Annotated in this window: 47 protein-coding genes (2 of these 47 cut by a window edge); 21 read left to right on the forward strand and 26 right to left on the reverse strand. The window is 40.0% G+C overall.

Annotation, left to right across the window (positions count from 1 at the left end; translation table 11 throughout):
* The 5 genes from MTF64_RS12675 to MTF64_RS12695 form a co-directional block, all read left to right on the forward strand.
* Positions 1-134: the end of a site-specific integrase gene (locus tag MTF64_RS12675; protein WP_248451607.1), read on the forward strand. 1,042 nt of this gene lie to the left of the window's left edge; 134 of the gene's 1,176 nt are visible here — the last part of the coding sequence; the start codon falls outside the window, past its left edge; its stop codon occupies positions 132-134.
* Positions 135-188: 54 nt separating this feature from the next.
* A complete protein-coding gene (locus tag MTF64_RS12680; protein ID WP_203985969.1) occupies positions 189-575 on the forward strand; it encodes a hypothetical protein in 387 nt (128 codons plus the stop codon).
* A gap of 68 nt (positions 576-643) precedes the next feature.
* A complete protein-coding gene (locus MTF64_RS12685) occupies positions 644-1,120 on the forward strand; it encodes a hypothetical protein (protein WP_248451608.1) in 477 nt (158 codons plus the stop codon).
* 75 nt (positions 1,121-1,195) lie between these two features.
* Positions 1,196-1,606, forward strand: coding sequence for a DUF2787 family protein (locus MTF64_RS12690; protein ID WP_248451609.1), 411 nt, complete (start codon positions 1,196-1,198; stop codon positions 1,604-1,606).
* 169 nt (positions 1,607-1,775) lie between these two features.
* A complete protein-coding gene (locus MTF64_RS12695) occupies positions 1,776-2,222 on the forward strand; it encodes a lecithin retinol acyltransferase family protein (protein WP_248451610.1) in 447 nt (148 codons plus the stop codon).
* A 73-nt stretch (positions 2,223-2,295) separates the two neighbouring features.
* Here MTF64_RS12695 and MTF64_RS12700 read toward each other — a convergent pair whose 3' ends face one another.
* The 4 genes from MTF64_RS12700 to MTF64_RS12715 form a co-directional block, all read right to left on the reverse strand.
* On the reverse strand, positions 2,296-2,751 hold the full coding sequence (locus MTF64_RS12700) for a hypothetical protein (RefSeq protein ID WP_248451611.1): 456 nt from the start codon (positions 2,749-2,751) through the stop codon (positions 2,296-2,298).
* 489 nt (positions 2,752-3,240) lie between these two features.
* Positions 3,241-3,906: a hypothetical protein gene (locus tag MTF64_RS12705; RefSeq protein WP_248451612.1), complete on the reverse strand. Its 666-nt coding sequence runs from the start codon at positions 3,904-3,906 to the stop codon at positions 3,241-3,243.
* 11 nt (positions 3,907-3,917) lie between these two features.
* Positions 3,918-4,991 carry a DUF927 domain-containing protein gene (locus MTF64_RS12710; protein WP_248451613.1) on the reverse strand — a complete coding sequence of 358 codons (1,074 nt, stop codon included), beginning with the start codon at positions 4,989-4,991 and terminating at the stop codon, positions 3,918-3,920.
* A 15-nt stretch (positions 4,992-5,006) separates the two neighbouring features.
* The gene (locus MTF64_RS12715) at positions 5,007-5,993 is read right to left on the reverse strand and encodes a site-specific integrase (protein WP_248451614.1); all 987 of its coding nucleotides are present in this window, start codon (positions 5,991-5,993) and stop codon (positions 5,007-5,009) included.
* 250 nt (positions 5,994-6,243) lie between these two features.
* On the opposite strand from MTF64_RS12715, the gene MTF64_RS12720 reads away from it, so the two are divergent.
* Complete coding sequence (locus MTF64_RS12720; protein WP_248451615.1) at positions 6,244-7,656, forward strand: hypothetical protein; 1,413 nt, start codon at positions 6,244-6,246, stop codon at positions 7,654-7,656.
* A 320-nt stretch (positions 7,657-7,976) separates the two neighbouring features.
* The gene (locus MTF64_RS12725) at positions 7,977-8,606 is read left to right on the forward strand and encodes an NINE protein (RefSeq protein WP_226929026.1); all 630 of its coding nucleotides are present in this window, start codon (positions 7,977-7,979) and stop codon (positions 8,604-8,606) included.
* A 205-nt stretch (positions 8,607-8,811) separates the two neighbouring features.
* Here MTF64_RS12725 and MTF64_RS12730 read toward each other — a convergent pair whose 3' ends face one another.
* Positions 8,812-9,471: a HEPN domain-containing protein gene (locus MTF64_RS12730; protein ID WP_248451616.1), complete on the reverse strand. Its 660-nt coding sequence runs from the start codon at positions 9,469-9,471 to the stop codon at positions 8,812-8,814.
* 184 nt (positions 9,472-9,655) lie between these two features.
* On the opposite strand from MTF64_RS12730, the gene MTF64_RS12735 reads away from it, so the two are divergent.
* The 11 genes from MTF64_RS12735 (at position 9,656) to MTF64_RS12785 (ending at position 29,450) form a co-directional block, all read left to right on the forward strand.
* The gene (locus tag MTF64_RS12735; RefSeq protein ID WP_248451617.1) at positions 9,656-10,138 is read left to right on the forward strand and encodes a hypothetical protein; all 483 of its coding nucleotides are present in this window, start codon (positions 9,656-9,658) and stop codon (positions 10,136-10,138) included.
* A 45-nt stretch (positions 10,139-10,183) separates the two neighbouring features.
* Positions 10,184-11,068: a WYL domain-containing protein gene (locus MTF64_RS12740; RefSeq protein WP_248451618.1), complete on the forward strand. Its 885-nt coding sequence runs from the start codon at positions 10,184-10,186 to the stop codon at positions 11,066-11,068.
* 57 nt (positions 11,069-11,125) lie between these two features.
* A complete protein-coding gene (locus MTF64_RS12745) occupies positions 11,126-13,531 on the forward strand; it encodes a dynamin family protein (protein ID WP_248451619.1) in 2,406 nt (801 codons plus the stop codon).
* Between the two features lie 12 nt (positions 13,532-13,543).
* Entirely contained in the window at positions 13,544-14,524 is a 981-nt protein-coding gene (locus MTF64_RS12750) for a YjcZ-like family protein (RefSeq protein WP_248451620.1), read from the forward strand.
* On the forward strand, positions 14,514-15,590 hold the full coding sequence (locus tag MTF64_RS12755) for a patatin-like phospholipase family protein (protein WP_248451621.1): 1,077 nt from the start codon (positions 14,514-14,516) through the stop codon (positions 15,588-15,590). The genes MTF64_RS12750 and MTF64_RS12755 overlap by 11 nt, the downstream gene beginning before the upstream one ends.
* 428 nt (positions 15,591-16,018) lie before the next feature.
* Positions 16,019-17,347, forward strand: coding sequence for a hypothetical protein (locus MTF64_RS12760; RefSeq protein ID WP_248451622.1), 1,329 nt, complete (start codon positions 16,019-16,021; stop codon positions 17,345-17,347).
* Positions 17,348-17,358: 11 nt separating this feature from the next.
* Positions 17,359-18,489, forward strand: coding sequence for a FecR family protein (locus MTF64_RS12765; protein ID WP_248451623.1), 1,131 nt, complete (start codon positions 17,359-17,361; stop codon positions 18,487-18,489).
* A gap of 86 nt (positions 18,490-18,575) precedes the next feature.
* Positions 18,576-24,737, forward strand: a complete 6,162-nt coding sequence (locus tag MTF64_RS12770; RefSeq protein WP_248451624.1) for an Ig-like domain-containing protein — start codon at positions 18,576-18,578, stop codon at positions 24,735-24,737.
* Positions 24,738-24,740: 3 nt separating this feature from the next.
* The gene (locus MTF64_RS12775; RefSeq protein ID WP_096739013.1) at positions 24,741-25,589 is read left to right on the forward strand and encodes an MBL fold metallo-hydrolase; all 849 of its coding nucleotides are present in this window, start codon (positions 24,741-24,743) and stop codon (positions 25,587-25,589) included.
* Between the two features lie 59 nt (positions 25,590-25,648).
* On the forward strand, positions 25,649-27,817 hold the full coding sequence (locus tag MTF64_RS12780; protein WP_248451660.1) for an adenylate/guanylate cyclase domain-containing protein: 2,169 nt from the start codon (positions 25,649-25,651) through the stop codon (positions 27,815-27,817).
* Complete coding sequence (locus MTF64_RS12785) at positions 27,789-29,450, forward strand: HD family phosphohydrolase (RefSeq protein WP_248451625.1); 1,662 nt, start codon at positions 27,789-27,791, stop codon at positions 29,448-29,450. Before MTF64_RS12780 ends, MTF64_RS12785 begins: the two co-directional genes overlap by 29 nt.
* 447 nt (positions 29,451-29,897) lie before the next feature.
* Here MTF64_RS12785 and MTF64_RS12790 read toward each other — a convergent pair whose 3' ends face one another.
* The 12 genes from MTF64_RS12790 to prlC all read right to left on the reverse strand — a co-directional run bounded on the left by MTF64_RS12790 (position 29,898) and on the right by prlC (position 42,311).
* Positions 29,898-31,325: an NAD-dependent succinate-semialdehyde dehydrogenase gene (locus MTF64_RS12790; RefSeq protein ID WP_248451626.1), complete on the reverse strand. Its 1,428-nt coding sequence runs from the start codon at positions 31,323-31,325 to the stop codon at positions 29,898-29,900.
* A 396-nt stretch (positions 31,326-31,721) separates the two neighbouring features.
* Positions 31,722-32,060, reverse strand: coding sequence for an ISC system 2Fe-2S type ferredoxin (gene fdx, locus MTF64_RS12795; protein WP_004585776.1), 339 nt, complete (start codon positions 32,058-32,060; stop codon positions 31,722-31,724).
* A gap of 10 nt (positions 32,061-32,070) precedes the next feature.
* Positions 32,071-33,933, reverse strand: coding sequence for a Fe-S protein assembly chaperone HscA (gene hscA, locus MTF64_RS12800; RefSeq protein ID WP_248451627.1), 1,863 nt, complete (start codon positions 33,931-33,933; stop codon positions 32,071-32,073).
* A gap of 41 nt (positions 33,934-33,974) precedes the next feature.
* The gene (gene hscB, locus MTF64_RS12805) at positions 33,975-34,502 is read right to left on the reverse strand and encodes a co-chaperone HscB (RefSeq protein WP_004585774.1); all 528 of its coding nucleotides are present in this window, start codon (positions 34,500-34,502) and stop codon (positions 33,975-33,977) included.
* 96 nt (positions 34,503-34,598) lie between these two features.
* Complete coding sequence (gene iscA / locus MTF64_RS12810) at positions 34,599-34,922, reverse strand: iron-sulfur cluster assembly protein IscA (protein WP_004585773.1); 324 nt, start codon at positions 34,920-34,922, stop codon at positions 34,599-34,601.
* Positions 34,923-34,931: 9 nt separating this feature from the next.
* A complete protein-coding gene (gene iscU / locus MTF64_RS12815) occupies positions 34,932-35,315 on the reverse strand; it encodes a Fe-S cluster assembly scaffold IscU (RefSeq protein WP_004585772.1) in 384 nt (127 codons plus the stop codon).
* Positions 35,316-35,357: 42 nt separating this feature from the next.
* The gene (locus tag MTF64_RS12820; RefSeq protein ID WP_004585771.1) at positions 35,358-36,575 is read right to left on the reverse strand and encodes an IscS subfamily cysteine desulfurase; all 1,218 of its coding nucleotides are present in this window, start codon (positions 36,573-36,575) and stop codon (positions 35,358-35,360) included.
* 25 nt (positions 36,576-36,600) lie between these two features.
* A complete protein-coding gene (iscR, locus tag MTF64_RS12825) occupies positions 36,601-37,092 on the reverse strand; it encodes a Fe-S cluster assembly transcriptional regulator IscR (protein WP_004585770.1) in 492 nt (163 codons plus the stop codon).
* Between the two features lie 220 nt (positions 37,093-37,312).
* Positions 37,313-38,041, reverse strand: a complete 729-nt coding sequence (trmJ, locus tag MTF64_RS12830) for a tRNA (cytosine(32)/uridine(32)-2'-O)-methyltransferase TrmJ (RefSeq protein ID WP_024032480.1) — start codon at positions 38,039-38,041, stop codon at positions 37,313-37,315.
* Between the two features lie 99 nt (positions 38,042-38,140).
* Positions 38,141-38,896, reverse strand: coding sequence for a class I SAM-dependent methyltransferase (locus tag MTF64_RS12835; protein WP_004585768.1), 756 nt, complete (start codon positions 38,894-38,896; stop codon positions 38,141-38,143).
* 50 nt (positions 38,897-38,946) lie between these two features.
* Entirely contained in the window at positions 38,947-40,128 is a 1,182-nt protein-coding gene (locus tag MTF64_RS12840) for a response regulator (RefSeq protein ID WP_248451629.1), read from the reverse strand.
* Positions 40,129-40,259: 131 nt separating this feature from the next.
* The gene (gene prlC / locus MTF64_RS12845; RefSeq protein WP_248451631.1) at positions 40,260-42,311 is read right to left on the reverse strand and encodes an oligopeptidase A; all 2,052 of its coding nucleotides are present in this window, start codon (positions 42,309-42,311) and stop codon (positions 40,260-40,262) included.
* A gap of 226 nt (positions 42,312-42,537) precedes the next feature.
* Between prlC and gorA the strand changes: the two genes are divergently transcribed.
* The 3 genes from gorA to MTF64_RS12860 all read left to right on the forward strand — a co-directional run bounded on the left by gorA (position 42,538) and on the right by MTF64_RS12860 (position 45,843).
* Complete coding sequence (gene gorA / locus MTF64_RS12850; protein WP_055254577.1) at positions 42,538-43,899, forward strand: glutathione-disulfide reductase; 1,362 nt, start codon at positions 42,538-42,540, stop codon at positions 43,897-43,899.
* A 313-nt stretch (positions 43,900-44,212) separates the two neighbouring features.
* Positions 44,213-44,797, forward strand: coding sequence for a hypothetical protein (locus MTF64_RS12855; RefSeq protein ID WP_248451632.1), 585 nt, complete (start codon positions 44,213-44,215; stop codon positions 44,795-44,797).
* A gap of 209 nt (positions 44,798-45,006) precedes the next feature.
* Positions 45,007-45,843, forward strand: coding sequence for a mechanosensitive ion channel family protein (locus MTF64_RS12860; protein WP_055254579.1), 837 nt, complete (start codon positions 45,007-45,009; stop codon positions 45,841-45,843).
* 50 nt (positions 45,844-45,893) lie between these two features.
* Here the strand turns inward: MTF64_RS12860 and tldD are convergent, their stop codons facing one another.
* The 9 genes from tldD to MTF64_RS12905 form a co-directional block, all read right to left on the reverse strand.
* Positions 45,894-47,333: a metalloprotease TldD gene (gene tldD / locus MTF64_RS12865; protein ID WP_248451633.1), complete on the reverse strand. Its 1,440-nt coding sequence runs from the start codon at positions 47,331-47,333 to the stop codon at positions 45,894-45,896.
* Positions 47,330-48,157: a carbon-nitrogen hydrolase family protein gene (locus MTF64_RS12870; protein ID WP_248451634.1), complete on the reverse strand. Its 828-nt coding sequence runs from the start codon at positions 48,155-48,157 to the stop codon at positions 47,330-47,332. The genes tldD and MTF64_RS12870 overlap by 4 nt, the downstream gene beginning before the upstream one ends.
* On the reverse strand, positions 48,154-52,011 hold the full coding sequence (locus MTF64_RS12875) for a YhdP family protein (RefSeq protein ID WP_248451635.1): 3,858 nt from the start codon (positions 52,009-52,011) through the stop codon (positions 48,154-48,156). The genes MTF64_RS12870 and MTF64_RS12875 overlap by 4 nt, the downstream gene beginning before the upstream one ends.
* Positions 52,011-53,483 carry a ribonuclease G gene (gene rng / locus MTF64_RS12880; protein WP_004585759.1) on the reverse strand — a complete coding sequence of 491 codons (1,473 nt, stop codon included), beginning with the start codon at positions 53,481-53,483 and terminating at the stop codon, positions 52,011-52,013. The genes MTF64_RS12875 and rng overlap by 1 nt, the downstream gene beginning before the upstream one ends.
* Position 53,484: 1 nt before the next feature.
* Positions 53,485-54,054 (reverse strand): Maf family protein, encoded by a 570-nt coding sequence (locus MTF64_RS12885; RefSeq protein ID WP_024032489.1) that lies wholly within the window; start codon positions 54,052-54,054, stop codon positions 53,485-53,487.
* Positions 54,054-54,533 carry a rod shape-determining protein MreD gene (gene mreD / locus MTF64_RS12890; RefSeq protein ID WP_004585757.1) on the reverse strand — a complete coding sequence of 160 codons (480 nt, stop codon included), beginning with the start codon at positions 54,531-54,533 and terminating at the stop codon, positions 54,054-54,056. Before mreD ends, MTF64_RS12885 begins: the two co-directional genes overlap by 1 nt.
* The gene (mreC, locus tag MTF64_RS12895) at positions 54,526-55,368 is read right to left on the reverse strand and encodes a rod shape-determining protein MreC (protein ID WP_024032490.1); all 843 of its coding nucleotides are present in this window, start codon (positions 55,366-55,368) and stop codon (positions 54,526-54,528) included. Before mreC ends, mreD begins: the two co-directional genes overlap by 8 nt.
* Entirely contained in the window at positions 55,368-56,411 is a 1,044-nt protein-coding gene (locus tag MTF64_RS12900) for a rod shape-determining protein (protein ID WP_002958401.1), read from the reverse strand. Before MTF64_RS12900 ends, mreC begins: the two co-directional genes overlap by 1 nt.
* A 136-nt stretch (positions 56,412-56,547) precedes the next feature.
* Positions 56,548-57,671, reverse strand: the 3' portion of a protein-coding gene (locus MTF64_RS12905; RefSeq protein ID WP_248451637.1) for a formylglycine-generating enzyme family protein. It continues 916 nt past the right edge of the window; 1,124 of the gene's 2,040 nt are visible here — the last part of the coding sequence; the start codon falls outside the window, past its right edge; the stop codon is at positions 56,548-56,550.

Genomic DNA, 57,671 nt, shown 5'->3' on the forward strand with positions numbered 1-57,671 from the left:
GTGCTGGGGTAAGTCTTCGTCTTGTTCAAGAGCAACTTTCTCATGCATCAATCGTGAGCACACAACGTTATGCAAAGCTTACCTCTGAATCAATGAGAAATACTAGCGAACAACTTGCTCACTTATTTAAATAACCCTATCTAACCATAGAGCCCATCCAATCGGATGGGCTTTTTTTGTGGAATTTTATGATGAGAATCCTAACTGAATACCCAACCAGTTTAAGTATCGGCTTTGACGAGCTCACTAATAAAGCGCTGTTAGAGCACATTAATGAACCATTTACTAACGAAAAGGAGGCACTATCATTTTGGCAAAACACATCGACTTTAATTATTGTCATTGAACCTTTGGATGACTACCTCCCCCTTTTGCACTGCTTTAATAAGCGTCTTATTTTGCTTATACATGAAGCCCTTGAATACCCCGAATATGAGGAGCCACTATCTGATGAATACCGGGTCAATTTAACCGTATTTAATGATGATGGGAGTGGTCTATATCTCGTTTATCCAACAACCCGTAAGGAACAATTATTCAATGCTGTTAACGCTATTAATAACCCAAACCTGTGACGCAGATAAACCTATTTTTATTCGCGTTCTTTCAAATCACATTCTTAATTTAATAACTCGAGGTAACTATGAAAACACACTCTAAAAAAGACGTACAAGATAACGTTCAAGACAATATTCAAAATGATGACTATACAACGGTATTGGTAGGGTTAGCGAAAAAGTTATCGCCTAGCTCAACAGGTTTAATTGGCTATGAGGTCGCTAAAGACTTGAAGAGTAATGTGCTCTATATCAGGCTGACAAGTAATTCAGATGGCGGCTTATTCTCTAAAGAATGGATAAAGTTAGATGAAATTTATGATCTAATACAGAAGCTTGGTGATAAGCCATTTAACTCATCCGTATTTAAAGCGCTATTTCAAAGCGGCTCTGCCAACAATACATCATTCATTGCAGCAGTGCTTCGCCATGAAGAACTTGCATTAATTCAACCCACGGAGAAAAAGGTATTTCTGCACTTAGCTAACCCCCTCATTGTTAATCAACAAGACCGGATTGCTAAGCTTAAACCTTTAGCAACACCTAATAAGGTGACTAAGTAACTTTAGTCATAACAACGTTTCATACACCCTTAACTCACTCCACCAGCTTCAACGCAACTAAAAAGAGAACTCATTATGTCAATTTCCATGAGCAACATTGGGCGCATCTGTGTGCCTGACAATTTAGTACGACAATTAGATTCACTTCTGATTGATATTGATACTAACAACCTAACATCAATTACATTTAACTTTAGAGATCCAGAATACAGCCCAAATAGTGGAGGCTTTCATCCAGTTGAGATCCGTTTAATGAAAGACAACGGAAAGTGGTTAGTAGATTATTTCACAGACTTTAGCTATGCAGGTGCATATGCTGAGCTTGAGAAAGAGGTAGATATTCTATTTCAAGAAGGGACTGTTTACTTAGCATTCTTCGGCACGCTAAAAAACCACCTCGCAACTGAGCTGGCTAAAACAACGATATCCAATTTTATTTCATACTATAATATGGATGTGTATCAAACCCAAATAAGTACTGATTAACCCGCTATAGACCGGAACAAGGGTGTTTACTTTCTAGAGGTAGACGCCCTTGATTCATCAAGTCAACAACCACGTTAACTAATGTTAGTGACCCTACAAAACTCTTCTCAGAGACAGTCGAATTACTAATCCGGTTAACACTATAAGATTAACGGTATGGATAATAAAAATGTTAGGCATCATTCCTTATTTAAATGAATTCAAGAAAAAAAGAGTCAAACCGGTAATAGGCAGTGTTGTTTATTGCGACTTGCTTTTTAACTATGCAAGCCATTCAGGTCTCTATATCGGCAATAATCAGATAATTCACCTTAATGGTAAAGGTCGGATAGAAATAGTTAGTCCCGAGAAGTTTATTTCAAGGACAACGGCTTATTTCATTAATGTCTCATGCAAAGGAACTCAAGCTGTTGGCTCTAAAGCTGCTGCTAATAGAGCAAAGAAAAAACTTAACACCTCACGTAATTATAATTTGCTATTCGATAACTGCCATCAATTTGTAGCAGGCTGCTTAACAGGTGACTTTGACAATAATGCGAATAACTTTTTATGGATACTTGAGATGACAACTGAAGATGAGCTTGGATCTAATAGCTGGTTACCTTGGGATACATAAGGTAAACAATGTGCAGTAGACCCTTGCTGCATTATTTTTTTTCATATTCAATAAACAATATCTAAATAAAAATTTAAACCGAAGCAAGCTCTAAAAAATTGTAAACTAAATCACCATAGCTTGAAACTATTGTGCCTAATGTTATGAAGAAAATAGAGATGAAAGCCGTAAAATACATTAAAGGCTTAAACCGTCGAGCTTTATATACTTCGAATAATAACGTAACTGGATAAATAACTTTTGCTAACTTATTTAACTTATATAAGAAAGTAACTTCACCAAATAAAACAAGTAGTGAAATCACAGAGCCAACTCTTTGAAGCTTTTTCGCAATCGGTTCATCAATTAAGTTGCTTGTAACTAGGTAATAAACAAAGGCTATCGAGAGCAATACAAAAACACACCATAAAATAAAGTAATACCATATTTTCTTTATATCTTTATCTAACTCGTCTCTAGTGCTTTGAGGCCATTCATCATAAATATTATTTAAAGGTTTTTTATAAAAATCATTAATATCTGTAGCCATTGTTTCCCCCCCCCAAAAATGTAACGATAATCCATAATAAATCAATCTTAAATAATACATTCTACTAATTTTTTTACAATTCACCCTGCCAACATCAGTTTCATTTTGTAATTTACTCACTACAAATTTGAAGGAAAGCTCAAAATTACAAAATAAAACTTTAATTAGGCAATTGATAGCATGTCCAATTTGACCAGCATAATTAGCCTATAGTCATAAAAGATTAAACACGATAAAAAGTAGTTATAATAACTTGAAGCTCTATGACGATACCCCCATGAGCAGTAGTATTGAGATAGGTATGGAATAAAATACGCTAAATTAGGTAGGGGTAACAGGGGAAGTAGGGGTAGTAAAAATAAAAGTATATTTTAATAATAAATAATAAAAATAAAGAGTTACCCCTTTTATAATGCTTAAGGCATTGATAAAAGCTTCCTGGTAAGTAACTCTTTTTTTTAAATTATTATTAACTATAACTCAATTCAATCATAACTCTGACAAGATATCTCGACTAAGTACGTAGTAGTATGCTCGTTTGCCAACAGCTTTTAATTCAGCCCGTTTTACACGCTTACCTTTATCAGAAGTAATTAACCCTTTTGCGGAAAGAAGCTCAAGTACATCGTCAATGTTAGCTGTGCCACAGAGCTTTTCAAAGCAATCTGGTAATATGTAAAAGTAGTTACCTTTTTCGTATCCAATAATATCTGACAGACCCCATATATCTTCATTCTGAGCGTCTAAAAAACGATGTGCATTACGTTTGATAAAGTTGATTAGATTTTTAACCCCTACCTCAGCATCTGTCATAGTATTTGAGTCTTCACTTTTCCAGCAGGTATGGCAAAACTTTATTGCCTCATCAATCTCCTTATTACTCCACGGTAAAACACCTAATTCACTCGCGATTTCACCTACAGCTTGGGTCAATGCTATACGCTTAACAAATCTATCTTCAATCGAGTCTTTTGGATTTAATGACTCGTTCAAGTCGTTCAGCTTCAAGTCAAAATGTGTCGAAACCTTTGAGGCCAATTCATCATAGGTATCAACAGATTCAAAAACCTTACCAATAAAATCTCGTGATAAATGACCGTATGAATACGTGATAACTTTATTTATATCTTCAACATAATTTTTTGAACTACTCATTGTGTTAACTCCTAAGCTTCGAAATAGTTAGATTTGATAGCAATTGATGGAAAGCGCACAGACTTACCTTTCGCTTGGTTTGATTCATTTGTCTGCTTCAAATATTGGGGTATCGAAACCTCACCTGTCGTCATCACGAAATACCGAGATGGTTCATTTTCAACCAACTCAATACTTGTGTTTGCGCGCATCTTTGGCACACCTGAGCCTAATTTATAAATAAGCGGTGATAACTCACGTATAGATAATTTACCCAATTCATCTATGCCCAGTAGCATATTGTTGAATAGTGGAAACAGCGGATCTAACGCATTACTTGTTGTATCAAAGTGATGGATGTATGAGCGGCCACTAATATTTCGGTCAGGCGCGGTTGCTCGTCCAAATACACTGGCAGCAATTCTTAATAGCGTCGTCTTACCGCTACCAGAAGGCCCATAGAAGTGCACCCCCCCGGACTCGACATCAACAAAATCAAGAAACATTGATGATAAGGCATACATAATCGCAAATTTCACAATTAATGGTGTGTCAGATCTTAATGCTACTTCCCGATACTTTGTGTAATCACCAAATGGCTTCCCAGCATCAGCTATTTGACGCCCAACTATCGGAGGCATAATAACTGTGTTATCTGAAGGTTTTTGCACCACAGTGTCATGAAAAGCAAATGCGAGCCGCTTACCGACAAATCCTGTTTGATTGGCTATTAACTCTTCATGTGGAAAGTAAGAGTTAATATCATTTAACAACTCACGACAAAACTCATTGAAAATTACTAAAGCATTTTTCTGTAAAAAGAACCCTTGTTTACCTAGCTCGTCGTCCAAGTCAGCGCGCTTTTTTAATATTGATTCAATTGAAATTGTTATAGGAAACCCATCGGATGTAATGAACTTAATAGCAATAACACGCCCATCATCACCTGCTCTGTAGGCTATTTTTACAATAGCGTCGGGGTAAGGCATTATGTTCATTACAATATCTATTTGGTTATCACGATGCTTAATAAGCATATCGTTATACACACCATATGTTTTAGGTAATGCTGGAATTGATTTAAGACTAGGTTGTTGTTTTTTCATTTTAGTTTTCTCACTTTAATTTGATTTTTGTGATGACAGCATTGCGTTAGCAGCTAATTGACTCGCATTTTTTAGAGTATCTGGCACGTGATAGGCATAACGCTCTGTTGTCCTTACATCTGCATGCCCAAGCATTTGTTGTACAAGCCGAATATCAGAAGTGGCCCTTAATAAATGAGATGCCATTGAACGACGTAAATCATGTATAACGAATGGCGCAGTCAAAGTACCTTCTTCTTCCATACGTGCTAATACGCGCTTGAACAACTTTGTTGGCTTTGACATATACCCATCGCCTCTAGTAGATGGGAATAAGAAACCATTGCGAGCGTATCCTCTTGCTTCGTTAACGACTTGCTGAGCTTCTTCACTTAAATAAGCAGTATGTGGTTTACCTGACTTAGTCATTGGTATTTCGAGCCGGGTATCATCATCAAATAACCAATTAACTCGGATTGATCTCACATTGCCTGAACGTAACCCCGTATATAGACAAAGGAGCAGCATTAGTGCGTGCGATCTATTTTTATCAGCTAGGCAAGCTTGAATAAATGCCGCTATTTCAGCTTCACTTAAAAAACGATTTCTAGGCGTACTTTCTTTAGGTTTAGGGATAAGCTTTACTGGATTAAAAGTAAGTACCCCAAACTGAATTCCTATCGAAAACATTTTTGATATAGCTGCTCGATAACGCGCAATAGTCGCTGGCTTTCTCTCTTTACTAAGCCAACGAAGAATGTGTTTAATATGCCAAACTAATTTAGGGTCATTGAGCTTTAAAGAACCCATATACTTGACAACAGTTCGAATCTTAGCGGTAAAGCCTGCTGAGTCTCTGTGTACTTCAAGGCTGTGTATAATTGCTAACTCAGCTAGTTCTTCAATAGTACTAATTCTTTTTTCTTCATCAAAATAAGGATCTACTCCTTGTGCTGATAAATAGTACTGCTGATAACTAAAATGTGTAGGCTCTGAAATAGAACCTCCATAATGTTGATGCATTGTCATGCTCCATACTGTTTCGGTAGAGCCAAATATATAAATGCGAGTGGAAGATTACGATTCATTAAAACTATGGTCTTCCTTGGGAAAAGAAGCCTTAAAAGCTGCAAAAATAAAACCAAAAAAAACATAACTAAAATAAAAACAGTGACTTAAACTACTTAAAACCTTGAATCACCATCCTTTCTGACATTTAGTTTTTGTGTGATAAAATAAACGGAATTTATGAATTTAATTTAAGAGCTGAAGGTTGAAAATCTATTTACACTTCTATCTTGATTCTGATGAACAAGTGAACGCAGAGATAAAAAAAGACGTTGTTCGTGAAAAACTAACGAAGGCATCCAAAGGCAACAGTAATCATAGGAAATACTCTGAACTCTACTTTCATTTGGTTGAGTATCTTTACAAGGCGTTTAGTTTTAAAAGTAGGGTTAATGTTTATGCGATACTTTCCAAACATTTTCCGATAGATGAACTGCCAAGAAGAATTCCATCAAGTAATCAATTAATAAACACTGTAAACAACCTGGCGATAAGTTATGACGGCTATCCAGTTACTAACTTTGACAAGGAGCATGATGAGCATCATGTTAGCGTCATTTTTTTACATTCAAAACCACATATTCAATTCATTCACATGCCAAATACTGAGTTAGATAAATTAACCCCGCTAAGTAGCATTGAATTACCTGTGGTAAAGGGCTATCACAAACAGGCACGACTACAATCAACTGAGAGAATCGCTTTAAGTAAATTTTATAAAGAAAACATCGAGCTCATTACAAATATTAGGTCTTTTGCATATTTTCGAGAGCGTGATATCACCTTGGGGCTTTTAGCTAGGGCCATGAGTCCATTTTGGCTGAAAGTATCAAGTCTCACTAACCTTGAGGAGCAATCAGATTTAATAAAAGAAACATTAGCCTCTGTTGAATCCGAAGGTTTTAAATTTATTCAGCACAAATCTAAAAAACGTATTCCAAGAAACGATGAAGCGAAGCTAATTGAGATAACTCTAGATATCAACGGCAGAATAAGTACAGATAAGCTTTATGCGATTCTCTTAAAGCATTCAGAAGAAGGTATATATATTTCATTACTTAATAGCATAGCTGTATCAAATTTTGAAAGTGATGAAAGTGTAAAAAGAGAAATGCTGCTACATGAGTGGGTTAAGTTTTTGAATGAGTCCTATGTACCCGATGGTTGGGTTCTAGAGTGCGAATACACTTACAAGTATGATAAATATCGCAATCAATACTATAAAAATGAAATAAGCATTAAGACTATAGGTGAGATGCTCTTTGATGATGCAACCAACATAAAAGAAAAGTACAAACTCGTTCAAAAAAGCGCTTTATTAAGCGATTATGGGGTTACTTCAAAAAAAGTTTATGATCGATGTTTAACGCCTTCACCAAGACAAAGAAAGCCTGATTTTCCAGATCTCATCAATACAGTAGATTTTACGATTGATTACAAAAAACCACTAAAACTTAATCTATCTCAACTAACTATCACGACTAAGGAAGAACTTACCGATTTACTCAATGGATGGGCCACAGCACTTGATACTTTTACAGATGAAGATATAAAAAGATTGTTGTTCCCTCCTTTGAAAAAGCCTTTAACTATTGGGAGGTTAAGAAGAAAAAAATAAGCCTATATGACACCACCTGTAAATTAAATGGCTCCAAGATTAGATATGTGACCAATATCAATTGAATCTGTAGCATTTAAAATACATTTTCAGTTTGAAGACGACATAACCTGTCGCAGCCATCTTATAAACTCTAAAAATAACCCTGAAACAATGAACCATGGGAAACTCAAAGCTTTAAATTAAAGTAAAGTATTTTTTACTATAGTGAGTTTTTTTTGGTTAGCGTTAGCACTTTCAGAGACGTATTAAGAAATTTATAGCTACATCAAAGCCCTCACCTTTAAGGGAAACTAAATACATAAAACATGGACAATAAGATGAATATAATTTTTGAAAAGCACAATGATACTACTCTTCGAACAAATGCCCCTTATCAACAAGTAAGAGAGCATATTCAGTCAAGCATGCTCTCACTAGGTGGAAAACAACAAAAAGACGATGATAGCAAAGGGATCATCGAGTTTTCATGGCGGTATGGGGTTAACCCTTTTGGCATGAGAGTTACAGCTCAATTTCGTACGATTGAAGAAGATAGTATTGAAATTAACTTCAAAGGTGGTTTCAAGGACTCTTTCGATACAACTGGCGCAGGCAAAAAGAAAGCATACGAAGTTATTGATGAGGTGCTGGGGTATTCAGATATAGAAACAAAAACTAACGAGTCTAATATGCCCCCAAGACTTGGAAATGAGTCAGTATCTAACCGAGGAAAATCTAAAGTTTTAGCCGGTATTTTAGCTCTATTACTTGGAGGGTTTGGGGCACACAAATTTTACCTCGGAAGCTGGGGATTAGGATTAATCTACCTTTTTGTTGCGTTCTTTATGCCATTTCTCACGATTATAGTGGCAGCAATAGAGGGGATAAGATACTTTACTTTATCTGATAATGACTTCAACGAAAAATATAACTATTGCGAATTAGCCCCTTTTGAGTTTAAGTGGTAACTTTAGCCTCTACGATGAAGACTACAGCACTTTCGCAGTGACTATAGTCTTCTACAAGCACTAATTTACTCTACAGGTAACACATATAGTTGAAGTACACTTTAGTGCTTTAAAAATAATCGTACCTTTAAACCCAAACATATTTAAATTTATCAGCACTCAGTAAACCATGATAAGAACAGGGTTTATTACCTTCGTCAGCTTATTATGAATTAATAAGTGGATAATAAGCCTCCCCCCAAAGCTCTTTTGAATTATCCATCATTATATCGATAACAAAAGGCACCAATTGGGATAAAAATTGTACGCCATCTTTTAGCTGCTCTCTATTAGCGCTACTGTTCCATGTTGCCCCACCATGCATTAGCTGGTTTCGTAATGTATATAAACGCTGTAATACAATAGATGCAAGTTTATCTGTCTCATTATTTGCTAATGCAACATTTGCAAATTTCTTTGCCTCACTAAATTTGTTTTTATATTCCTGCTCAGTGATATAGCCGTTGTGAAATGACCAAAATGGCTGAAATACGAATTTATTATTTAATAAAATGCGAATGCTGTTAGGAAATTCATGCCAAAGCAAGTTGTAAATACGCTTTTGCTTATCTAGTGAATTAATTTTTTCCAAAAATAACGTAAATGATTGGGTTTCATTAAAATTTAAACATTCAGTATCTTGTGCATAAGCTGCGTTAAAAGATACCCATAAAAAAATAAATTTTGAGTCAAGGTCATCACATTGCTCTGATTTATTTAGCCAGCTTAATGACCTATGTACGCGTAAAGCCAAGTTGTCAGAAAAAGACTCCCTAGTTCGCTTTTGCTTTTCTTTTAAGTGTTGGTATTCCATATCAGTTTTCACAGCCTCCTTGATAGAAAAAATAACTTACACACTTTACCCGCTAAAATCTAGCTCTTTGCACTACTGCCGCTTAATGACTAGACGAAGAAGGGGAAAAATCACCATAGGCTGTACAAGTTTTTTTATAAGCGACACACCCTGTCGCAGACCCTCTGTAAGCTTAAAAAAACAGTGAGGTAACATTATGAAAACAATGACAGTTAAAACTCAGCAGCAACTAAACCAAGTGTTAGCTGAAGAAGCGTTTATAACAATAATCCTTGATGGTGATGAATTTTCAATTCCAGACCAAAAGCTATTAACTGGTTTTACATTTATAGGTAAAACACCAACAACGTTATTAAAGCTAGTAGGTACACCAGGTTACTCATTTTGCAAAAAGAGCAAAGGTGATGTTCATGATATAAACCAGCTTGCTCCTCTTGGCGGAATAGCAGCCGTTAAGGATGTGTATATCACCTCAGAGTCTACGCTAGAGTTAGCCTTTCAAAATCGTGATGAGTTCAAAAACTGGAGTAGCGCTACGATTGATAGAAACAAAATCAACATTGTTTTTATTGATGAAACAATGGACTATTTAATAGAGCAAAGTAAAGATAAATCACCTGCTGAAAGGTTTGTTGACGATTTATTTGAAGATTTTATCGATAGCGTCTTTAAAATCTAATATGAATGATGTACGTTACAATTGTAATCACAAGGATGTTGTAGTTTGAGTTCATATACCGAAGTTAAACTTGCTGAACGATTGGCAAGTATCATAACCCAATTAAACGATGCAAAAACACTTAGCATTTCTTCGCTTGCTGAAGAGTTTAATGTGAGCGTTCGTACACTCCAACGCGACATGAACGAAAGACTTAGTTTTTTACCTATACTTGAAGATAAGGGACATTATAGCCTAGCCCCTTCAGCCCTTGGAAAACTATCACCTAAAGACATACGCCACTTTGCCGCTATTTCTGGTATTGAATCACTTTATCCTAATTTAGATACTCGCTTCATATGTTCAATACTATCTCAAGCGATTGACAGTCCATACCTAATCAAAGGTCACAACTATGAACCTAAGCATAAGGTTGAATCAAACCTAAATAAGCTTGAAGAAATCATTTTGAATAAGAAATGTATTAGCTTTAAATATAAAGATAAGCAATACACGAGTATTCACGCTTACCGGCTCGTTAATGCTAAAGGCATTTGGTATTTAGCTGCTGTCGATAACGGCAAGTTAAAAACATTTCACTTATCTGAACTTTCTCATATTTTAGAGCAAGATGAGTCATTTACTACCCAACAAAGCTTTATCGATGCTATTGAAAGTGATGAAGGGATATTTTTTAGTGAAACCAAGTTTGAGGTGGTCGTGAAAGTTTCAAAAAGCATTGCCTCTTATTTCAAAAGGCGCAATGTATTTCCGAATCAAGTTATTGAAAAAGAATTAGAATCAGGTGAATTACTTGTTTCATCTAAAGTTACTACAACCTGTGAAATTTTACCGTTAATAAAATATTGGGTGCCCAACATTCACGTTATTTCACCTGTTGAGATTAAAGACCAGTTACGTAATGAGCTAAAGCTATACGTTTCTACATAAATTTTAAGCTTTATTTTAAATAATAAAAAGTACATACATGCAGTCAAAGGAACACTTATGCAAATTCATCAATCCACAATCTTCGATGTTCAAGAACAAACGCTTTCATTATTAAAATCATCACAATCAATAATTGATAGATTAATAGAAGATAAAGAGTTACATGTAAAAAATGGTCTAGTAGAGGCTAGTTACTTAGATGATGCTAAGTCGATTCTAAAAAATGAGTATCAAAAAGCAAATGAGCTTGAAATGGTAATTGCCGTAGTCGGCACTATGAAAGCAGGTAAATCTACAACAATAAATGCAATTGTTGGTCATGAGGTATTACCAAATAGAAATTACCCAATGACTGCTTTACCAACTGTCGTCACTCATGTTAAAGGACAAAGTATCCCGACGCTTAACTTCACTAATAAAGAGCCCATAATAAAGTTAAGCCAGCGTATTGCAAAGAAAATTAATGGAATGACTGTGGATGAAGCACAGGTTATTGATTTTTTCCATCATAAAGATGTAGAAGGTATTTTAAGTACCCTAAAATCAAAGGGACAATTAATGCTAAGCAACCTTTATGAAGGTCAAGAAGAGATTTTTCAATTCTTAAAAACCCTCAACGACATAATGCGACTTGCGAAAGAGCTAGATATTGAGCCACCATATGAAGCCTATAGATTTATTGATGACTTACCCACTATTGAAGTTGAGTTTCAGCATTTAAGTCAAGCAGAACAACAAGAACACGGTAAACTCTCAATAATTGATACTCCTGGACCAAATGAGTTTGGGCAAAGTGAGAAACTCAAGGCTATATTTAAAGAACAATTACAAAAAGCGTCAGCTGTATTGCTTGTTGTTGATTACACTCAAATGAATAGCGAAGCTGGTGGAGCAGTGAGAGAAGAAATTACATCAGTTCAAAATTCTCTTGGTGAGCGTTTTTTCGTGATGCTTAATAAATTTGACGCTAAAACAAAAAATGATAACTCAAAAGAAGACACTGTTTCATTCTTTTGCAATCAATTAATGGACGGTAGTATCAGTCCTGAAAATGTATTTCCTGTCTCTGCTCAAAGAGCATTTCTAGCAAACAGAGCAATTAACGAGCTACAATCTACCGGCTCTCTGAATGTACAAGAAAATTGGGTTCCGGACTTTGGCCAGATTGCATTTGGTGAAGATTGGGAAGATGATATTGATGATGTGGATGATGTCAAAAAGAAAGCTTTAAAGATTTGGAAAAAGTCAGGGTTCGAAACCCCTTTGGAAAATGTTATTTTAGAAGCATCAAACAATGCCGCATTGTTAAGCCTTGAGTCTGCCCTATCTCAATTAGATACTATAAACAGTCAGCTTGGGGAAGGCGTAAACAGCTACAAAGAAGCTATCAGCATCAGTGTTGACAGCCTCCGCGACGCAATAAAAAATATAGAGTCAGATAAATTAAAAATTGAGGTCATCCAGACTCAAACAAAAAAATCACTTTCTGAACAAAGCCAAGCGATTAACCTCTTAATAAGTACGCTATCACAAAAAGCGATAAAAGATGCAGCAGAACAAACTAAGCAACTTTTTAACCGTGAGAATAATTTATTATTACTCGAGCAAAAAAAAACTAAAAAAGCTGATGTAAAAGGTAATCAGCAGAAACCTATGGGGGCTTTTTTTTCCTTTTTGAATTTAAAAAACAAATCAAACAGCTCAAATAAAGAAAGTTTTGAAAACTTAATAAAAAAGGGGGAGATAAAGTTCGAAGAATATGAGAAAGACAATGCGAAAAAATTCCTTACCTTCATTAATAGCGCCTTAAAAAAAATCCAAAATAATGCTCATGAAAAAACATTTTCGGAGCTAAATAAAATCATCCTCGACTCTAATAAGGATATTAACGATAAAGTAGAAGCTGAGCTTAAAGATATTTTGCGTCAAGCAAGTGTGCAACTAAATGATTCTGGCTTAACAATGACATTGTCGTTAAATAAAATATCAACCAAATCAAAAAGTACCAATTTAGAAACAATATCAACTACCGTTAAAAAATCTACCGAGTCAAGAAGATATACTCGTGTTAAAGATAGCTGGTTTTCTAAAGCTGTAAATTGGTTCTCGGATGACTGGGGGACTGAAACTTATTACGAAGATGAAGTGGTATATATAATTAAAGTTGATGATATTAAGAAGAAATCATCAATTGCAATAGAAAAAGCAATGGATAAAATTTCTATGAATGCCAACCAGTACCTCTCTGAACACATTCAGCCTCAAATAGAGGCATATATTAATGATGTATCAAATTACCTCGAAAAGTATCGTAAAACTCTAATCGCAGGTCTGTCGGCTCAAAAGAAATCTAAAGAGGCGCAAGAGCTACTAATACAGAGACTGGAAATTTTTGGTGATGAAATAAAATGTATAGTTGAAGACACCAACGACTCTAAAGACGATCTTAAGTCGACAGTTTAGGAATTATAGTAAATGGACTCAAACGAAGTATTATTACACTCTGGCTTTGGGCTATCTGAGGAGCTTCTTAAAGAAGCTCCCGCTCATTTAACCGATAAAATGATCGTTGATTTAGTTAATGGTATCGAAGTTATTGATGATCAAATTAAAGTATCAAAAACTCGCACGTCAAAATTTGAGCGATTTAGAGACTCATTTAGTGGACGCTCAAAACATAGACAAGACTTAATTAATGATAATTTGGCTAAGTGTATGGACAGCACGAGAGTATGGTTACAAAACCATGATTATGAAATAGCGTCTATTAACCTAGCAATTACTAAAATAACGGACAAGCTTTTAGAAACAAGAAGCGGTGTCATGCAGCTAAATAGTAAGCACAATGATTTAGCTGACTCAGTAATAAACCTTGCAAAGGCGGTTGATGATAAGAACGAAAAATTATTTAACTACATCAGAGATGTAGACCTTCGGACTCGTGCAGATCGCCAACTAGATAGAGTCATTGCAAAATGGCAAGCTGGTGGTTATAGACACGAAAATACTTGCACAACTGTCTATATGGTTTTGGATGATTTAAAGAATAATGATTTTGGGCTCTACTTAGAATGTGGGAGTGCTAACTTTAAAGATAAGCAGGTTATGTTACTTCATCTTAAAGATGCCTTACAGAATCAGTTATGTAATGAGCTTTCTATCTCATCAAGAAGTTTTCATCATAATAACGGCAAGTTTTCTATTCAGGATCTCGCTGAAGACTTGGCAAGGTTAAATAAAGCTAACACCCTATCACTTAACTATCTAAGTGATTGGAGTAATAAACATACAGAACCTAATACTTGGTTACTACATCAATTAACAGAAGATTCTTTGAATAGAAACAACGCTCAAAACACATTAAAAGAAATACCTTCAAAAATCAGGGTAAATAGATGGTTTAATCGAATAACCGATGAAAACATTCACTTAAGGGACACACAACATGGTAGATAAGCTAGGGCTGGTGCTCTCAGGAGGGGGAGCAAAAGGTGCATATCAAGTAGGTATTTTACAGTACATGGCAGAGGCAGGGATCCAGCCAGATGAGGTGTCAGGTACAAGTATAGGTGCTTTAAATGCATCAGTAGTAAGTGCGCAAAAAGATATCTCTGAAGCAGCTAAGTGCCTAGAAAAAATCTGGAAACAGCTTGCCGATATACCACCGCTTCAATTAGAAAAGAATAAATTTCTTACTACTGTGTCTTTACTATCAAATCTTATTCCTGCTGCTAAAATCTCTCCATTAGTAATAGCCTGCGGCTCCCTAAAAGGCGCATTAAATCTGTCACGAGATGTATATGATTTTTTTTCTGCTAGCCACAAACAAGAAGAAGCTCATAATAGGTATTTAGAAAATCAAGAGGCTAACGTATATAAGACTGATCCTATTGTTGATTTACTGAAGAGTTACTCCCAACCAAATGAAATACTCAAAGGTTTGCCGCTCTATGTTGGTATTTATAAAAGTGACGGGAGTCTAAGTGATAGCATCAATTATATTCTTTCTACCAAACTAGGCTTTAAAAATAAGGACTCCGAATTTTGGCACTTACAGAGCCTACCTGAAAGTACAATCCAAGACGCTATAATTGCTTCTGCTGCACTGCCATTCTTGTTCAAGGCTAAAGCTGTTAACGGCGTTAAATACAGAGATGGTGGTATAGGTGGAGCTTTTGATCAACAAGGCAACACCCCTGCTCAGCCATTAATAGAAAGTGGTTGTAGCCACCTCATCGTATCCCTGCTCGAAGATGGTAGTTTCTTTGATAGGCATAAATATCCCAACACAACAATCATTGAAGTTCGTCCAAAAGATTTTATATCTGACACATTTAAAGATATGCTTGCTTTTGAACCAGAAAAAATTGATACATGGATGAAACAAGGCTACGAAGATGCTAAACGGTGTATAGGAAACAGTCTAAGTGCAATAAAGCTAAAAAACATAAAAAATCAATCTGCTAACTTACGGGATGAAAGACTTTCTCTTTTAGACTCAGATAACTTTGAAATCAATTAATTTGAAAAATTCCGTCCTCCAACATGAACATAGCTGTGAGTGTTGGAGTATCACTTAATCTAACCATTTGCTGATAAATAATTACCTACAGGTTCTGTGTGCAAGTAAATCAGAATAAATATAAGAAGATACAAAAGCAAAACTCGGATTGTGATTCCGGTTGTCGCGGGTTCAAGCCCCGTCAATCGCCCCATTCTTTTCCTTTTGTTCCTGTTTTATCCCCCGTTCGTTTTTAAATTTAAATTTGCTCATCTATCCTACTTTACCTAATACCTTACTTGATCAGATACTAAATTAGTTTGCTGTTTACAATCGCACAATAATGCACCAATATACTTTACATATAAACAGAAAGTGCTACCTTATTAACGTTTAATAGCATTTAGTATTAGCAAACCACCACTTCTTCTTGGGATATTCTAACGAGCATGATCAAACACGCTATTTTTATTTTATTACTTGGTTACCTTTCTTTTGCTAGTTTGAATGCAAAAGCTCAAAATAATATTTCCTATGTAAAGCTACTTGGTGAACTGCAATATTTAATTTCGCAAAAGCAATTTGATGAAGCATACAAAAGCAGTCAAAAACACTATAAATATTTGGGCGAACCTGATTTTGACTACTTGCTTGGGGTTTCAGCACTAAATTCTGGTCTTTCTGCTCCGGCGGTATTTGCTTTTGAGCGAGTAATAGAAGCAAAACCACAGTGGTATGAGGCACGTTTATATTTAGTAAAATCTTATATTGCTGCCAATAATTTACCTGCAGCTAACGCTCAAGCGACTTTATTAATTAATACTGATACTTCACCAGAGGGTGTAAAAAAAGCGGCTCGTTCTTTATTAGCAACATCACAGCACAAGCAGCGCTTAACAGAGCGTACATATGATCAGAGCATTGAGCTTGCATATGGTGTAGATGGTAACGTTAATGCAGGCACCTCTGAGGATACAATTTTAATCCCTAATTTGGGTGAGTTTTTACTATCACCAGAAAGTAAAAGCACTGACGATAATTATATAAAGCTAAATTATAAAGGGCGGTACTTTCACCCCATTGATCAGCGAAGCTCTTTTGCTTTAGGTGTAAATACCGATTGGTATAAATTTAATGAGCTATCTGAATACGACCGTATTAATACCAATATATCAGGTCGATACCAACAAAAGATAAATGATAACACCCTGTGGTATTTGCAAGCTGGTATTACGCCTTTACTGTTAGATGGCGAGCTATACAGAACCGAGACATCATTAACAAGTGGAACTAGTTACCAGTTTGATAAACAGTTAAGTGTATTTGGAGCGCTATCAATTGGCCTTATGAATAATACATTTGACGAGAAACTAGATAACTCCTTTTACACTCTTAATATAGGTGCAAGTTATCTATCTCAAAAATGGTACCAAAGCGTTAGCGCAAACTTTAAAAATGAAAGCGCTAACATTGACGAAGGTGAGTTTAATGCAAGAAGCATTAGCGGAATTTATTACCAAATAAATGCATTGCTTAGCCAACAATGGCAAGTCTCTGCACAAACAGGGTATCAATGGATTGAATATCAGGATGAGCACCCGCTATTTCTTCAAGAGCGAAGCGATAACCTATTGATACTTTCTAGCTCGTTACGCTACTTAGTTAATAAAAGTTTAGCGTTGCAATTAGCATTGAACTACCAAGACAAAACCAGTGATATTTCTTTGTTCGAATACGATCGCTTTGATACCAATATAAGCGCAAGTTACTCATTCTAATTAAGGTACTTATGAAACATTTAATTCAGGTATTAACCACCTTACTTTGTGTGAGTTTTTATTCTCAAGCGAGCACAACTGTTGCAGGAAAAACTATTTTAGCTCGGGGCGCTGTACTTGCTACAGATGCCGAATCCGCCCAACAACGAACACTTAAGCGACGCGACACGGTATATGGCGTTGATAAAATAACGACTGGCGAAAAAAGCAAAGCGCAATTTTCAATGTCTGATGGCGGCTTAATAGCATTAAAAGAAAACTCTGAGCTAAATATTGCTAACTATGAATTTAATACAACGACTCAGCAAGGCTCTGCCTCTATTGAGCTAATAAAAGGCGGGCTGCGCTCTATTTCGGGTGTTATTAAAAAAAATGGTGGCGCGTACAGTGTTAAAACACCAGTTGGATCAATTGGTATTCGCGGTACCCATTTTGAACTACAGCTTATAGATGGTGATATGTATGTAGCTGTTTGGGATGGCGCAATAGATTTAACACTAGAAGATCAAAGTGTTGTATCCCTTGGCAGTAATGAGCCTTTTTCTTTTGCGCAGGTTACTTCATTAGGGCGCGTGATTAAAACAACTCAGGCACCTGCTGTTTTTACCCAAACCATAGCGACTATTAGTGATGACACAAGTGTTGAGCAACCAACAGAGCAGCAATCAATAGTACAAAACAATACTTCAGAAAAAACGACAGATGCCGATATATCAATAACTGATGTTTATGCTCAGCAGCAATTTCAGGCGGTAAATGATGCAACCTTAATTGACCAAATCGCGCAGCGCCAAGGTGTTTTTAATTACCAAGCAACCAGCTTTGATGTGTCGTCGAGTCTAGGAGAAGTCAGTGATTTTTCTATGTCTATGTCGGTAGATTTTGACAACGGCACAGTTCCCGATGGTGAAATTAGCTTTAATGATGCTGGCGGTAACTGGTACGCAGCTTACAGCGGCTTAATTGATTTAACCAAACTAGATTTAGCCATTACATTTGCTTCTCATAACAACAATAAAGCAACTGGCCAAATTGATGCTGTGTTTTTAAATGACATAGATACCATCACGGGTGATTTTAGCCTTAGTGAAATTAATAACCCTGCTGTAAATGCCGGTGGCGACTTTAGATTAGAACCTTAAGTAACCTGCACTGTGGGTAATAATTTTCTTAACTATTATTCAGGTTAACTAACTTGAATATAAAGCTTTTTATTGGAGTATGTAGAATGACAGCAAAGAACCTCTTTTTGCTCGGTTCAATGGTTTTTTTGCTTAGTGCGTGTGGAGGCTCCGATGAGACAGCTCAACAAGACTCAGAACAGCTACCTGTAGAACAAGTTACACCCACCCCTTCTGCTACACCGATAAACCTTACAGGTATAACGGGTGACTCTGTTGTTACTAAAACACAGGTGTCGGGTGCTGTGGCCTCTAGCAGAGGGGTTGTAGGCACAACGGTTGCAAACTCTCAAGCTACAATAACTCTTTCGCAAACTAATGAAGTTATACAAGGCAATATCACTTTTTTACTTAGCGTATCTGATCCCGATGGCATTAGCGCAGTAAATTTAGTACTGCCGAGTGTAAATAAAAGCCTAGCACTTTGCACACAAGCATGTGGAACAGATTTTGAGCAGTCGGTTATAGGGTTGAGCCCTTACTTTTATGGCGTTGATCCTGGTGATCTGCGTTTAGAGATATGGGTCACCGATAGCCTTAACAACCAGGTACTTGCAGACGCAGTGACGGCTAATTGGCAACCCTACCAAATAGAAGGCACAACAGCACAGCGAGACGGACAAACGATTAATTTAGCGTGGCAAGAAAACGAAAACTTAAACCGCTACAATATTTACTTAGCAACCGAAGCTGGCATTACCACCAGCAATATAAATACGCTAGAAAATGGCCAGCAGTTTTTAAGCGTATCAGGCTCTAGTTTTAGTGTAGACAACCTATTAGCTGATAAAAGCTATCAAGCTTTAATAACTGGTGTAGATGGCAGTGGTGAAAGTGGCTTTGCAGAATTAATTAACGTAGCACCGCAAGGAGGAGAGCTAAACTTTGCGCCAAAAGCGGTAAACGATCAATTTTTAGTTAATGAAGATCAAGCCTTACAAGGCAACGTTTTAACTAACGACACTGATGAGTACCAAGGGGAGCTATATATAAACGCAACCCCTTTAGTTACCCCTCAGCATGGCAGTATTTCACTCAGCGAAAGCGGTGATTTTACTTATACGCCACGAGCTAACTTTAACGGCATTGATGCATTTAGTTACCAAGTAATTAATGAACTTGGGATGACAGATACCGGCATTGTAGAAATTACGATTAACGCTGTAAACGATGCCCCCATAGCCCTTAATAACACATACAACATAAGTGCTGACGGAACGTTATTAGTTGGCGCCCCCGGCTTATTAAATAACGACAGCGATATAGACCAAGATCTACTCACTCTAGATACAACGCCTGTTAACCTACCAAGTAAGGGTACTCTCACACTTGTTGCTGATGGCAGCTTTGAATATGTAGGTAGTGCAAATATGCAAGGCACTGATAGTTTTCAGTACCGTATTTTTGATGCTCAAGGTGCTGAGGCTATTGCAAGTGTTACAATTAATGCACTGGATCAAAATAGCCCGCCTACTGCTGCAAACGATAGCTATAGTGTAGATGAAGATACCACACTTGTAGTTGATGCAAGCCAGGGTTTACTTGCTAACGACACAGACCCTAATAATGATACTTTCATCATTGATGATACTTATCTTATTTCACCTGCCCATGGGCAATTGCAATTAGCTACCGATGGTAGTTTTTCATATATTCCTGATGCTAACTACTACGGTATCGATGAATTTCAATACCAAGTGATCGACACTTTCGGTGCCACTGCCACTGCAACGGTAACACTCACAATAAATAGCACGCCTGATACCCCTAATGCTCAAAATGATGAATACCAATTTCAGTATAATCAAACACTGGTTATTTCAGCTGAAAATGGCTTACTTAAAAACGATGTAAACATAGAGCCAGGTAATCTCACCGTTAACACCACTCCCGTAGTTAACGTACAAAGCGGTACTTTGACACTTAACGTTGATGGGTCATTTTCCTATCAACCCGATTCAGATGCATTAGATGTTGATAGTTTTACTTATTCAGTTTCAAATGAACAAGGGCTAACATCCAAAGCACAAGTTGTATTAAGTAAAACAGGCTCTAACTCCCCTGCTGAAGCTAATGATGATGAATATACGATATTAGAAGACAGCCCAGCTACTTCGCTAAACGTATTAGAAAACGATACCGATGCCAACGGCGATACACTTACCCTGACTAATGTTACAAATACAATCGGCAGTGCACGCATTGTAAACAATAGAATTGAGTATACACCTGAGCCCAATTACTTTGGTGAAGTAGCCCTAAACTATACGATTTCTGATGGCATTGCAGATGGCACGCCAGCTCAAAGCAGCGCAATAGCCACCCTCATTATTATACCGGTTAACGATGCCCCCATTGCAGTGGCTGATAGCGCCGCAATGCAAGAAGATGCATCGCCAATTTTAGTTGATGTGCTTGCCAACGACACTGATATAGACAGTGATAATTTAACTATAACAACTGTAGGCACCGAATTTGGCTCAGCCAGCATTGTTGATAATAAAATTCAGTATAGCCCCCCCCCTCACAGTAATGGAGTTGCCATTGTCTCTTATACAGTATCAGATGGTAATGGAGCGAGTGCCAGCGCCAATTTACAAATAACTATATCTCCGACTAACAATGCACCCGTGGCAAATTCCGATAATATTACAATTGCTGAGGATGCACAGGCAACTTTAATAAATGTACTAAGTAATGATACTGATTTAGATGGCGATAACTTAACAATTAGTTCAGTAGTAAGTGATGTTGGTAATGTCTCTATTGCTAATAATCAAATTCAATATACACCTGAAGCAAACGATAATGGCACTGCCCGCGTTACCTACACTATTAGTGACGGTACGCAAAGTGCTACAGGTACGCTTACAGTAACAATTACACCTGTGAACGATGTCCCTGTAGCAAACCCTGATACTGCCACTATTTTAGAAGATGCCGCAGCAACAAATATAAATGTGCTGAGCAACGATACTGATATAGAAAACGATACTCTTTCTATTACTTCTGTAAATGCTGATGTTGGCGCTATTTCTAGCTCTGGTGCTAACGTTGTTTACACGCCAGAAGCCGACTTTAATGGCCAAGTAATCGTAAATTATATCCTAAGCGATGGTACAGACACTGCTGCGGGAACACTAACCATTAATGTAACCCCGGTAAATGATGCGCCTGTAGCGCAACCTGATACAGCAACAATCGATGAAGATGCTCCCGAAACAACCATTGACGTTATAAGCAACGACACCGATGCAGATGCAACCGATACCCTAGCTATAACAGCTGTTACAGCGGATATTGGTACAGCGAGCCTTGAAAATAATGAGATTAAATATACCCCCGCCTTAAACAACGAAAGCACAGCAACAATCACCTACACATTAAGTGATGGTACTGATGAGGTGCAAGGTAATTTAACCATTACAATTGTACCAATTAACGATGCTCCAACGGCAGTAAACCAAACCTTTGCTATTGGTGAAAATGCCACAGATGGAGAAACAATTGGTACTGTAACAGCGTCTGATATTGAAAATAACACCCTCACTTTTAGCCTAAGCGGCGGCCAAACAACGCTATTTAGTATCGATAGCATTAGCGGACAATTAAGCGCAAATGGTACAAGCCCTTTCAATTATGAAACGGCTACGCAACATACTATAGATATTAATATTACTGATGATGGTTCTCCAAATGAAACCACGACAATAACCGTTACTGTAAACATTATTCGCGAAAACGACCCGCTAATTCCAGTGGAAGATGATACATTTGGGCGGCCAATTAATGGGCAAATAGACCTTACGCGTGTTTTTTCTGACGGTGAATTTAACGACAGTATTGAGCTTAACACTAACCTTTATTTTGTTGGATACAATAACAACTCAGACGCAGATATTATTGTTGCTTCATATACAAATGCCGGCAATGTAAACACAGCATTTAATGGCAATGGCTTTATAACAATTGACCTAGGTGAAGATGAAAAAGGCACTGCTATCATCTCTGGTAATGGTGAGCTGTTTATAGGTTATTCAAGCTTTAATGGCTCAGAAACTGAAGCATGTTTATTAAAAATGAGTGCTACAGGCATTATAAGTACTAACTCTGGTGACGCTAACAGCGGTACTAAATGTACAACACTGGCTAGTGAATCTGTAATAAACGACCTTGAGTTCACCGATAATAAAATACAAGGCGTTGGCTACTCGGTAAGTGGCTCAGACAAAGACAGTTTATTTCTTAAATTTGATGTATCGTCCCTCGCTTATGAATCAGGCAGCCCAGGTATAGTGGATGTAAGTGGCCAGAACCTGGATGATGAATCTCACGCTATTAAAAACTTTGGTAACTCTGATTTACTTGTAGTGGGCAGCGCCATAGGTGAAGAAGGTGATTTAGATGCAACTATCAGATACCTTATTCCGGATGGCAACAATCGAGGAAGTTTTAACTCTGGCGAAGCGCTTATATTAGATTTATCGGATGAAGAAGGGGACGATGAGCTATTTGCTATTGGTGGCATAGACGCGATTAATTTTACTGCTTATTTAGGAGGTTATATTACTCGTCCATCAGGTGAAAAAGAAGCAGTTTTGATTTCAGTCGACCACTTAGGCGATATTGACGATGATGATATTGAAGAAGAAATTACAATTTATAATATTGATGGAAACTCGGGCTCTGCTAATGGCGGCGCACAAATAACGGGTGTGCAATACGCCCCTATGAGTAATCAACTAATTCTCTCAGGTACTACTGGTGTGGAAGCCTCTGGTGATACCCAAAACGAGCAACTATTTTCGGCGCGAGTATCTATATCTGATGGCGCGCTTGACACCAGCTACGGCAATGCAGGCATAAACATCGTCTCTAACGTTATCAGTCATCAATCTGCTAATGCATCAACTATTGATGTAAATGACACTCTGTGGCTATCAGGCAGATTTAACGATTCATCTAATGAGCCTTTTGTAACGTCAATAACGAGTGATGCAAATTTAAACACCGACTTTGCAATAAATGGCTATACAAGTATAAATGACTTAAGTGTTAGCTCAGACGACTTATCAATGAATGTATTGCAGCTACAAAACGGCGTGCAAGCCAATAAGTTTTTAAGTGCCTCTATTGCACAACTTAATACTAATAATAAGCTAGTGCTCACTCGCTATACCAGTGCAGGCATTATTGATACCAGCTTTAGCCTTGATGGTAGTAAAGCCCTAAATATTAATGTTGCCTTTAAAACCATTACTTTAAAAGAGCTTAGCGATGGCAGCATCATTATTGCGGGTACACTCATAAACGGTTTAAACGAAGAAGGCTTTATAGCAAAAATAGACCAGGACGGTTACCTAGATGAAAGCTTTGCCACCGAAGGTATTTATACCACTGTAGATATATTAAATATCAATATTAACTTTGCAGATGTTGCAGTAGATAGCAGCGGCTATATTGTTGCTGTAGGATCTTCGACTAATGCTTTAAGCGTAACAAGATCGTTTGCAACGATGTTAAAAAGCGATGGTAATTTAGAAAATAGCTTTGCTACAAGCGGTGCTTACTACGGCAGCGTAGATGAGTTTTTTGAAACACTCTATATAGATGCAAATAAAGATATATATATTGCAGGCAAGCAAGTATCTGGCAGTGACTCGCAATTAATAATGTTGAAAATAGACGACGATGCTAACGCGCTATTTAGCTATACAGATAGCCGCTCTTCGACAGATATTAGTAATAGAGCAGCAAAAATACTCGCCGATAGCGCGGCAAATCTCTATTTAGTTGCTAATGAAGGCACTACGCCAAACCAAGCGGTGATCATCAAGTTACAACCAGATGGAACTGAAGATACAAGCTTTGCCACTAGTGGTGTGGGGCAATATCAATTAGCACCAAGTTCTGATACTAAAGTTACCGATGCGGCGATTGATACTACAGGTAATATAATTTTATCAGGCATGAGTGATTCTAAAGGGGTGATTGGCCGTATATTAGCTAATGGCACTATCGACACCTTATTTGGAGAAAATACGCTTGGTTATTATCAGGCTAATCAATGCGATGGCACACATCAGTTTACATCAATGCTTTTACAAACAGATACCCAAGTGGTACTTAGCAGTACATGCTTTGATAATGCCTCTAATAATGTCAGTTTATCTAAGTTTAACTTTTACCCTGATGGAGTTAAGCCCTAAATTATGAAAGTTAAATTTTATGGCGTAAGAGGCTCAATGCCATCTCCGGGTGAGCATACGCACCTATTTGGTGGTAACACCTCATGTGTGTATGTTGAGCAAACAAATGGCAAAAGCCTGATTCTCGACTCAGGAACGGGCATTGCACAGTTAGGTGAAAAGCTCATAGAGCACACGACCCCCATTGCAATTTTATTAACGCATAATCATTGGGATCATATTCAAGGCTTTCCTTTTTTTAAGCCTATTTACCAAGCCGATCGTGATATAACCATTGTTGTAGGTGATGTTGAAGACGAGCAAACTAAAAATGCGATTTTAATGCAAATGTCTGGCTCTTTTTTTCCGGTTAGCTACCAACACTTACCTGCAAACATTACATTAAACACTCAGCTTGCTACTCAAAAAAACTTTACTCTAAATAGTTTTAACGTATTTACCGCGCCGTTAAATCACCCAGGCGGTGGTACAGCGTATTGTGTGCATGCTGAAGGCAAAAAAATTGCTTATATAACAGATAACGAATTGGCCCCACCCGGTGTTGTTAAAACCACAGTTACCCAGTGGGCTGATTTTATTAAAGATGCTGACTTATTAATTCATGATGCACAATTTACTACCGAAGAGCTCACGCTTAAGCACGGTTGGGGGCATAGTACATTTAAGCAAGTAGCTGAATTAGCAATGCAATCGTGTATTAAAAATTTAGCGATTATAAGCCACGACCCAACAAGAACCGATGACGAGCTACTCGCAATAGAAACACATTTACAGGCAAATTATGGCGAGCATATTAATATTGAATGTGCCAGAGAAGGCCGAACGTTTGAGTTTACGCCAAGTAAGGATTAATAGTTATTTCTCGCGTTTATATTCCTAAAATTTATCGCCACATATTTGTAGGCTTAGCCATTACGCTGCTTATAGCTGCTGTAGAATTATTCTCTAGTGGCGCATTAGCCAAGCTGCTCAATAGGGTCGAAGGTATTATTTACGACTCTAGGCTATTGCTAACTTTACCCGATACTCCCCGTCAGCTCGACGAAACCGTTGTTATTATCGACATAGATGAAAAAACGATGCAAGAGCAAGGGCGTTTCCCGTGGAGCCGGGCAAAAATGGCTGACCTGGTAAATAAACTCACAGAGGCCGGTGTTGTAGTTATTGCATTTGATATATTTTTTTCTGAACCGGAAACAAACCCTGTTAACCAAATTCAATCTAGAGCCCCTGATTTATTAAGTGCATACAAAGTAGCTTTAAATGATATTAAACATCAGGTAGATGCTGATACCACCTTTGCTAAAGCACTCAATAGTAACGATACCGTATTGGGTTTTTTATTAAACAACGATACCTACAAACAGCGTAACCCGTTGCCAGAGACAAGCGTACTATGGCCTAAGAGCGAGCAAAGTAACTCCCAAGTAACCCAGTTTTTAGGCGCTACTGTTAATATACCTATGCTGCAAAATAGTGCTACGGGCAACGGATTTATCAATGCTCACAGCGAAAACGACGGATTTATCCGTAAAGCGGCACTGGTTAATAGAGTCGGTGCTAAGCTCTACCCTTCTTTAGCACTTGAGGCAGCACGTTTATATACCTTAGCGGACAGTGTTGAAACACGCGCGAGTGCCCAAGGCGACCTGACTTTTTTTGAAGGGGTTAAATTTCATGAGCATTGGATTCAAACAGATGAGTACGGCCAAATTTATATCCCGTACAAAGGCCGTGCTAAAAGTTTTCAATATTACTCTGCCACAGATGTATTAACCAAAAAAGTTGCCGAGCAGCAATTAGAAGGCAGCGTAGCATTTATTGGTACATCCGCAATTGGTTTAGCTGATTTAAGAGCAACACCAGTGGGTTTACAATACCCTGGGGTAGAAGTGCATGCCAATATTTTTGAAGGGCTACTCCATCCAGAAATTTTACCTTCTCAACCCACATGGGCTTTAGGGGCAACATTATTAATAATTACCTTTGTGGGCTGTTGCTTATCGTTTTTAAGTTTTCGTAAAAGCGCCCGCTTTATTGTCACGCTTTCAGTGAGTATGGCCGGGCTGGTTATATTGCTTAATTTTTATTTATGGTCAGTACAAAAAATTAGTCTGCCGCTATTTATGCCGCTGTTACTTATTTCCCTATTAGCAGCCTACTTTGTTTTTATTGGCTCTATAGCAGAAATGAAGCACAGCCGAAAAATTAAATCGATGTTTAATCAGTATGTACCGCCTGATCATATTGAGCAGTTAATTCGCCAACGTAAACAGCTTACTCAGCAAAGTATAAAACGAAATATGACCGTATTATTTGCTGATATAAGAAGTTTTACTGCGCTGTCGGAAGGAATGAGCGCAAATCAATTAAGTGATTATTTAAATCAGTACTTATCGGCGACTACAAAAGTTATTTTTGATCACAGCGGCACAATAGACAAATACGTAGGCGATATGATTATGGCCTTTTGGAATGCCCCACTTGAAGATAGCGACCACGCAAAACACGGTGTTGAAGCAGCAATGGCCATGGTAGCAGGCCTTACAAGCCTTAATAAAGCATTTGCTGAGCAACAGCTTCCTCCCATTAGCATTGGTGTGGGTATAAGCACTGGCGAAATGAATGTTGGCGATATGGGCTCGGTGTACAGAAAAGCCTATACAGTACTTGGAGATGCAGTTAATTTAGGCTCAAGAGTAGAAAGCTTGACCAAATTTTACGGGGTAGCTATTCTGGTTACAGAAGAGACAATGCTTGCTTGTCCACATATTGCATTTCGCTTAATTGATAAAGTACAGGTAGTGGGTAAAGTAAATGCAACTGAGCTATATGAGCCTGTCAACTTTATAGCTGATATAAGCGAAAGCCAGCTATTTGAAATTAAAAAGTCGTTCACTGCTATGCAGCATTACAATAATAAAAATTGGCAACTCGCTCTATCGTTATTTGAAGAGCTAAGTGAAACTAGCTTATTGACTGACCACGTTTACCACATTTTTATTAACCGAATTAAAAATACCGATTTGCAAACTTTAGCACAGGATTGGAATGGCGCCTTTATTCACAAAACAAAGTAGTAATAATATGTCTGAGTACATTAAAGATAGAACAAATCTTCATCACTTTATTGATATTAGTATTAGGCTAACAACAGAAAAGGATGCGAGTAAACTTCTTGAAGAAATTCTACAAGTTGTTATGTCTATTTCTAACTCTGACGCAGGGACTATTTACTCTATTACAGATGACAAGCAGCTAAAGTTTGAAACGGTTATTAATAAATCTTTAGACCTCTATTTAGGGGGAGCTTCAGGGAAGCCCGTTGACTTTCCTAATATAGATTTGTTTATAGATGGAAAAGAAAACGAAACAGCTATTGTCGCTCATGCGGTTAACTCTGGTGAGATTATTAATATTCCGGATGTCTACGCGGCCCTGCCCTTTGATATGAGCGCTGCGCGTAATATGGATGCGCGTACGGGATATCGTACTAAATCTATGTTAACGATTCCGCTAAAAGATCATACCGATGATATTATTGGTGTGATCCAACTGATCAACGTAAAAGATCAACACGACAATATAATCACTTATAGTGACGAACTTGTCACATTGATACGATCATTTGCATCGTTAGGCGCTATATCACTGACAAACTCTACCCTTATTAAGGGAATGGAAGAGCTATTTTCTAAATTTGTAGAAACCATTGCTATGGCCATCGACGAAAAGTCCCCTCATACCGGCGGACACTGTAAGCGAGTTCCTGCGCTTACTTTAATGCTTGCTGATGCTGTGCATAAAATTGACCGTGGTCCCTTGGCTAACTTTTTAATGAGCGATTCAGACCGCCATGAGCTAGATATAGCAGGCTGGCTTCATGATTGCGGCAAAATAGCGACCCCCGATCACATCATGGAAAAGTCGACCAAGTTAGAAACTATTTTTGATCGTATTGAACACATTGAAGCTAAATTTGAAGTTATTAAACGTGATTTAGAAATAAGCTATCAAAAACAAATTATCTCTGCAATGAAGCTCAATAGGCCAATTGAGGTTTTACAATTTGAGCGCTTACTCGATACCGAATTAAAACAACTTTCTTTAGATCGCGCGTTTTTGCAAAGAGTTAATGTGGGTGGCGAGTTTTTATCAGATGAAGATGTTGCGAATATTGACCGCATAGCATCTCATTATCACTTAACTATAAACGGCAAAGATACCCCGTTACTAAACGCAGATGAAGTAGAGAATTTACAAATACGCAGGGGCACACTAACGCTCGGCGAGCGCGATGTTATGAAGCGCCATATGGATGTGACTAAAAATATTTTAGACACACTGCCATTCCCTAAACATTTAAGTAATGTGTCTGAATATGCATTGGGCCACCACGAAAAACTAGATGGTACAGGCTACCCGCAAGGATTAACTAAAGAGCAAATGTCGATTCCGGCAAGGCTAATGGCCATTGCAGACATTTTTGAAGCCTTATCAGCAGTAGATAGGCCTTATAAAAAAGCAAAGCCAGTGAGTGAGTGTTTAGCTATTTTAGGAAAAATGGTAGAGAACAACCATTTAGACGCCGATATATTCGCGGTATTTGTAGAGAGTGAAGTGTATAAGCACTACATAAATGAGTACGCAATTGCAGAGCAGTTAGACTTTGTTGATTTAACCACCCTTCCTGGCTATTCACCTATAAAATAAGCCAGCTTAACTTACTCAAGCTATAAAAAATGCCACCTTGCGGTGGCATTTACACACGGGTTATTTCTACAAGTAGAAATTCTTTTTATTTTTGATTATTTTTAAACAAAAATTATGCCGTAAATGTAGCACTAAGGCCTATATCTAGCAATAAAAAGGTAACCTGTAGTTATAAACCTATACCAATTCGCAATAATATTTAATCATTTTTTTGGGCTAAACGTACCGCTACCGGCGTTAAAAAATGCTCATTTACGACTACATGGATGCACAAGGTAGAGCAATGCAGGCGCGATTGCCGAGAACAACTAAATAGCGAATTTTTTGCCTAGCTATCAACACGTTTTTCCATCCCCAAATTGATCACTTAATTAAGCAAATTGGTATTAGTAACCTAAACCGTGCTGGATAAACCAAATTTTCCATAGCTTAAGTTGTCATCATTTTTTAAACTTTGATACACACATATTTTTCTTCAAGGTATTCATCAAGCCCTTGATGGCCGCCTTCTCGGCCTAAGCCTGATTGCTTAACTCCACCAAACGGTGCCGCAGGGTTAGATATAACCCCTTCATTAACACCAACCATGCCAAACTCAAGCCCTTCGCTAATACGATAAATCTGCTTGATATTTTGACTATAAAAATAAGCCGCTAAGCCATATGGAACATCGTTAGCAAGGGCAAGTACTTCGCTTTCCTCATCAAAAGGAATAACCGTTAATACCGGGCCAAATACTTCTTCGTGGTATATATCCATTTCGGTCGTTACGTTAGTAACAATGAGCGGGTTTTGAAAGCTGCCGCCTAAGTCGCTGTTATCCCCTATTAGGTCTGCGCCTTTATCAAGTGCATCTTGCACAAGCTGCTGCACTTTTTCTTTCGCTTTTAGGTAAATCAGGGGGCCAATGTCTACGTCCTCTTCAAACCCATTGGCTACTTTTAATGCGGCTACTTTAGGCGTAATTTTACTAAGCACTTCATCTAAAATACTGCGCTGTATAAAAACCCGGTTTGCGGCTACACATGCTTGGCCACTGTTTCTAAACTTAGCCGCCATGAGGCCGTCGATTGCTTCGTCTATATCGGCATTATCAAAAATAATAAAGGGGGCGTTTCCGCCAAGTTCCATTGAGGTACGTTTAATCGTACCCGCACACTGAGAAAGTAACTGCTTGCCTACGCCTGTTGAACCTGTAAAAGTAAATTTGCGCACCACTTCTGAGTCAGTAAGTATTTGTCCGACTGTTTTTGCGTCTTGCGAAATCAGTACGTTAAAAGCCCCTTTTACAAACCCCGCTTGATCGGCAAGGTATGCCAATGCCAAAGCACATAAAGGTGTATATTCAGAAGGTTTTAGCACAAAGCTACAGCCTGCAGCGTATGCTGGCGCCACTTTACGTGTCACCATAGCAACCGGAAAGTTCCAAGGAGTAATGCCAGCCACAACGCCTACAGGTTGTTTAAAGCTCGTTAATCTATGTGTATCGTCGGTTGGGGGGATCACATCGCCGTAACTGCGTTTAGCTTCTTCTGCAAACCATTTTATAAACCCAGCGCCATAGTCTATTTCACCTAACGACTCTTTAAGCGGTTTACCTTGCTCTTTTGTCATTAGCTCAGCAAGCGTTTGCTTGTGTTTTATTACCAGCTCATACCAACGCATTAGCGTATCACTTCGCTCAGTAGCATTGGTTGATTTTAACTTAACAAATGCACCTTGCGCTGCCTTTATTGCGCTATTAACGCCTTGCTCGTCTATATCACTTACTTCAACAATACTTTTTTCGGTCGCGGGGTCGTCAACGCTAAAACGTTTATTGGTTTTATAAAATTCACCATTAATAAACGAGTCACAAAAAATTAGATTACTCAAAATAGACCTCCGAAATAGTTTTATGGGTTAGGTAAAACGCGTAGCAGCGGGTTTAGCCAAAAGCGATAATTCCTTGACTGTAATTCGACCTGTAAAACGTGATCACTTTAGATCTAGGCCTATTTTAAAAACGCGACATAAAGTCGCTGCTACGGTGTAAGATGTAGCAGCGGGTTTACCCCGCGATTATGATTACGTGGTCATTCATTTAAAAACGCGACGTAAAGTCGCTGCTACCGTGTAAATGTAGCAGCGGGTTTACCCGGCGATTATGATTACGTGATCATTCATTTAAAAACGCGACATAAAGTCGCTGCTACGTGCTTATACAATCTCTTAAACAAAAAAGCCGCTGTAAAAAACAGCGGCTTTTAAAAAATTCTCGTTAATTAAAAACTAGTGCTCTTCATTAACGATATTGAGATTGTACTTAGGTATTTCAACTACTAAGTCTTCATCTCTAATAACTGCTTGGCATCCTAAGCGAGATTCTGACTCTAAGCCCCATGCTTTATCTAGCATGTCGTCTTCGAGCTCATCGCTTTCATCTAGTGAGTCAAAGCCTTCGCGGATCACTAAATGGCATGTAGTACATGCACACGATTTTTCACATGCGTGTGGAATGCTAATGCCGTTTTTAAGGGCCACATCAAGGACTGTTTCGCCCGCAGGCGCTTCAAGTGCTGCACCGTCAGGACATAATTCCGGATGGGGAAGAAAAATAATTTGTGGCATTCTAACCTCTTTAAACGTTGTCTACTGACTGCCCTGTAAGGGCCTTTTTAATTGATGCATCCATTCTGCGCGAGGCAAAATCGCTGCTAGCGTTATCTACTTTTTCAATTGCGGCTTTAATTTCACCTGGTTGCTGTGCGGTCTCGCGCACTTTAGCAAGCTCGCTTATTTCAGCTTTTAAATTAGCAATTTGAATATCGTCGAGCAACTCACCGTCGCTAGCAAGTGACGCCTCTAGTGCTTCTATAACACGTAGCGCCTCTACTTGTTGCTCTTTAAGCATACGTGCTTGCATGTCGTCTTTAGCGTTACTCATTGACTCTTTAAGCATGTTAGCTACTTGGTCATCAGATAAGCCAAACGATGGTTTAACTTGGATTTCAGCTTGCACACCCGTTGATTTTTCCATTGCTGATACACTTAACAAGCCATCGGCATCCACTTTAAAGGTAACTCGAATATGTGCAGCGCCTGCTGCCATAGCCGGTATGCCTTTTAAGCTAAATTTAGCCAGCGAGCGGCAATCGTCAACCAGTTCGCGCTCACCTTGTAGCACATGTAAAGACATTGCCGTTTGGCCGTCTTTAAAGGTAGTAAATTCTTGCGCACGAGCAACAGGAATAGTGGTATTACGCGGAATTATTTTTTCAACTAACCCACCCATCGTTTCAAGGCCAAGCGACAGTGGTAATACATCAAGTAATAGCATGTCAGAATCGGGCTTGTTACCTACTAATACATCAGCTTGTAATGCAGCACCTAATGCAACAACACGATCTGGGTCGATTGATGTTAGCGGCTCTTTTTCAAAAAAGCCTTCAACTTGGCTGCGAACCAGTGGCATGCGAGTTGAACCACCTACCATTACAACTTGCAGCACTTCTTCATTTTCGATGCCAGCATCTTTTACTGCACGACGACACGAACGAAGTGTTTTTTTAACAAGTGGCATGGCCAGCTCGTCAAAGGTTTCACGTGTCACTTCTACGGTGTGTTTTTGCTCGTCAAATTCAAGCACTACATTTACTTTAGCGTATTGGCTTAGTGCTTCTTTACAGGCTTTTGCTTTATTGATGAATAAACGTAAAACTGAAGGTGATAATGATGACACACCTGTTTGCTGTTTAAAGTAATCGACTAATAACGAATCGAAATCATCGCCACCTAAGCTCGAATCACCGCCAGTTGCCATTACTTCAAACACACCTTGGTGTAAGCGAAGTATAGAAATATCAAAAGTGCCGCCGCCTAAATCGTAAACAGCAATGATGCCTTCTTGGCCCGAGTCTAACCCGTAAGCGACTGCCGCAGCGGTTGGCTCGTTTAATAAACGTAATACGTTAATGCCAGCAAGCTCGGCTGCATCTTTAGTGCTTTGGCGCTGTGCGTCATCAAAGTACGCAGGCACAGTAATTACTGCTCCTAAAATGTCTTGATTACCAAAGCTTTGCTCTGCACGCGCTTTTAGAGCCGCTAAAATATGGCTAGAGGCTTTAACAGGGCTGATTTTTCCGGCATCGGTTTGAATGGCAAGCGAGCCGTTATCTTCACAAAATTGGTAAGGTAATTGGCCGTAGCTTTGCTCTATTTCGGCTTGGGTTTTACCTAAAAAACGCTTAACCGAAATAAGGGTATTGGCTGGGTCTTGTGTTGCAGCTTGTGCAGCATCGGTGCCTACCGTGATGCCGCCAGCTTGGTAACGCACAACCGATGGCAACATGGCTGCACCAAGGTCATCTGTTAATGTGCGGGCTTCGCCACTTTGTACCGTTGCAACCAATGAATTAGTGGTACCTAGGTCAATACCTATTGCTAATTTGTGTTCATGTGGTGCCGCGCTCTGCCCCGGCTCAGCAATTTGCAATAATGCCATAATGCTCTTTAAACTCGTGTTGCTCGCTTTACAGCAAGTAATTAATCGTCAAATAAACTGTCTTCAATGCGCTCAAGTTCGTCTTCTAATTTATATACAAACTTTAATTTGCGAATGTTGTCAGCAGCTTGTTGATATTGCGCCTCGTCGTTACTTGCAAGTTGCTCGGCAAGTTCATTACTGTATTGGATTTTTAATTGCTTTATTTGTGATTCAAAATTGGCGATAGCGGCCTCAGGATTACTTGCTGAAGCGAGCTCTTCAAGCTCTTCACGCAGTTCCATTTGCTGCATTAAGAACATTGGATCTTGCAGTGTTTGTTGCTCAGCTCGAATATCAACACCTAGTTCGCTGAGCATATATTCTGCTCGTTTTACTGGGTGTTTTAGCGTTTGTAGCGCATCGTTAATTTCAGCGGTACTTTGTACGGCCATTAACTTATCACGGCTGCTCGCATTAGCGTGGCGATCGGGATGCACTGCGCGCTGCAGCTCTAGGTAATGCTTATTTATTGTTGCCAAGTCAATGTTGTAATCAACTGGTATTGCAAATAACTCAAAGTAACGCATAGCTTCAACCAATAAAATTTAGAAATACAAATTTCACAAATAACAAAGCCCTACAATTACTGGCAGGGCTTAAAAATACTACAAAGGTAGCTGAGCTTAAACAGTAAAGCTTTCGCCACAACCACACTCGTCAGCTTGGTTAGGGTTATTAAATTTAAACCCTTCATTTAAGCCTTCTTTGGTGTAGTCAAGCTCAGTGCCGTCAATGTAAACCAAGCTTTTAGCGTCAACAATTAAGGTAACGCCTTTAGCTTTAAAGGTTTCATCGTCTTCGTTAAGCTCATCAACAAACTCGAGTACATAAGCAAGACCTGAACAGCCCGTCGTTTTAATGCCAACGCGCAGGCCTAAACCTTTACCGCGGTTTGCTAAAAATGATTGTACGCGGTTTGCTGCCGCATCTGTCAATGTCACTGCCATGAATTTCTCTTACTTCGCTTGTTTGCTTTTGTAATCAGCAATTGCTGCTTGAATTGCATCTTCAGCTAAAATTGAACAGTGAATTTTCACTGGTGGTAATTCAAGCTCTGCACTGATATCAGTGTTTTTAATAGTTGATGCTTCGTCTAGTGTTTTGCCTTTCACCCACTCTGTTACAAGTGATGATGAAGCAATTGCACTGCCGCAACCGTATGTTTTAAATTTTGCATCTTCAATAACGCCTTCAGACGATACTTTAATTTGCAATTTCATTACGTCACCACATGCTGGTGCGCCAACCATACCCGTTGCCACTGACGGATCATTTTTGTCTAAAACACCAACATTACGTGGGTTTTCTACGTGGTCGATTACTTTATCACTATAAGCCATAATTCTATCCTCATTACCTGCTACGGTAGGTGCTCACTCGTATTAGTGGTGAGCCCATTCAACTGAATCTAAATCAACACCTTCTTGATGCATTTCCCATAAAGGAGACATCTCGCGTAGGCGACCGATAGAGTTTTTCATTAATTCAACGGTGTAATCAATTTCTTCTTCGGTAGTAAAACGGCCAATACTAAAACGAATTGAGCTGTGTGCTAGTTCGTCGTTACGGCCAAGTGCGCGTAGTACATATGAAGGCTCTAAGCTTGCCGATGTACACGCAGACCCTGATGATACCGCTATGTCTTTTACTGCCATAAGTAACGACTCACCTTCAACAAAGTTGAAGCTGATGTTTACAATACCTGGTACTGATTGGTCTTGTGCGCCGTTAAAGTATACTTCGTCCATATCAGCCATAATGCCGTCAATTAGGCGTTTACGTAATGCGCTGATGTGTGCGTGATCTTTTTCAAAATCTTGCTTAGCAATTCTAAATGCTGCACCCATACCTACTAGCTGATGAGTTGCAAGTGTACCTGAACGCATACCACGTTCATGGCCGCCACCGTGCATTTGCGCTTCTAGGCGAGCACGTGGTTTACGACGAACGTAAAGTGCGCCAACACCTTTAGGGCCATATACTTTGTGGCCTGAGAACGACATAAAATCAACTTTAAGCTGTTGTACGTCGATTAATACTTTACCTGCGCTTTGTGCTGCATCTACGTGGAACATAATTTTACGTTCGCGACACATTTCGCCAATAGTATTGATATCTTGAATTACACCTAGCTCGTTATTAACGTGCATAATGCTGACAAGAATAGTGTCGTCACGCATAGTTTCTTCAAGCTTTTTAAGATCTAATAGGCCGTTTTCTTCAACGTCCATGTAGGTTACTTCAAAGCCTTGGCGCTCAAGTTCACGACACGTATCGATTACTGCTTTGTGCTCAGTTTTAGCGGTAATAACGTGCTTACCTTTCTTTTTGTAAAACTGCGCTGCACCTTTAATTGCAAGGTTATTTGATTCTGTTGCGCCCGATGTGAAAACAATTTCACGCGGGTCAGCATTAATTAAATCGGCAATGTCTGTACGCGCTTGGTCAACTACTTCTTCAGCTTGCCAACCAAAACGGTGCGAACGTGACGCAGGATTACCAAAATTACCGTCCATTGTCAGGCATTGCATCATTTCTTTTGCAACACGCTCGTCAACAGGCGTGGTCGCTGCGTAATCTAAATAAATCGGTAACTTCATTTCTCTCTCCGCTGCAGGTCAACTTTTATAGTTGACAGCTTACTTGAATGTTTTCCAACTGCTTAATTGCATTATTGATGCTGTTATCTTGGCGAGATGCGATTTCTTTCACATCTGATTTTTCCACCAATTCAGCTAAGGTAATATTATTTAAAAACTCTTCGATACGTGCGCTTAAATCAGACCATAGGTTGTGAGTTAAACAACGCATACCGCTTTGACACCCGGTATCGGCACCTTGGCAACGTGTTGCATCTACCGATTCGTCTACGGCGCTAATTACATCGCCAACAGAGATAACCGCGGCTTCTCGGCCTAGCAAATAACCGCCACCAGGACCACGAACCGAGCTCACTAAGCCATTTTTACGTAAACGGGCAAATAATTGCTCAAGGTAAGACAAAGAAATTTCTTGTCTTTGTGAAATATCAGCAAGGGCCACAGGACCTACACTCGCATGTAGTGCAACATCCAGCATAGCTGTTACGGCATATCTGCCTTTTGATGTTAACTTCATAACGCCCCCCGCACAAAAGAGTGCAAATTTTAATTACCAGAGTAAAATAGTCAAGTATTATCACTTGATAAAAATTTGATTAAAGAACACTGTTCTATTAACAAATTTTTAATACCTGACCTTTTTGGTCAAGTATTAGGTGTATTGTAATTACTTGAGTGTTTTAGTCAAGTATTAGCTCGTTATTTACCCGCAGGTTTTTATAACCAATCGCTATACCTTACTTAGGAATAGATTTATTAATTGAGGTAAGAATGCCACGCAGTATGTTCAGCTCAGCCTCTTCAGGGCGTGCACGGTTAAACAAGCGGCGTAGCTTGGTCATTACTAAACCTGGATGCTGCTTAATAATAAAACCGGTGTTATCGAGCGTCTCTTCTAAATGATCGTAAAATAACTCTGTTTGTTTTGAGCTTGGGTAAGCAGTCTCATCGTCTGCTTGCTCAGCCTTTGGCTGCTGATTTAAAAACGCCATACGCGTTTCGTAGCTTAGCGTTTGTACCGCCATAGCTAAATTAAGCGAGCTGTACTGTGGATTTGCAGGAATACATACATGGTAATTACACAGCTGTAGTTCTTCGTTAGTTAATCCGCTGTTTTCACGGCCAAATACAAGCGCTACAGGGCCGTTTACAGCCTCAGCAACTAGCTTTTCACCGCACTCACGTGGCTCAACCATAGGCCAAGACAGCGTGCGTGAACGAGCACTCGTACCAATAGTTAATGCACAATCGGCAATCGCATCAGCCACGGTATCAACAATAACCGCATTGCCTAAAACATCGGTTGCACCGGCTGCTAAGGCGCTTGCATGGCTGTCTACTTCACAAGCAGGGTCCACTAAATACAGTTTTGATAAACCCATGGTTTTCATGGCGCGAGCCGCCGAACCAATGTTGCCAGAGTGTGAGGTATTAACTAAAACGATGCGAATATCATCTAAGATCATTGCTGTGCTACTTTACTATGCCAAAAAATTGTGCGAATTCTAACATAAAAGCGCGCTAAGATCCTAGATCCTTAAAGCCGATCAACACGCTAAATACCGTTAAACCATGGCCGCTTTTACATACACATCAAAACGGTTCTTTTTTGTTTTAATTTGCATGCTGGGGGTTTGATTGTTTAAAAATGGAGCGTAATCGGGGCGTTTAACTACCACACGCTTACTGGCAAGTGGATAGGCAAATTCAAGTAAGTCATCTGCGTCGGTGTCTGCGCCTACTAATGCCTGAAATACGCGCATTTCTTTTTTAACTAACGCTGATTTCTCTCGGTGTGGAAACATAGGATCTAAATACACTACATCGGGCATGCTCTCGCACTGCTCTAACAACGTGTGGCTTGAGCCAAACACTAAGCTCATATTTTGCTGCATCCACGAACCAATCTCTGCATCTTCGTAAGCGCGTTTTAAGCCATCAAATAATAAAGCTGCTACCACAGGGTGGCGCTCATGCAGTATAACTTTACAACCAAGTGACGCTAGCACAAAGCCATCTCGGCCAAGCCCGGCGGTGGCATCAAGTACAACGGGGGTTGCGCCTTTATTTAACCCTACCGCTTTTGCGATTGATTGGCCTTTGCCGCCGCCAAACTTACGCCTGTGAGCAACTGCACCTGTTACAAAGTCTACGTTTATTGCGCCAAGTTTAGGCTCATCGCTTTTTAAAAGGCTAAGGCCCTTATCGTCGTAGTGCAGAGTAAAGCCGCTACAACTTTGCGCCCATTGGGCTAAGTTAAAACGCGTTTCTAGCTCATTTAAATATGGGCGACACTCTTTAAAAGCACACTGAATAACCACTAAACACTCCGACGAAAAATTTCAGCTGCAGTATAACAAGCGTTAAAGCACTAAAATAGCTCTATATCGCTTTGATGCGCAAGACTATGTGAGCTGGCTTCCTCTACTTTAGAGCGTAAGTTGCACAATAATTCGTTGCGGCTCTCGGTCACTTGTTTAAGCTGGTACTTTATAAACGCTAAATCACTATTTGCGGTTACTAGCAGCTGCATAGTTTCGTCTAATTGCGACATGTATAAAGTTAAATCGGCAGGATTGGCGTGTGCTTGTGTTTGCTTAATTGCACAGTTAAGTTCATGAAGCTGCTCTATAAACTGCCTTGTGTAGTCGTTTTGTACAACATTTTGGCTAGTAAGCTGCTTTACTATATCTTGCAAAGCAGTGCTAATTTGGGTGGCTTGTTCAAAGCTATTTTCGTTTCTTTCCATAGCAACGACCTTTTCGTTTGTCACTTCGAGTATGTGCGGGAATAAGTCTTTATAACGGCCGTATAAAGCACGATTATCAGCCGGCATATTTTTAATTAATAAAGATATTTTGGGGTAGTTAATAATGGTGCTGCTACCAATATCAACAAACCGCTTGGCATTACGGTGCTGCTCTAAAAGCTCCTGCTCGAGCGGGCATACGCCACTTTCTAAACTATAAAAATAGCTCTCCCCTTGATACCAAAATACAATAACAACGTCTAAATTAAACGGGCTAAAAAAGGCAAGCAAGTGCTCGCTTAATGACTGAAAGTTATGACAGTGATAGCTTTGCCCCACAAACCTAACAATACGCCCCATATCCCCAGACTCTGCCAAGGCCATTGCGGCGGTATCTTGCGCTTTAGCTACATCAAATTTTAGCTTTTCACATTGCTGTCGGTACTCATAAAGCACTTTAATGCGTGCCATTAGCTCTTCGGTGTTGAAGGGTTTTATTATGTAGTCAGACGCGCCTACGCTGTAGCCTTTTACTCTATCGTTAAGCTCCACCTTAGAGGACAAAAACATAACGGGTATATCGTGTGTTGACTCATCTTCTTTTAGTGCTTGGCATACTTGGTAGCCGGATTTACCGGGCATTTCTATATCAAGTAAAATTATGTCGGGCGTGTGCTTTTTGGCTAGCTTAAGTCCTTGTTCGCCATCTTTAGCGTGAATAAGCTTACAAAAGCCCGCTAAAGCCTCTTCAATAATTCGATGAACATACAAATCGTCATCAATCGTTAGTACCAACTTTGCCATGCCCTAGTCCATTTTGCTGCGTATACACAAAGCATAGTACGGGAGGTTAAAATTACTAAAAACAATTGGCCAATATATTAAAAAACATAAAAAAAGCGCCATATAGGCGCTTTATAAGGTTAAGTAGTTGTTTATGCAGCTATACCACTGTGACGCAGTAGCGCATCAACATTTGGCTCGCGACCTCGGAACTTTTTAAATAACTCCATAGGTTCTTCACTGCCGCCTTTTTCTAAAATATTTTCTAAGAAGGCTTTACCTGTTTCGGCGTTAAAAATACCGTCTTCTTCAAATTTAGAAAATGCATCGGCAGAGAGTACCTCAGCCCACTTGTACGAGAAGTAACCGGCGCTGTAGCCACCTGCAAAAATATGACTAAAGCCATGTTGAAAACGATTAAACTCAGGCGGGTTAACCACCGACGTGCGGCTACGTACGTCGTTTAAAATCGCTTGAATTTGGCACTCTTGGTTTGCCTGGTAGTCGTGGTGGATTCTAAAATCGAACAACGAAAACTCTATCTGACGCAGCATTTGCATGCCAGAATTATAGTTTTTAGCAGCCAGTAGCTTATCAAGTAGCTCTTTTGGTAATGGCTCACCACTTTCAAAGTGGCCTGAAATAAAGCTCAGCGCTTCTTCATCGTAACACCAGTTTTCTAAAAATTGGCTTGGTAGCTCTACGGCATCCCATGCAACGCCGTTAATACCAGCAACAGGAGCAGCATCAACTTGGGTAAGCATGTGGTGTATACCATGGCCAAATTCGTGGAAAAGCGTGGTTACTTCGTCATGTGTAAATAGCGCTGGTTTGTCGCCTACCGCTTTATTAAAGTTACACACTAAGTATGCCACGGGTGTTTGCAATTCGCCGCTGGCGCGCACTTTACGCCCCATACAGTCATCCATCCACGCACCGCCACGTTTGCGCTCACGTGCATATAGATCAAGATAAAAACGACCGCGCAATGTGTTACTGCTATCAAAAATTTCAAAAAAACGAACATCGCTGTGGTAGCTATCAAAGTCGCTTACTTCTTTTACCTTAATACCAAAAAGGCGGTTAACGGTTTCAAATAAACCGCTAAGTACTTTATCTGCAGGGAAATAAGGGCGCAGTACTTCATCTGAAATTGCGTATTTTTCTTGCTTGAGCTTTTCGCTGTAGTAACCAAAATCCCATGCTTGAAGCTCAGTAATGCCATGGTGTTGCTCAGCATAGGCTTTTAGCTCTGCCACTTCTTGCTCTGCTTGAGGCTTAGACTTAGCGGCTAAGTCTTCTAAAAATGAGAAAACTTGCGCTGGCGACTCAGCCATTTTAGTTGCTAATGATTTTTCAGCGTAGTTATTAAACCCTAATAGCTGCGATAGCTCATGGCGTAGTGCAAGCTCTTCTTTCATAATGGCTGAGTTATCAAACTCACCCGCATTAGGGCCTTGATCTGAAGCGCGCGTACAAAATGCCGTGTAGGTTTCTTTGCGCAGTTCGCGGTCATCTGCATAGGTCATTACCGGTAAGTAAGACGGAAAATCAAGCGTAAATACCCAGCCGTCTAAACCTTTGCTTTTAGCTGTTTCGCTAGCAAGCGCTAATGCCGACTCTGGCAAGCCTGCCAATTGGCTTTCATCGGTAATGTGTTTATGCCATGCAAGCGTTGCATCCATTACGTTGTTGCCAAATTTAGAGGCTAGCTCAGATAAACGCGTGCTAATTTCGCCGTAGCGCTTTTGATCTTCTGCTGATAATGCAATGCCTGAAAGTTTAAAATCGCGTAAGGCGTTGGTGATGGTTTTTTGCTGCGCAGTGCTAAGTGTTTTAAATTCATCGCTGTTATAAAGCGCATTATACGCTTCGTACAGGCCTTGATGCTGCCCGACAAATGTTGAGTACTCCGATATAAGTGGTAAACATTGCTCGTAGGCTTCACGCAGCTCGTCATTATTCATGACTGAATTAAGGTGCGATACCGGTGAAAACATACGCGAGAGTTTATCGTCGGCTTCTTCAAGGGGTAATACTAAATCGTTCCATGTAAACGAGCCTTTCGCTAACACGTCATCTATGGCTTTACGACATTGCTCTATACCGTGCTTTAGTGCCGGTACTACGTACTCTGGCTTTATTTTTGAAAACGGGGGTAAGCCTTCTAGGCCAATGAGTGGATTTGTTTGTGCTTCGCTCATGAATTTTCTCAATTTAATTGACTATGAATTTTAAGTTGGGGCAAAACGGTGAAATACAAGCCTCCATTAATGGGTCTAATATAGCTTAGGATGAAACTGATCGGCATAATAAACAATTTCGTTTGTTGTATTTATCAGCTTTTTAGCGCGCCGCGCTGGGTGACTTGCACTTAGCATATGCTATCATCGGCACATTATAGTTAAATATATTTTTTGAGGATAAAACATGGCTCAGCATTTTGATTACATTGCAATTGGTGGTGGTAGTGGCGGTATTGCCTCTGCTAACCGTGCGGCAATGCGTGGCGCTAAAGTAGCGCTTATCGAAGCAAAACACATGGGCGGCACCTGTGTTAATGTAGGCTGTGTGCCTAAAAAAGTAATGTGGCATGGCGCACAAGTTGCTGAAGCAATTAACTTATATGCACCTGATTACGGCTTTAACGTAGAAGTAAAAGACTTTAACTGGAGCAAACTCGTTGAGAGCCGCGAAGCGTATATTGGTCGCATTCATAAAGGATACGACAACGGTTTAGCGAACAATGGCGTAACCGTAATTAATGGTTTTGCTAAATTTGTTGATAGCAAAACCGTAGAAGTAAACGGTGAGCATTACACGGCCGATCATATTTTGATTGCAGTAGGTGGACGTCCGCATACTCCTAATATTCCAGGTGCTGAGTATGGTATAGACTCAAATGGCTTTTTTGAATTAACAGAGCAGCCTAAGCGAGTAGCGGTAATTGGCGCAGGCTACATTGCTGTAGAACTTGCCGGTGTACTGCATGGTTTAGGCACAGAAACTCATTTATTTGTACGCAGACATGCGCCGCTTCGTAATTTTGATACGCTACTGGTTGAAACCCTGGTAGAAATCATGAAAAAAGAAGGCCCAACACTGCATACCGAATGCTCGCCTAAAGAAATTGTTAAAGAAAGCGATGGTAGCTTAACCATTCATTTTGAAAATGGTTACAGCCAAAATGTTGACCAAGTAATTTGGGCTATTGGCCGTGAGCCAAGCACTGATGTAATTAACATTGCAGCAGCAGGGGTTGAACTAAATAGCTCTGGTTATGTAAAAGTAGATGAATATCAAAATACAAACGTACCTGGTATTTATGCTGTAGGCGATATTATTGAGCACGGTATAGAACTTACGCCTGTCGCTGTTAAAGCCGGCCGTACCCTATCAGAGCGTTTATTTAATAAAGACCTACCTGATGATTTAAAAATGGATTACAGCCTTGTACCTACTGTGGTATTTAGCCACCCACCTATTGGTACTATTGGTGAAACCGAGCAAGAAGCCATTGCTCGCCACGGCGAAGAAAATGTAAAAGTGTACAAATCGGGCTTTGCCGCTATGTACACAGCCGTTACACAACACCGCCAACCGTGTGCAATGAAGCTTGTATGCGTAGGCCCTGAAGAAAAAGTAGTTGGCTTACACGGTATTGGTTTTGCCGTTGATGAAATGATTCAAGGCTTTGCTGTTGCTATGAAAATGGGCGCAACTAAAGCTGATTTTGATGCCGTTGTTGCTCTGCACCCTACAGGCTCAGAAGAGTTTGTAACGATGCGCTAGGCATATTCTGCTTATAACGTTAAAAGCCCTTACTATGTTTCAGTAAGGGTTTTTTTATGCTTAACGCATTTAACCCTATGCAGCACAACTAATTAACTCAACTTATTACAAAAAACACATCATAAATACATAAAATAAAAACATAACCCATTAATTTAACAGCAAAAAACTTAGACCAATAAATATATAAAAAGTTTCTATAATGTTTTGGCTTTTAGCCATTTTTATAATTAAACTGCCGCGCATTGTTTTCTATTTGAGCTTTTATATGTTTTTACTGCGATCTTTTATTTACTTATTATGCTTAGCAGGTGTGGCTTTTTTAATTCAGCTTGAAGGTTTTGATTTACAGCAAAATGCACTTTACAGTGAAGAAACACTAACCGAACACATGCAAGATATTTTAACGTTTTTAAGTTGTATGCTGTTTTTCTACGCCTCACGTATTCACTCTAATCTTAAAATAGCCGCGCTGTTACTGGCTGCATTGTCGGCTGCTATGTTTGTTAGAGAATTTGACACCTACCTAGATATGTATGTGTTTGATGGCGCATGGCAAGCAATTGTATATACGCTGTTAGGGAGCGTACTACTTTACTTAAAAGCCCAACGAGGCTTTATTTACAGCTCGTTAAAAGCCTATGCGCAAACACCGAGCTATGGTATTTGTCTGTCTGGCTTAGTGACCTTACTCGCTTTTTCGAGAATGATGGGCAAGGGCGAGTTTTGGCACTCAGTTATGGGAGAACAATACGTTCGGGTAGTTAAAAATATTATTGAGGAAGGCATAGAAACCCTAGGTTACACGCTTATTTTTATCGCTGCTATTGAGCTTGTATTGTTTTGCCAAAAACACGCTCAATACGCGCAAGCCTCTATTACAGAGCACACAGCCTAGCTGCTAAGTAATACCGGTTTAATTAAGTAGTAGCCGTTCTAGCGTACAAAATAAAGCGCTAACAGGGTTATAACGCTATTCACCTATAGCTATAAATGGCTCATAACTTAACACAATTGGTATAAGTGATTTTATGTAGCTTAAATTTGCTAATTGGTTTGATTACTCAATATACTTAGCGTGCCTATTGCTACTCGTATTTGGAAGTTATGATTAAAGACATACTCATGCACCCTTTTTTAGTTTCTGTGCTCGTGCTTGCCATTGCATTTGTGCTTAAAGTACTGGTTGATAAACTAGCAAGAAACCGCGCAGAAAAAAAAGAAAAAGACATTCGTTACATCACTCATAACATTAAGCACTTTATTAATTTTGTTATGGTGCTGTCGCTGCTATTTGTATGGTCGACCGAAATACAAAATTTTGCGCTGTCTATTGCTGCGTTTGCTGTAGCTATAGTGCTTGCAACTCGCGAGTTTATACAATGCGTTATAGGCTTTTTTTACCTAGTTACCACCCGCCCATTTAGAGTAGGTGATTGGATACAAGTAGGTGACTATTTTGGCGAAGTAGCCGAAACAGACTGGGTAAAAACCACCATGCATGAAATAGACATGCACACTTATCAGTTTTCACGCAAAACAATTTATATTCCAAATAATAAGCTGATCACCAGCTCAATTAAAAACCTTAATTACGTAAAGCGCTTTGTTACTCATCATTTTACTATTGTACGCAGAGAGAGCTTTAACCCTTATGTTATTCATGACGAGTTAGTCAATCAGGCAAAGCTGTACTGCGAAGAGTTTCACGATGTAGCAACACGTTATAATTCGATGATAGAGCGTAAACTCGATGCCAAAATTTCAGGTCCGGCACCGGTTATTCATTTTGGCACTACAGAGCTTGGTGAGTTTAAAGCAAGCTTTACGCTATTTTGCCCAACCAACAAAGCACTTGAAATAGAGCATAAATTAACTGAGTGTTTTATGGCTTTGTGGTACGAACAGGCGAAGAAGAACAAAGAAGAGCAAAGCGAGGCGTAAACCTCGCATTGGTAACCTATAAAGCGCGAATTGCTTCGCGCTTTATTGTTTTATGCGGTGCCACCTACTGTAAGTTGGTCTATTTTAAGGCTTGGTTGACCTACCCCTACAGGAACGCTTTGGCCATCTTTACCGCAGACACCTACGCCTTTATCAAGGGCTAAATCGTTGCCTACCATAGAGATATGCTGCATCACCTCTGGGCCATTGCCAATCAGTGTTGCACCTTTAATTGGCTGGGTAATTTTACCGTTTTCAATTAAATACGCCTCTGATGCGCTAAATACAAACTTACCTGAAGTAATATCTACTTGGCCGCCACCAAAGTTTGGTGCAAATACCCCTTTTTTAACTGAGCTTATAATATCAGCTTGGCTATGCTCGCCCCCTAACATGTAGGTGTTGGTCATACGCGGCATAGGTAAATGCGCATACGACTCACGACGTGCATTACCCGTTGGGTTTACACCCATTAAACGCGCATTGAGCTTATCTTGCATGTAGCCTTTTAAAATACCGTTTTCGATAAGTACGTTATAAGCTGCAGGTGTGCCTTCATCGTCAACGTTAAGTGAACCGCGGCGATCGGCCATGGTGCCATCATCAACTACTGTACACAGCTCAGATGCTACTTTTTGCCCCACTTTACCGCTGAATGCCGAAGCTCCTTTACGGTTAAAGTCGCCTTCAAGGCCATGGCCTACCGCTTCGTGTAGCAACACGCCAGGCCAGCCATTGCCTAACACAACTTCCATTGTGCCAGCCGGCGCATCAATTGCCTCTAAGTTTACTTTAGCTTGGCGTACTGCTTCTTCGGCAAAGCCCATCCAGCGTGGCTTGCCTTCAACTAGTTCTTTAAAGTATCCATAATCTAAGCGTGCGCCGCCCCCTGCACCACCGCGTTCACGGCGGCCATTTTTTTCAAGTAAAACGGAGCAGTTTAAACGAATAAGCGGGCGTATATCGGTAGCAAACGTGCCATCGCTAGCAGCAATTAATACTTCTTCGTATACAGCCGACATTGAACTAATTACTTGCTCAGCATCAGGGGCGAGTTCGCGTATGTAGTTTTCAAGCTCACGCAATAAACTCACTTTATCGCTGTCACTCATGCTTGATATTGGCTGATGCGGGGCAAATTGCTCTTTTGCTTTCACATCGCTAAATACTTTAATGGTTTTCTCTTCGCCTGCATCGGCAATGCTACGAGCTGCCGTTGCGGCTTTGTTTAACGCTTCAAGGTTAATGGCATCAGAGTAAGAAAACCCTGTTTTTTCACCACTAACGGCACGTACACCTACTCCGCGCTCAACATTGTAAGAGCCTTCTTTTACTAAGCCGTCTTCAAGCACCCATGACTCATGATGGCTTGATTGAAAGTATAAATCGGCGTAATCCACTTTATGCTGATGAATATACCCAAGCGTTTTTTCGAGTTCTTCTCGATTTAGCTGGCTGTCGTGTAATAAATGCTGTTCAACCGAATTCATAATAAATGCTCTCTAAATCGTTGATGAGATTGCACGGGCATATCTCTTCTAATTTTATTTAACTGGTTTAGGTCGGCGTAACCGCTTATAAACCCTACCCCACTTTCAAGCGTTGCTATTTGCTCGCCCCATGGTGAAATAATAATACTGTGGCCGTATGTTTGACGGCCATTTTGATGTGTTCCATACTGCGCAGCTGCAATAACGTAACACTGCGTTTCTATTGCGCGTGCTTTTAATAAGGGTTGCCAATGTGCTTGCCCTGTAGGGACTGTAAAAGCACTGGGCACTAAAATTATTTCAGCCCCTTGGCGCGCCAGTGCGCTAAATAATCCGCTAAAGCGCAAATCATAACATACTGTTAAGCCAATTTTACCAAACGGTGTAGCAACAACCACCACATCATCGCCTGCTTGAGTAAAGTCTGACTCTCGATAGCTAGCGGTTTTATCGGCCACATCAACATCAAATAAATGCATTTTATTGTACGTGGCTACGCATTCACCTTGGCTATTAAATAAGTGCGAGGCCGCAAAGTATTTATTATTTTTATGTGGCACAGGGATAGTGCCCGCATTTAGCCAAATATTATGCTTTTTACACAATGCACTTAATTGCAGCTTGTAGTGAGTAATACGTTTAGCAACCGCTAGCGTATCATGGCCACTTTTACTAAATACTAAAAACGCCTCGGGTAAACATACAAGCACTGGCCTGGCTGCGGGGAGTTTATTTAACGCCTCGCCAAGGGTTGCCATGTTTTCGTCGGGGTTGGTGCCTGAGCACATTTGCAAAGCAATTATATTGGCGTTTAGCGTATTCATTGTGTTGCTGTTACCGCGGCATCTTTAAGTGTGAGTGTACTGGCCGCTTGCGGCTGATTTTGCGCAGCTTGCGGTAAGGTAACTTCCTTACTTTTACGCTCAAGCTCTTGTACCACAGGGTCATTCATTTTGCCGGTTACTTTAAAGTTAATTTCGGAGATCACCCTTGCTGAGTGAATAACCTTATCAAGCGCTAAAGCGGCAAGCCCTGTGACGGGATTAACCATCCAAGCCACTATAACCGGAATACTAGATGTTACTTGTGGTGCCACTGCTAAATCGTAATCTATTTCAAGGGTGTTTAAATTAGCATAGCCGTTAATCGTTAAATCGGCTGGCACGCCATCCATTTTGGTATCTTTTGTGTAGGCTATACCTTTATCTAGCTGCATAGAGCCTTTTAAGCTGTTGTAAAAAAAGCCTTTTGAAAATACATCTCTAAAATCGAGTTTTAATTTACGCACTAGCGAGTCAAGGCTAAGTAGCGAAAATACACGCGCCCCACCATCACTTATTTCAGCAATGTGGCCTTCGCCTAAATCCCACTTAACTTCACCGCCCAAACTAGGTATATCAAAGTCATACGGGGCGCCTTGCCAAGCAAGGTTGTAGTTAATATCGGCTTTTGAGTCTTTTATTGCGGTGGTGATATCAAATTCATCAAATAGCGCGCCTATATCGTCACTTTTAAGTTCACCATTAAATTGCGTAAAGCCACCTTGCCATTGCCCTTTGGTACGTAAAATATGGTCGCCCTTATCAACCACAAGCCCAGAAATAGTGAGCTTGTCGCCTTCACCGACCAGCGAAGCGCTCACTTTATCAAGCTGATAACTTGCCACTTTACAATCTGCACATTCAAATTCAATGGCAGGTACTGTGTTAAGCCACGCTAGGTTTTGCTCTGGCAGTACATCGGTGATCTCAAGATCTTCTTCTACTTTAGGTGCAAAGTTAAGTCTTAAGTAATCGCTATTTATGCGTATCGGCTGGCTTGGCTGAGAGCTAGGAATAAACACGTCAGCACGCAGCTCTTTGGCATTAAGCTTTAAATATAAGTCGTTTTGCTGGGGCGCTAAGCGCATTTCAAAATCGTTAAAAATAATGTCGCTAGCATTAACCTTGTCAATATGCGCAACCACTTCATTTAATGGCGGCATAATACCCTCAGACTGCTGGTCTGGCTTAGCTTGAGCGGCTTTAATTATTTGATCTATTAATTCAAACCATGCTTCTAGTTGCGTTTGTTCAAGGTTAATATTAATGCTTAAATCTTTTTGATTTAGCCCTAAATCTTGCTCACCAAGTACAATATGCATATTACTAAATTGCGGCTGACCGTTTTCTAAAATCGCATTAAAATATAGCTGCTGATTAGCATTAGCCGTAATAAGATTTGAAATATCATCGCCTTGCACTATGCCCGTTAACGGCCAAACCTGTTCACTTGTTTTGCTATAAGGCGCTGGTAGCGTGCTCGTTAACCCTCGTAGCTCAGAGCTTACCTGAGCGCGGTAATTAAAGCCTTGCTCGGTAAAATTAAGTGCAAGGCCTATATCAACTTCACTTTGCCCACTCAGGTAGCCTTTCAGCACGCCTTGCGCCTGGGTTGTTAGGGTATCTGCATTTAGTAACGCCGTTATATCAATATTAGCGGTGTACTGCTGTGCTTCGCTTGCACTATTATAGTTAATGCTAAGCGGCATACCCAACCATGTAGCGCTGGCGTTTTGCATGCTAATTGTATCGTTTTCAAAGCTGAGCTCGCCGCTTAGTTTTTCAAGCGCAATGCCTGGGGCTGCAATATAAACAGGTAAATCGTTTAGTTTTACTTTGCCGTTTACACTGGCTCCACCTTTAAATTTAGAGCCAATTAAAAGTGTTACGCTTGCATCGGCTTGACCTTTACCCTGCACCACTTCAAAAATATTAGCCAGTGGGTTTGCAATCGGCGTGGCTGCAAAAAAGTCATGCAGTTTTTCCATTTGCGCGCGTTTATCTATTTGTACAATGAGTTCATCAGCGTGCATTAAATCGGCAATACTCACTTGCACGCTATCGCCTACTTCTAAATTAACTAACTGGCCTTGCTGGCTATAAATATCCATTCGCTCGTTGGCAAAGTGCAACTGCACATTGGCGTTAGTTACTGCCGGCCAATTGGGGTCAAACGCGTATGTTGCATTATCTATTTGCGCGAGTACATCAAATTGGCCGCTGCCATCGGTGAAAGGAAAACCTGAAAGCGGGCCTGCAAATAATACTTGCGCCTTAGCTACTTCGCCCCCTTTTATTGCGCCATTTAAGTAGCTTACAAGTTGAGGGCTCATCGCCTTTAACGGAAAGTAGTGCCCAGCTACTGTGGCATCCTCTGCATAGGCTTCTGCGTATAGATCTAAGCGAGGATCGTCGCTAAGGCTTACATTTAACTCAGCCGCTAAGGTAACTTCGTTATTATCAAACCAAATATTATTACTGCTTACATTCCAGTAATTATCTGTTTTTGCTAAATCCAGATCGATATTAATTTGGTTGTAATCAATATTTTTACTGAAGCTGTCGCCGGTTATTAAAGTCCCGTTTTCGCCAAATAGCTGCACTCGCCCGCGCTGCTGATTTATAAGCCCCGAGACTCTAAGCGCCTGCGCTGCAGGAATACCAGACACTTCTTGCCAGCCAATATTATTAGCTGAAAACCATAACTGCCATTGCTCATCAGGATTAAGTTCTAGGTAGGCTTGATCGATAAAACCACTTGGTTTGCGGTTTAAAAGTGGCTGTAATGCTTCAAAATTAGTTAACGACGCCAAGTTACTCAGTAAAGAAAGATCAACCTGCTGCAGCCACACTTTATTGTGCTTACCTAAGTTGGCCTCAAATTCTAGACTTGGCCAGGTTGTGTCGTTATTACTAAATGTCAGACCCGTGCTTTTTAAGTGCCAAGCGTTTGCCTCAGGAAATAAATGAAATCCCCCTTCGCTTAAGCTTACTTGTTTAGCTTGTTGGTTGTTTTGCCAGTGTACAAAGCTAGGTAACCACTGCATTTTTACATCGCTGATAAAGCCATTTTCGAGCTTAAGCCAAGACTTTAAGTTTATGTCTGTGTAAAGCTGTTGTTTTTCAGTATTAATATATTGCGCCAGCCAATTAGACACATCTACGCTATTTGCTTGTACGTAAATGTCTCCCGCAATTTGCTCTATAGTTTTGCCACTAAGCGCGATACGTGCGTCAAAGCTACCCACACTAATGCCGGGCAAGGCGAGGCTGCCGCTTCCTAAATGTTGTTCATCTTGGTTTTGCCATACTATGTTTTCGAGTAATAGTTTGCGCTCTCTACCGTCTTCTAAAATAAAATTAATACTCGAATTTTCAATAGCAAAATGCCCTGTATCTCCCAAAAACAGCTCTTCAATTAGCTCTTTTTGTTCAAACGAGACATCATCGTTATTGGTGTTGTTAAATAAATTTTGAATATTTACACTGGTATGAAAGCCATTAATAACAAAGTAATTAGACTTTAACTGAAAGGCTTTAATGCTCTCCCATAGGTTAAGCTCTAGGCTTGTTTTGGCAATAGTAAGCGATATAGGCGCAGTTTCGTTATCCTTAAAGGAGAGATCTTCTAATACCAAGGCAGGGCCGGCGCCATGCCAACTGGCAGAGATTGCGCCTATAGAAAGACTAATGGCAAATTTATCGTGCAGGTAGGTTTCTATATCGCCTTTGTAGTCGTTTGCATAAGGTAAGGTGTACTTTAAAATAGAAACAATCACGGCCAGTAATACTAAAATTATGGCGCAGGTTTGCCATAACTTTCTAAAACAAAAAAAACAGACCGCTTTCGTTTTCATTACATCATTACCACATCAAACTGCTCTTGGCTGTATAAGCTCTCTGTTTGAATATTGACCTGCTTACCAATAAATAGTTCAAGTTCGGCAAGGTTATGATACTCATCATTGAGTAAGGCTTCACTTACTGCAGGCGCCGCATACACCATGAATTTATCGGCATCGTAGGCACGATTAACGCGCACTATTTCGCGCAGTATTTCATAGCATACGGTTTCGACTGTTTTTTGTGAGCCACGTCCAGAGCAAGCCGGACATACATCACACAAAATATGCTCAAGGCTTTCGCGGGTGCGCTTACGGGTCATTTCTACTAAGCCTAATGCGCTTAAGCCATTTATGTTGGCTTTTGCACGGTCTTTAGATAGTGCTGACTCTAGTGAATGTAATACTCTGCGTTTATGATCTTCGCTGATCATATCGATAAAATCGATAATAATAATACCGCCTAAGTTACGCAGGCGTAGCTGCCTAGCAATGGCTGATGTGGCTTCTACATTGGTATTAAAAATGGTTTCTTCTAAATTACGATGCCCTACAAACGCACCTGTATTCACATCAACTGTGGTCATCGCTTCGGTTTGGTCGATAATTAAATAACCGCCCGACTTAAGCGTGACTTTACGATGCAGTGCTTTTTGAATTTCGGTTTCAACGTCAAATAAGTCAAAAATTGGGCGCTCACCTGGGTAGTACTCAAGTGCCTGCGAAAGCAAAGGCACAAACTCTTCAGTAAACAGCTTTAGCTCTTGATAGGTTAGCTTAGAGTCAACTCTAATGCGCTCCATATCTTCACCTACGTAGTCGCGCAGGGTTCTAAATGCAAGCGTTAAGTCTTCGTGTAATATACTGGCTTTATTGGTTTTTTTACGACGTGATACAATTTTTTGCCATAGTTTTCGTAAAAATTCAGCATCGTGTCTTAGCTCCGCTTCACTGGCGCCCTCTGCCGCTGTACGAACAATAAAACTGCCATTATCGTCGCCGTATTCTGCCACTATTTTTTTAAGTCGCGCACGCTCTTCTTCGGTTTCTATACGCTGACTAACACCTACATGCGTAGCGTCTGGCATAAACACTAAATAGCGCGAAGGAATAGTGATATCGGTAGTAAGCCTTGCTCCTTTAGTGCCTAGTGGGTCTTTAACCACTTGCACCATAATGTATTGGCCTTGGCGTACTAGCTCACGTATGTCTTGTACTTTTTTAATTGGCTCGTCGTCTACACCCTCAACTATTGAGGCGCTATTGACTATGTCTGATGCATGTAAAAAAGCGGCTTTTTCTAGGCCTATATCAACAAAAGCAGCTTGCATGCCTGGCAGTACGCGGCTTATTTTTCCTAAGTAAATATTGCCTACAATACCTAGGTTGCCTATACGCTCTAGTTGAATTTCTTGTAATACACCGTTTTCGATTAGGGCAACACGGCTTTCACTTGGCGTGACATTTATTAGTAATTCTGTACTCATGTTACCTTCTTAGGAATGCTTGTAATAATTGTTCGGTCTCGTATAAAGGTAAGCCTACAACAGCAAAATAGCTACCCGCAATGTGTGTAACAAAGCGACCACCTAAACCTTGAATGCCATAACCACCGGCTTTATCTTGTGGCTCGTTTGACTCCCAATAGCTATTTATTTCTTCATCGCTGAGGGTTTTAAAGGTCACATCGGTACTCACTACACAACTTAGTACATCTGTTTGTGTAGCAAAAGCAACGGCAGTAAGCACTTGATGTGTATTACCAGATAAACGTTTAAGTGTTGTTATGAAATCGTTTTTATCGCGTGGTTTACCCAACGATTCGTTATCAATAACAACCACAGTATCGCTACCAAGCACTGGGCGGTCTGTGTAACCAAGCGCTACGCCTGTTTGCGCTTTTAAGCGGGCTAAGCGCTCAACCAATGCATGAGGCTGCTCGTTTGCAAGTGGGGTTTCGTCTGCATCTACACTAAATTGTTCAAACTCAATGCCTAACTGACTCAACAACTCTTTACGTCGCGGGGAGGCTGATGCCAAATATACTGCGGTTGTCATTACCTGATCCTAAAGTGTCTACGGTATTTGCGAAGAAGTAAAAAGACCCAAAACCAGCTGACCATACCGGTCGCCACTGGCCACAGGTATTGTGGATTAAAATAAACACCTAATAAAAAGTGATTTAACCAAAATTGCATTAAGTGATACAAGGTTAAAAATAAGCCCACTAATAAGCTTTGCTGCCAAAGCGAAAAGTTACGTATTTTTTGAAAGTTACTTGCGGTCACAAATATACAAATAGAATACGTGAGTGAGTTAACCCCTAATGGCGAGCCTAAGGCTAAGTCCATGAGTAGACCGACAACCCACGCGGTACCAATATTTAATCTATGCGGCACTGCCAGCGACCAGTACATTAATACCAGTAACACCCAATCAGGTCTGAAGGGCTCAAACGAAAAAGGCAGTGGCATTAATGCCATTATTAAAGCAAAAAAGATGCTTAGGGCAATTAACAATGAATAACGATTAATCATCGCTGATTTGCTCCTGTTGATTGCGCCATAAAATAACCAACAAACGAATACGGTCTAGCTGTGCAATAGGTTCTGCAAATACTTGGGCAAATGGGCGTCCTTCATCGCGGTTTATTTCGGTGACAACAGCCACCGGGTAACCTTCAGGAAACGTACCGCCAAGCCCCGAGGTCACGAGTACATCACCAATGCGAACATCAAGGCTATGAGGTACATGCGAAAGCTTAACAACGTTAATTTTACCTATGCCTTCGACTACCGTGCGTACGTCGTTTCGTAATATACGTACCGGCGTAGCATGAGTTGTGTCGGTCATTAGTAGCACGCGCGATGTGGTAGAGCCTACTTTTGTTAATTGGCCAACAACCCCCATTTCATCAATTACCGCTTGGCCTTCGCTTAGGCCGTCGGTGGTACCGCGGTTAATAACCACTTGATGACTATAAGGGTTTGAATGTACAGAAAGTACTTGGGCTATTTTTTTACGATTAGATTGCTTAGCCGATGAGCCAAGTAAAGCACGTAGCTTTTGGTTTTCGCGGGCTAAAAATTGGTATTGCTGCAATTGCTCGCTTTGTAGCATTTGCTTTTTTTTCAGCGCTTCGTTTTCACTCAGTAACTGATCGCGGGTATGCAGGCTTTTAGCACCTAAGCTAAATATTTCGTAAGGTAGGTTGGCAACGTAAATTAATGGGCTAACAAGTGTATTGAGGCTTGTACGTACAACCGTACCGCCTTGTGTAAACTTATCGCCCGCAATGAGCACTATGCTCAAAAGCACTGCGACAAAAAGTCGCAGTTGCAAAGAGATGGTTTGTCCAAACAGTAATTTCATTAATCGTAACTAAAAACGTCACCACCATGAACATCAATCATTTCAAGTGCTTTACCGCCGCCACGTGCTACACACGTAAGTGGATCATCGGCAACAACCACAGGAATGCCTGTTTCTTCCATTAATAAACGATCTAAATCTTTTAATAGTGCACCACCGCCAGTCAGAACCATACCGTGAGCTGAAATATCTGATGCAAGCTCAGGTGGAGACTGCTCAAGTGCAACCATTACGGCACTTACAATACCCATTAGCGGCTCTTGGAGTGCTTCTAAAATTTCGTGCGAGTTAAGTGTAAATGAGCGAGGAACACCTTCGGCTAAGTTACGACCGCGTACTTCAATTTCAATTGGTTCGTCAGTTTTAAAAGCAGAGCCAATTTGATGTTTAATATTTTCAGCTGTTGCTTCACCAATTAGGCTACCAAAGTTACGGCGCACATAATTAATAATGGCTTCATCAAATTTATCGCCACCAATACGCACAGACGATGAGTAAACAACACCGTTTAGTGAAATAATAGCAACTTCGGTAGTACCACCACCAATATCAACAACCATAGAACCAGTTGCTTCTGATACTGGTAGCCCAGCACCAATTGCTGCGGCCATAGGCTCTTCAATTAGGTACACTTCGCGCGCGCCGGCACCCATTGCTGATTCGCGGATTGCACGCTTTTCTACTTGGGTTGCACCACACGGTACACAAATAAGTACACGCGGGCTTGGGCGCATAAAGTTATTGTTGTGCACTTGTTTTATAAAGTGTTGTAACATTTTTTCGGTTACATAAAAGTCGGCTATTACGCCATCTTTCATTGGGCGAATCGCTTTAATATTACCCGGTGTACGCCCTAGCATTTGTTTTGCTTCTGTACCCACAGAAGCAACACTTTTAGGTCCACCAGCGCGTTCTTGACGAATAGCTACAACTGAAGGTTCGTTAAGTACAATACCTTCTTCTTTTACATAAATAAGGGTATTGGCTGTACCCAAGTCGATCGATAGATCGTTTGAAAAAATACCACGGAGTTTTTTAAACATGAGGCTGGATGACCTTTGAAATACGTTCTTATGTTAGCTGCACTCACTTTAACATGCCTAATTAGATGAGCAATATAAAGCGCAACTACCTTTGTTAATTTGTGAAAAAAGGAAGCTAAGCTTCCTTGGTTAAATGCTATCGTTCGCGGACTAAGCGAAAGCCAATGTAGTTAGATCTAAAATCTGGCGCTAAAATTAATCGTGTTGAAGCACGTGCAAGGCTTGGTGCAAAGTTCCACGCCCCGCCTCTTACTGCAACATCAGACTCGCCTGACTCTTTAGCTGTCCATTCCCACACATTGCCTACGGTGTCGTATAATCCAAATGCGTTAGGAGAAAAAGAACCCACCGGTGCTGCACGTTTGTTTGACCATTCGCTACCACACCAACCACAGTTAGCTAAATTTTTACCTATTTCGTTACCCCAAGGGTATTCTGTTTCTGTACCTGCGCGAGCGGCGTATTCCCATTCAACTTCATTAGGTAAACGGTACTGCTGCCCGGTTTCGCCAGAGAGCCATTCGGCGTACGCTTTCGCGTCGTTAAATGTTAAACACACAGCAGGAAAATCGCTGCTTTGTTTAAAACCTGGGTTACGCCAGTTTAAATTAGCTTCCCATACGGGTTCGCCATTTAAATAATAAGCACACCCTTTGCTTTGCTCTGCTTGTGTTTTATACCCAGTACTTGCTACAAACGCTTCGTAGGCACCTACGGTAACCTCTTTGGTTTGCATAGCAAATGAGCTGGCTATCACTTTTTCAATAACCGGGCGTTCATTTGCTAAACCATTGCCGTTAATATCGCCCATCTTAAATTTACCGGCGGGCACAACTACAACATTATTTTGTACATCAGCAGAGCGATTAGTGCTTGCTGTACGACTTACAGGTTTTGGTTGCTCGCGAGTGTAAGCCGGTGCAGCAATCGACTCAGACTTTTTTACTAAGTTAGCATGAATAGTCTGTGCTTTAGTTAAATCAACTCTTACTTTGTAAGGCTTATAACCTAATTTACGTATTTCTACGTTATGCACACCACGCGGTAAACGCGTAACTAAACGCGTAGAGCCAAAGCTCACCCCATCAATAAACACTTCATCATCGTAAACATTTGAACGTAAAGTCAGCTCAACTTGCTGATTTTTCTCTTTATTTATAATTGATGGATAGTTTTTTTTTGTAGGTGCAGCTTTCACTGAATAATCGCGCACTGGCTGATTGTTCATTCGCGATACAGACACAGTGTCGGTATTATCCG

The organism is Pseudoalteromonas sp. 2CM41L (assembly GCF_023161905.1).
Lineage (GTDB): Bacteria > Pseudomonadota > Gammaproteobacteria > Enterobacterales > Alteromonadaceae > Pseudoalteromonas > Pseudoalteromonas atlantica.

What these genes read in the sequence shown, in the direction of transcription:
- prlC (WP_248451631.1), bottom strand. Translation starts at nt 42,311, where the DNA reads ATGAGCGAAGCACAAACAAATCCACTCATTGGCCTAGAAGGCTTACCC.
- MTF64_RS12860 (WP_055254579.1), top strand. Translation starts at nt 45,007, where the DNA reads ATGATTAAAGACATACTCATGCACCCTTTTTTAGTTTCTGTGCTCGTG.
- MTF64_RS12750 (WP_248451620.1), top strand. Translation starts at nt 13,544, where the DNA reads ATGGACTCAAACGAAGTATTATTACACTCTGGCTTTGGGCTATCTGAG.
- MTF64_RS12745 (WP_248451619.1), top strand. Translation starts at nt 11,126, where the DNA reads ATGCAAATTCATCAATCCACAATCTTCGATGTTCAAGAACAAACGCTT.
- MTF64_RS12785 (WP_248451625.1), top strand. Translation starts at nt 27,789, where the DNA reads ATGGCGCCTTTATTCACAAAACAAAGTAGTAATAATATGTCTGAGTAC.
- MTF64_RS12715 (WP_248451614.1), bottom strand. Translation starts at nt 5,993, where the DNA reads ATGCATCAACATTATGGAGGTTCTATTTCAGAGCCTACACATTTTAGT.
- rng (WP_004585759.1), bottom strand. Translation starts at nt 53,483, where the DNA reads ATGAGTACAGAATTACTAATAAATGTCACGCCAAGTGAAAGCCGTGTT.
- MTF64_RS12690 (WP_248451609.1), top strand. Translation starts at nt 1,196, where the DNA reads ATGTCAATTTCCATGAGCAACATTGGGCGCATCTGTGTGCCTGACAAT.
- iscR (WP_004585770.1), bottom strand. Translation starts at nt 37,092, where the DNA reads ATGAAGTTAACATCAAAAGGCAGATATGCCGTAACAGCTATGCTGGAT.
- trmJ (WP_024032480.1), bottom strand. Translation starts at nt 38,041, where the DNA reads ATGATCTTAGATGATATTCGCATCGTTTTAGTTAATACCTCACACTCT.
- hscA (WP_248451627.1), bottom strand. Translation starts at nt 33,933, where the DNA reads ATGGCATTATTGCAAATTGCTGAGCCGGGGCAGAGCGCGGCACCACAT.
- mreC (WP_024032490.1), bottom strand. Translation starts at nt 55,368, where the DNA reads ATGAAATTACTGTTTGGACAAACCATCTCTTTGCAACTGCGACTTTTT.
- mreD (WP_004585757.1), bottom strand. Translation starts at nt 54,533, where the DNA reads ATGATTAATCGTTATTCATTGTTAATTGCCCTAAGCATCTTTTTTGCT.
- MTF64_RS12695 (WP_248451610.1), top strand. Translation starts at nt 1,776, where the DNA reads ATGTTAGGCATCATTCCTTATTTAAATGAATTCAAGAAAAAAAGAGTC.
- MTF64_RS12680 (WP_203985969.1), top strand. Translation starts at nt 189, where the DNA reads ATGATGAGAATCCTAACTGAATACCCAACCAGTTTAAGTATCGGCTTT.
- tldD (WP_248451633.1), bottom strand. Translation starts at nt 47,333, where the DNA reads ATGAATTCGGTTGAACAGCATTTATTACACGACAGCCAGCTAAATCGA.
- MTF64_RS12700 (WP_248451611.1), bottom strand. Translation starts at nt 2,751, where the DNA reads ATGGCTACAGATATTAATGATTTTTATAAAAAACCTTTAAATAATATT.
- MTF64_RS12705 (WP_248451612.1), bottom strand. Translation starts at nt 3,906, where the DNA reads ATGAGTAGTTCAAAAAATTATGTTGAAGATATAAATAAAGTTATCACG.
- MTF64_RS12735 (WP_248451617.1), top strand. Translation starts at nt 9,656, where the DNA reads ATGAAAACAATGACAGTTAAAACTCAGCAGCAACTAAACCAAGTGTTA.
- gorA (WP_055254577.1), top strand. Translation starts at nt 42,538, where the DNA reads ATGGCTCAGCATTTTGATTACATTGCAATTGGTGGTGGTAGTGGCGGT.
- MTF64_RS12755 (WP_248451621.1), top strand. Translation starts at nt 14,514, where the DNA reads ATGGTAGATAAGCTAGGGCTGGTGCTCTCAGGAGGGGGAGCAAAAGGT.
- MTF64_RS12820 (WP_004585771.1), bottom strand. Translation starts at nt 36,575, where the DNA reads ATGAAGTTACCGATTTATTTAGATTACGCAGCGACCACGCCTGTTGAC.
- hscB (WP_004585774.1), bottom strand. Translation starts at nt 34,502, where the DNA reads ATGCGTTACTTTGAGTTATTTGCAATACCAGTTGATTACAACATTGAC.
- MTF64_RS12765 (WP_248451623.1), top strand. Translation starts at nt 17,359, where the DNA reads ATGAAACATTTAATTCAGGTATTAACCACCTTACTTTGTGTGAGTTTT.
- MTF64_RS12685 (WP_248451608.1), top strand. Translation starts at nt 644, where the DNA reads ATGAAAACACACTCTAAAAAAGACGTACAAGATAACGTTCAAGACAAT.
- MTF64_RS12840 (WP_248451629.1), bottom strand. Translation starts at nt 40,128, where the DNA reads ATGGCAAAGTTGGTACTAACGATTGATGACGATTTGTATGTTCATCGA.
- MTF64_RS12710 (WP_248451613.1), bottom strand. Translation starts at nt 4,991, where the DNA reads ATGAAAAAACAACAACCTAGTCTTAAATCAATTCCAGCATTACCTAAA.
- MTF64_RS12885 (WP_024032489.1), bottom strand. Translation starts at nt 54,054, where the DNA reads ATGACAACCGCAGTATATTTGGCATCAGCCTCCCCGCGACGTAAAGAG.
- fdx (WP_004585776.1), bottom strand. Translation starts at nt 32,060, where the DNA reads ATGCCACAAATTATTTTTCTTCCCCATCCGGAATTATGTCCTGACGGT.
- iscU (WP_004585772.1), bottom strand. Translation starts at nt 35,315, where the DNA reads ATGGCTTATAGTGATAAAGTAATCGACCACGTAGAAAACCCACGTAAT.
- MTF64_RS12770 (WP_248451624.1), top strand. Translation starts at nt 18,576, where the DNA reads ATGACAGCAAAGAACCTCTTTTTGCTCGGTTCAATGGTTTTTTTGCTT.
- MTF64_RS12870 (WP_248451634.1), bottom strand. Translation starts at nt 48,157, where the DNA reads ATGAATACGCTAAACGCCAATATAATTGCTTTGCAAATGTGCTCAGGC.
- iscA (WP_004585773.1), bottom strand. Translation starts at nt 34,922, where the DNA reads ATGGCAGTGACATTGACAGATGCGGCAGCAAACCGCGTACAATCATTT.
- MTF64_RS12760 (WP_248451622.1), top strand. Translation starts at nt 16,019, where the DNA reads ATGATCAAACACGCTATTTTTATTTTATTACTTGGTTACCTTTCTTTT.
- MTF64_RS12725 (WP_226929026.1), top strand. Translation starts at nt 7,977, where the DNA reads ATGAATATAATTTTTGAAAAGCACAATGATACTACTCTTCGAACAAAT.
- MTF64_RS12900 (WP_002958401.1), bottom strand. Translation starts at nt 56,411, where the DNA reads ATGTTTAAAAAACTCCGTGGTATTTTTTCAAACGATCTATCGATCGAC.
- MTF64_RS12775 (WP_096739013.1), top strand. Translation starts at nt 24,741, where the DNA reads ATGAAAGTTAAATTTTATGGCGTAAGAGGCTCAATGCCATCTCCGGGT.
- MTF64_RS12875 (WP_248451635.1), bottom strand. Translation starts at nt 52,011, where the DNA reads ATGAAAACGAAAGCGGTCTGTTTTTTTTGTTTTAGAAAGTTATGGCAA.